The following is a 57,671-nucleotide window of genomic DNA, read 5'->3' as shown; positions in this document are numbered from 1 at the left end:
CGGTTTTCCAAATGAATAAACTACCTGGATTACTGGTTTTTCATCTTTTTCCGTATATTTCTTCCCGACTTCTACGGATTGGCTAATAAATCGACCATAGGGAACATCGTCATTGAATACTTGCTTCACTTGCACTTGTAACCCGTTGGCCTTCGCTTCTGCTTCTTCTGCTGTATATTGTGAAAAGTCAGGGACTACTAAAGCTTTACCTGTTGAAACAGTGATCGACATTGTTTCTTTTTTAGCAATTTTCGTGTCTTTTCCAATGCTTTGCGAAATGATTTTTCCGTTCTCAACAGTGTCTGAATCCGACTCTTCTACTTTTAGTGTAATCTCATTTTTCTTTGCCCATTCTGTAGCTTCTTCTTTTGTTTTACTAGCAAAATCAGGTACTGAGATGTCCTTTTCAAAAACTTCTTTTCCTTTAGAAAAATATATTTTTGCTTTGTCTTTCCGTTTGTAATTTTCAGCTTTTACATCTTTATTCGTTATTTCAAATTTTATAAAGTCACCCGCTGGCACTGTATCACTATATTCTTCAATAATTGCAATATTATCAGCTTTCTGCTCACTTATCCAACTTTTCGCATCTTTAAGTTTCATTGGTTTAAAGTCTGGCAATGATACGGATTCCTCCGGATCAGCCCCTAAACTAGCATCAACAACTAACTCTTTGCCTTTTTTAATGTTCTTATTTTTCACAGTCTGGTGAATGATTACATTTGCTTCTTTGTTAAAGTCATATTTTTGCTCTACTTGAAGTTTCACACCATTTTCTGCTGTCCATTCACGAACTTCAGATAGCTCTTTTCCTTCAAAGTCCGGGACTTTTACGTGTGTCATTTGATAATATCCAAAGTATAATAATGAAACTGCTACTAAACTCCCCAAGCCGATATAGATGAACTTTTTGATTTTTTTCTTTTTGTATGTTGGATCTGTTTCGATCACTTCTTCTGGGTTCTTCGATTGATTCACTGGTATTGTAGTAGGCAACTCACTTGCTACTTTCTTTGACTCATTTTTTGGTTCGTATTTTTTCTTTTTAGAGCGTTTTTTTGTATAAATCAACTCTTCTGGATTCTCTGTTTTAGTTTCTACATTAGAATTGCTTACCGTTGTTTGGGTAGCTTTTAACATATTTTCTGGACTATTTTGAGGTCCCAAAGAAACCTGAGAAGTACTTTCCACTTGCTCCTCAATCTGTTTTTCTCTACTTGACGGCATTTTGACTGACCTTGATTTTTTTGTTGAGTCAGGCTTGCTCATTTTATCTTTTTGCTTATTCTTTTCTTGACGGGTCTTTTCATAGTTATCCCCGCTGAAATTTGATAGAAAATCACTCATACTTTTTTAACACACCTTTTTTCAGGTAATAGGTCTCATCAGATTGCTCAGCGATATCATTCGAGTGCGTCACAACAATAACACATTTATTATGCACTTTTGCAAGATTTTGAAAGATATCGACAATCTCTTGTTCCATTCCTTCATCTAAATTACCAGTTGGTTCATCCGCTAAAATAACATCAACGTTTGTTGCTAGTGCTCGTGCGATTGCAACACGTTGTTGTTCGCCACCTGAAAGCTGATTTACAAGACGATCAGCCTTTTCACTCGTGATACCGATATAATCCAAAAGATTATAGGCCACTTCTTTTTGGTTAGGCGGCAGCTCATTATCAGTGATGGACATTGCTACCAATACATTTTCTAATGCAGTTAGATAAGGGACTAAGTTATAACTCTGAAAAATAATACTAATTTCATCACGGCGATATTTCTCATAACCAATCGTTTTAATATCTTTTCCATTCAACAGAACTTGGCCTTCTTTTGGCGTGTCCAAAGCACTGATCAAAGAAAGAAATGTTGTTTTCCCCGAACCAGATTGACCTAAAATGGTATAAAACTTTCCTTGATCAAAGGAAACACTGGTATCTTTTAAAATAAAACGACGCTGATCGCCATCTTGATAAAAATAACTAAGATTCTTTGTTTCTAAAATTGCCATTTCCCTTACCTCCTACATCATAATTTTCTTTGGATTCAAGCGAACAATGTACAACAATGGTAAGATCGCTGCTAACAACACTGTGCCTAAGCCAACGACTAAATAAGTGACAATATAACCTAATGAGAATTTCACTTCATAAGCATTCATGATGTCGTCAGTTGTAAGTTCTGTTGAGCCTAACCCGTCAAATCCCATAAACATATTCATTTGATCATTTGCGCTGTTTAAAATATCACTGTTCAGTAATGATTCTGAAACCATTTTGCCTAAGAAATTACCAGTAATCAATGAAAGAATCAATGCAATTCCACTTATGATCAGCATTTCTATCATAATCTGTCCCATCACATGGCTTCGTTTATCTCCTAACGATAGGTAAATTCCTAATTCATGTTTGCGATCACGCATAAATAATAATACAACAAGAGAAATGATCAATAATGTCGCTATAACAGCAATCATAACAACATAACCTGAAATTTGTGACATTTTCTTCATACTTCCACCAATTTGTTCGTATTGGTCAGTTGAAGCTTTCACTGTATATAGTTTCGGTAACAAAGGCTGTGTCTCTTCTTTAAACGCCTCTACATCATCTGGACTATTTAATACATAGACAGGTGTATAATATTCTTCTTGGTTTTCATCTGATAAAAAAGGACTGTTAGGATCAGCTTTTTTCAATTTTTCCAAATAGTCTTTATTGATCTCCAATACTGTTTTATTTGGTAAATAAACCGTATTGAGTTGTTGCAATGACATAAATTGTTGATTCATGTTTTGCTCATCATTTTTCTTATTTTCTTTGTCTTTCATTTCTACTGTTGTAGGTTCAAAAATCCCTATGATTTCGATAGGAATATCTATTTTAAATATTTCCTTTTCTTCACCAGACTCAGTGTAATCAAAGGCTCTACTGTCCATGACCATTTGATCACCGATTGATAGTCCATTTTCTTCTGCAACTTTAGAAGAAATTAATCCAACATTTTTGCCATTATCAATATCTTCTTGAGTGAACACTTTTCCCTCAACTAATTTAATGTTTTTTTCTTCAACGTCTAATATTTTAGGATAATTTGATCCTTTTAATGTAACGCCCTCCATCATTCCGCCAGATTGCTCTGAATCTAATGAAGCACTTTTTAGATTTTTTGTCTGTATCATTGTTACAGCGTTGTAATCGTAGTATTTTACATAAGGAGAATCACCTATTTTTTTCATTAAATCTACTTTAAGTTGCTCAATTTTAAGATCTTCTTTTGCAAATTCATCTTGATTGTTTTCGTAATCAAGTTGAATAGTAGCCGTACCACCTAATTGTTTTTTGACACTTTTTTCAACATTTTGCGTAGATTGCTGAATCGCAATTGATCCTGCGATTACATTGCCCAATACAAATATCACTGCAAATAAAATGAGTGACTTCCCTTTTTTTCTAGTGACACTACATAATGCACGTTTGATAAAATTCACTTTCTCATCTCCCTTTAAGAAAAATATAACTAGTACTATTATTCCATAACGCCCAAGGTTTAACAAGGTGTTTTTTCATACACACGCTTAAACTTACAATTTCTATAGATTATAATTTTATAATTAAATGTTTTATATAATTAAAATAACACTTTTCTTAAATTAAACAAAAAAACAACAAGAAATCTCGCTAGTTAAAGTCCGATTTTTTGTTGTTTTATTTAAATCTAATGTAATTAAACTTCTAAAAGCTCTTTTTCTTTTTCTGAAGTGATAGTATCAATATTTTTCACGCTATCATCTGTTAATTTTTGAGCTTCTTTTTCTAAATTACGTAGCTCATCCTCAGTGATATCATTACTTTTTTGTTGTTTTTTCAACTCATCGATAGCGTCACGACGAATATTGCGAACAGCAATTTTAGCATTTTCAGCAGCTTTTTTCACATCTTTTGCTAATTCTTTACGACGTTCTTCCGTTAGTTGCGGAATTACTAAGCGAATCACAGTACCATCATTTGTTGGGCTGATTCCGATATCGCTAGCTTGAATTGCTTTTTCGATATCTTCAAGTGAATTTTTGTCAAAAGGTGTAATCATTAAAACACGTGCTTCTGGGATGTTGATCCCTGCAAGTTGGTTAACTGGTGTAAGCGCCCCGTAATAATCTACTTGAATACGATCAAGAAGACTTGCATTGGCACGTCCTGCACGAATTTGTCCTAATTCACGTTGTAAACTCTGTTCTGCTTTACTCATTTTTTCTTTTGCTGTTGCTAATACAGTTCCACTCATTTTTTATTTCCCCCTTACGGTTGTTCCAATATTTTCACCTAGACAAGCACGGCGAATATTACCTGTTTCATTTAAATTGAAAACCACTAATGGAATATCATTATCCATACTTAGTGAACTTGCTGTTGAATCCATTACTTGTAATCCTTTTGAAATGACATCTAAATGGGTCAATTCTTCAAATTTGACTGCATTTGCATCTAATTTAGGATCCGCAGAATATACCCCATCAACATTGTTCTTAGCCATTAAAATCACATCTGCATCAATTTCTGCTGCTCGCAAAGCTGCAGTTGTGTCCGTTGAGAAATATGGATTTCCCGTTCCACCAGCAAAAATAACGATACGGCCTTTTTCTAAGTGACGTTCTGCACGTCGTCGAATGTATGGTTCTGCAATTTGACGCATCTCAATAGAAGTTTGAACACGTGTTGGAACGCCTAAGTTTTCTAAAGTGTCTTGTAGAGCTAAAGCATTCATCACTGTTGCAAGCATTCCCATATAATCAGCTTGAGCACGTTCCATACCCATTTGTGCACCAATTTGTCCACGCCAGATATTTCCACCGCCAACAACGATCGCCATTTCAATTCCTAGTTCATGAACTTCTTTGATTTCTTCTACAATCTCTTTGATTGTTGGAGGTTTAATTCCAAACCCTTCTTCTCCGGCCAAAGCTTCACCACTTAACTTTAATACAACGCGTTGATATTTAGGTTTTACCATTTTTGATTTCCCTCCACCATTTGTCTAAGAACATTTTAACATACTCTGGGTATTCTGCCAGACTATTTCTTTTGATTTGCCTAAAAAAAGGGAGCGCATATCAATGCGTTCCCAACTGTTACATAAGTAACAGATTTATTTTTTGATTTGGCTCATTACTTCATCCGCAAAGTTATCTTCACGTTTTTCGATTCCTTCGCCAACTTCAAAGCGGATAAATGATTTAACTGATGCGCCTTTAGATGCTACATATTTTTCAACTGTCATATCTGGATCTTTAACAAATGGTTGATCCACTAATGAAATTTCAGCTTTAAATTTGTTTAGGCGGCCAACAACCATTTTATCAACGATATTAGCTGGTTTGCCTTCGTTTAAAGCTTGCTCAGAAAGAATTGCTTTTTCATGTTCTAATTCTTCTTGTGGAATTTGAGATTCGTTTACGTAACGTGGGTTGATAGCGGCTACGTGCATTGCAACGTCTTTCGCCACTTCTTCGTCAGTTGTTCCTTCTAATACTGTCAATACGGCAATACGTCCACCCATGTGTAAATAAGCACCAAAGGCAGCATTGTCATCTTTTTCTACTAATTCAAAACGACGGAAGCTGATCTTTTCTCCGATAACAGTTGTTGCTTCGATCAATTCAGTTTCTAAAGTACCTTTATCTGTTTTAAGAGCTAAAGCTTCTTCCATGTTTGCTGGTTTGTTAGTAGCAATCTCAGTAGCGATTTTCTTAACTAAATCTTGGAACATTTCGTTTTTAGAAACGAAGTCAGTTTCAGAGTTTACTTCAACGATTGCTGCAAAGTTTCCGTTTGAAGCAACGTTAGCTAAACCTTCAGCTGCAACTCGGTCATTTTTCTTAGCTGCTTTAGCCATACCTTTTTCGCGTAGGTAATCAACAGCTGCTTCCATGTTGCCTTCTACTTCTACTAATGCTCTTTTTGCATCCATCATACCGACACCAGTCATGTCGCGTAGTTCTTTAACTAATTTTGCTGAAATATCTGCCATTTTTTTGTTCCTCCTAAGTTTTAAAAGCGTAGTGGGCTCGTCCAACTCCGACTGAAAAATAGGAAAATATATTTGTGACGTTTTTTGTCGCAAGTATATTTTATCTTTTTTCTGAGGAGCTAGCACACGAAGCTAGATAATTAATCATAAAATTTGTTTTAAAAAAGCTATCTCAAAGGAGAATCAGGCTTTTTTTCGCCTAGCCTTCGAGACAGCTCCGTTATTTTAAATTATTCTGCTGAATCGTTGCTGCCTTCAACAACATCAACGATTTCTTCGATTGAAGTTGCTGCTTCTGGTACTTCTTCAACAAAGATTTCTTCAACAGCTTGATCTTCACCTTGGTTTCCTTCGATGAAAGCATCAGCCATTTTAGCAGTGATCAATTTAACCGCACGAATTGCATCATCATTTGATGGAATTACTACATCGATTTCATCTGGATCACAGTTTGTATCAACCATCGCAACGATTGGGATGTTCAATTTTTGTGCTTCTTGAACAGCAATACGCTCTTTACGAGGGTCAACGATGTACATTACATCTGGAATTCTAGGCATATCTTGGATACCGCCTAAGAATTTTTCAAGACGTTCACGTTGTTTGTTTAAACCAACAACTTCTTTTTTAGGAAGAACTTCGAATGTTCCGTCTTCTTCCATTTTATTGATATCTTTCAAACGTTTGATACGTTTTTGGATAGTATCCCAGTTAGTTAAAGTTCCACCTAACCAACGGTGATTAACAAAGTATTGACCTGAACGAATCGCTTCGTCTTTGATCGCTTCTTGTGCTTGTTTTTTAGTTCCTACGAATAATGCAACGCCACCGTCTTCAGCAACATTTTTCATGTAATCGTAAGCAGCATCTACTAATTTAACTGTTTTTTGTAAGTCAATGATGTAGATTCCGTTTCTTTCTGTGAAGATGTATTTCTTCATTTTTGGGTTCCAGCGACGAGTTTGGTGTCCAAAGTGTACGCCGGCTTCTAGTAATTGTTTCATAGAAATTACTGCCATGGGTTGTTTCCTCCAATTTGGTTTTTATTTGTTCCCTCTTTCCAGTTTTAAGCTCCCTTGTGGACTATATTTCTATAGCACCTCACAAAAAATATACTGAAAATGTGGATTTGATGTATTTTCCAGAAATCCTGAAAAATAACACCTTTGTTATTATACAACAGAACTTTTACAATTTCAACAAGTTTTCTATCTATTCTATAAAGTTTGATACTGAAAATTCTAGTAGGATGCTTCTTTAACCATCTAGGCTTTATTTTTCTTCAGAAAATTTTAGTTGTCACAGCCTACTAAATATTATTAAACGTTCTTAGCCTAGTATTAAATCAAGCTATTTAAATTGTCAAAGTTGATTATTTCTTTAGTTAAAATTAGACTGAAAAAAAAATATACTCTGCGTACTTTGTTTGAATATTATTGCACACTCACTCAGATAGATGATACATTAAAATCCCAGCGGCAATCGCTACATTCAGCGATTCTGCAGATCCTTTAATTGGAATATAAATATTTTGGTCTGTCATCTCTAAAAACTCTGGTGAGACACCTTTTCCTTCGTTTCCCATAATTAATGCATAATCATTGGCCCTAACTATTGTCTTATACGAAACTGCCTCTGGATTTAGTTCCGTTCCATAAACTGGAATTTGCTTTTTTTTAAATTCATCAATAATTGCAGCTAATGGTTTCCGTATAACAGGCAAGTGGTAGTTACTTCCCTGCATCGCCCGAAGCACTTTGGTATTATAAATATCTGAACTTCCGTCACCTAAAACTACACCTGAAAGACCCGCAGCATCTGCTGTCCGAATCATCGTGCCTACATTGCCGGGATCCTGCACGTTATCTAATAGTAACCAACTTCCTGAAAACTGTATATTGTTCTCATATTTTGGCATCTCAACAATGGCAATCATCCCTTGAGGTGTTGGCAATTCCGAAAGAGCCGCCAAGACTTCATCAGATACATTGATAACTATTTCCTCTGGCTGTTGCTCTAGCCAAACAGACCATTCAATTTTTCCACGTTGATTGCAAAGTATCCAGTTGATTTGTTCATTTGCTTTAACTGCTTCTTCAATCAAATGAAATCCTTCGATAATATACTGTTTTTTTTCTTCCCTATACTTTTTCTTATGTAATTTTTTGAATTCCTTGATCATTACATTTTTTGTCGATAAAATTTCTTTCATTTCTACACCTCACCTTGTTATTATAGCATGATTTTTTTAATCAGACAGTCACGACTTACTTGCCAGAAGCTAAAAAAATCGATATCATGGATTTAATTAAAAGCGAGGTGGTCATCAATGAGAAAAGTTCGCATGAATGTACAAGGAAGAGTTCAAGGTGTTGGTTTTCGCTATATGACTAAAATGGTTGCGGATGAACTAGGAATTTGTGGAACGGTAAAAAATGAAGACGACGGTTCCGTTTCGATTGAATCTTTAGGTGAGGATGATTCTATGTCCAAATTCATCAAAAAAATCAAAGATTCTCCTAGCCCTGCGGGTCGTGTGACTTACGTAGACATTCAAGAAGACCCTTTGATTGAAGACTATACAAACTTCAAAGTGACAAACTGATTTAAAACAAGAAGAATCTTACTCAGCCTTGAGACGGATTCTTCTATTTTTTATTGAAAAAAAACGCTTTTTCAAGTATAGTTAACCTTGTGCAAATTTTTTAGAAAAGGACAGAATAAAATGAGAAAATTAAATAAGTGGCTACTGAGCTCTGGTCTATTTACTTTAGTACTATTTTTATCAGGATGTGTAAAGACAGGATCAGATGGTCAACCAACTGGTGAAGGGATCATCTATAATTTATTAGTGAAACCTATGAGCAGTGCCATTACATATCTTGTTGATAACTTCAATTGGAATTATGGCTGGGCAATCATTTTTATCACGATCATTGTTCGACTGATCATTATGCCACTGGGCTTGAACCAATCGAAAAAAAGCATGATTCAAACGGAAAAAATGCAAGCGATCAAGCCTCAAATTGATGCAGTTCAAGCAAAAGTCAAAGAAGCAACAACTCGTGAAGAACAAATGCAAGCACAAGCTGAAATGCAACAAGTCTACAAAGAAAATAATATGAGTATGATGGGTGGCATCGGCTGTCTACCGTTATTGATTCAAATGCCAATCTTCTCTGCTTTATTTTTTGCTGCACGTTATACAAAAGGAATCGGCGATGCCTCGTTTTTCGGTGTCAATCTTGGACAACCAAGTATTATATTTGTTGTTTTAGCAGGTGTAGCCTATTTACTTCAAGGGTATCTTTCTACGATCGGTATTCCAGAAGAACAAAAGAAAACAATGAAATCAATGCTGATCGTATCACCATTAATGATCGTATTCATGTCAATCAGCTCTCCAGCTGGCGTAACCTTGTATTGGGTTGTTGGTGGGATTTTCAGCAGTATCCAAACATTGATCACAAATAAATTCTTAAAACCAAGGATTAAGGCTCAAGTAGCAGAGGAATTAAAACAAAATCCACCTAAACAAGTCGTTACACCTCGTAAAGATGTAACGCCAACAGCAGAAAAATCTATGCCAAAAGCATCAGTTCAAAAAAATGCTTCTAACAAAGGAAGAAATGCTGGGAAACAAAATAGAAAGTAACATAAAAATAAGAAGCATGCAAACTTCACTTTGCATGGCTTTTTATTTTTATGGTTTGTTTGTTGAAATTCCGAAAATAAAGAGATCTACCACTTGAGCAATGCTCAACGCTGAACTATTTTGTTCTGTTTTTATATAAGGAGAAAGCGTATTAAGAAAATGCGCAGCTGCAACCTCAGATGATACGCCCATACGTAGTGAGAAATCACTTTCTTCAAATAGACTTAACAATGGTGCCTTATAAGACTGATTCCAGAGTGAAAATAATTTTACTTGGGTCTTTGTGGTCAACTTCGTTCTAAAATCATGCATCATCAAATCAAAATCGAAAGGATGTTGTGTTTTCAAACACTCCGCAAACTTTTGTAACTTACTAATTGTTTCAAGTTCTTGGTTGTCCACAATTTTAAGCAATTCCTCGTTTACATCATGTAATAAACTTTCGATCACTCCGACATAAACCGCTTCTTTATTTTTAAAATGATGGTATAAATTTGGCTGTGTCACTTCAGCCAACTGTGCGATTTGTCTTGTTGAAGTACTTTGATACCCATTATCCATGAACAGCCTTGTTGCGACTTGGATGATTTTAGCTCTTGTATTTGTCGTTTCGTTATCCATTTGCTTAGCCACCTATAGTTGATTTCATTATTATTTTAACAGAAGCAGACCAAGAAACCTATACTAGACGACACTCTTTTTTCTTTTAAAGAATAAAACCATTTCATAGATACAGATAATTGCCAAAATAACAAGGCAAATACTAACTGTCGTAATAATAACCGGGTAAGCACCATTCCAGCCATCTGCAGCTTGATGTTTGTTTAAAATCCCGTAATAAGCCCACAAAGTCGCTAAACCATAGGCGATATCATGATTACGAATAATTGTTATGCTAATAATCATTAAACCTATAATCAGTATGATGACCGTCCACAATACTTGATTATTTTGAAGAAACTTACTATTCTTATCTACTAAAAAGGCTGTTATATTTGCAATAGTTGCAATTGTGATCCAGCCAAAATAAACACTGAATGGTAATCTCAAAAATATCAAATCTTTTTTAGTCAATGCTGCATTTGCTAACATACGATTCATGTAAATCAACACAATCAGCAACGCCAACATGATCACAACTGACAAATCAATATAAAGATACTGCCACGCCACTAACCAAACACTATTCAATATAGAAGAAACGATAAATAAATTTCTTAATTTTCTGCCGTTTTTCTGATCAGCTAAAATTGAGCGCTCTGCTGGTTTAAACCATTGATAAATAACAAATCCCCCAAGTAACAAATAAATCACTGACCAAATAGCAAACGTTAAACCTGCTGGTGCGAACAAATTAGGATAAGAATCAGAAACTTCTTTTGTTGTCATCCCATTTAGAGGCAATAAAACAGCCGCTGCATTTGTGCCAAGCATTACAACATAAATGATGGTTACTAGTAATTTTGACCATAAAGATTGAGTTGTATTCATCTTAATCTCCCCTTCATAATCCTTTTTTCCCAATAAACGGAATAAATTTAGGCGTTTTTTCTGCATAAGCAATAAAATCAGGGCGATCTTTGTATTTCTTTTCAAGCAAAGGAACACCCGATACAAATAAAAGCAACAATGTAATCGTCACAGGTCCTATAATTCCCCAGATATTTCGTGTCTCATTCAAACTTATAAGAAAAATCCCCCACCAACTTAATGCTTCACCAAAATAATTAGGGTGTCTTGTCGTTGACCACAAACCTGTTGTTAAAAGCTTTCCATGATTATCATTAGTCTTTTTAAATTTCGTCAATTGATAATCACCAATCGTTTCATATCCAAATCCAATCAGCCAAATCAAAATTCCTATGCCATTCCACCAATAAAAAGTATTGACTGAACTAGTCATTACAAAAAGAATCGGCATTGAAACAACAAGCAACAGTACACCTTGTAAGATAAAAACATTTAGATATGCTTTTAATTTTGCCCAATGTTTGCCCCAACGTTTCCGCATATTCACATAACGATAATCTTCCGGTTTGCCAATATTTCGTTTAGCTAAATGGAAAAACAAACGAAGCCCCCAAATAGTCACTAATACAAGAATAACTGTACTGACCGTTGTTTTTTCAGGCATAACTAGATAGCCTGTAACAGCCACGAGAACAAACCCAATACCCCAAGCTAAATCAACGATAGAATTATTGTGAAGATATTGTGCTAGAAAAAATAACGCTGTAAAGTATACAAATAATACGCAACTAATCATCCAGATAATCATCTTGAATCCGTCCCTTCTCCTAATTCAACTGCTACAGCCACACTGCCTTGGCCGGCGCTCATCGCTATAACAGTTGAAATATCAATAATATAACTTGGTTGAAACCCAAGTTGTTCTACTAATTTATCTTTCCATAATAAAGCTCTTTTTTCTGAATCTGCATGAACGACAGCATAACGCTGTATCCTGTTTTTTTTATGCATTTTTTTTAGGTGCTGAACAATTTTTCGTTCGTTTCCTTCTAAACTAAAGGCAAAATTGCTCAGCTTTCCTTCCCCATCTTGGTTGAGGCTAACAATAGGCTTCAAATTAACTTTCTTTGCTATTTTCCCAACAGATTGAGGAATTCTTCCAGATTCTATCATGGGATTTAACTCATCAACGCTAACTAAGATTTTAAATTGGTTCCTTCTACTTCTAATTTTCCTTACTAACTCTTCAAAGCCTATTCCAGATTGAATCCATTCATTCGCCCTCATGATCAATAATCCTTGTGCGGCAGAATTTAGTTTAGAGTCAATAACTTCAATTTTAGTATTTGCCGCTCTTCTATGTTTTGCAGCTTCTTTCACAGTATGATATGTCCCGCTTAATTTTCCAGCAACGGTAATAACTAAAATCGACTCATATCTCGTTTCTAAAAATGAAAAAAGATTTTCTACAGTTTTTAATGTTGGTTGAGAACTAGTCGCTCGTTCGTTTTGTTTTTTAGTTAACTCAAAAAGCCGATTACTTTGGATCGTTATTTTGTCGATGTAGCTAGTCTTGTCAATCAATATGTTCATTGGTAGAACATGGATCTGGTTATTTAGCACATAATCCGCAGGTAAATCAGCGATCGAATCTGTCACTAAGGCAATTGGTGCCTTTTTTCGTGTATTTACTTCATATTGTAACAACATGTCATCTGCTTTTTGTTGAATCGGCTGACCTACAGCACTTAAATAGTTCAAAACTTGATCAGGGTGGTTAGAATGAATATGAATTCTAGCTTTCCCACGGTTCACAGCGATAATCAATGAATCCCCAAGCATACTTAATTTTTCTTGGATATCTTCTTTTGTTTGTGTCACCTGATCCAATAAAATTTCGGTACAATAACGATAGTTTGGCTCTGACGTATTTTCATGAAGTGACTCGGAAATGTCAATTTTTACAGAATGATTTGAACCAATTATTGATCTAGCCACTGCTTGTTTCGTTACAAAAGCTTGCGTGAAACCTTCAATGAACAAATAAAAGCCTTTCGCACCTGCGTCGACAACTTGATTTTTTTGTAATATCTTTAATTGTTTCGTTGTATTCTCCAGCGCTTGTCTAGCTTCCATAAGAGCATGTGGTAACATTTTTTCTAAACTATTCATTTGTTCACTTTCGTTAAGCGCTTCGGCCCACGATCGAATGACAGTGATGATTGTTCCTTCAACGGGGTTTTCAATTGCCTGATAGGCTTCACTGATTGCTAACTTTACACTCTTAATAAAGCTCTTAACAGAATTTTTTTCTTCCTGCAGCAATAGATTAGTATAAATACCATTGAAATATTGGGCAAAAATGATACCCGAATTTCCTCTAGCGCCTAACAAAGAAGCCTCAGCAATATTTTCAAATACATCAATGACTGAAGTTGACTCACTTTTGGATTCCTCAAGTATCGTCTCCATCAATGAAGCCAGATTACTTCCAGTATCTCCATCTGATACAGGAAAAACATTGATTTGATTCAACTCTTGCTTCTCATTTATCAGTTGAATGGCTCCTTGTTGAAATGCAAACTGCAACTCTTTGTAATCAATAGATTGACTCCTCATACATACCTCACCTCCAATTAAAATGCTGTGCAATAAAGACAGTAATACCACAAGTTGTTGCAGTAACAAAACCACCCCATATTAAATCAATAACTGTTACGAGTGATGACCAATCTTTAATCGTAGCGAGATTTGTTAAATCATACGTCCCATAGCATAACACGCCAAGAAAAGCGCCTGCTGAAATGGCATATAGAAGATTATCTTTTTCAATTGCAGGATAAACAACGAAAAATAGGATTCCAACCAGATATAATGCATAAAAAACGACTGCTGGAATAATTTTAGTCGGTCCTAGCAAGTCTCCTATATGATCTTGATACATTTTTTTTGCAATCAATAGTAACCAGATAAAATCCAACACAAGAAACGTAAAAGCCGCAATGCTAAATAATTTCATAAAGTGATTCATTTTATTTCCTCCTAATACAAAAATGGCACGACTGCCTTATCGATCGATAAGTTTATCGTACCACGTTAAACTTATTTATGAAAAAATTTTGCTTAAAAATTTACTTCTGAAATTTGATTTACAAATTTTGTAAAAAAAATAGGATGAGACAAAACTCTTCGAGTTCTATCTCATCCTATTTTAAGTTTCTATTTTTATTTCACAATCAATAAATCAAGGCTAGCCAATGATAAGGACATTTTTGCAATTCGATTGAGTTCTTTCAAACGATTTGCCTTTACTTGTTCATCTTCTACCATCACCATTGTTTCTTCAAAATAAGCTTCAATCAACGGGCGTAAATTGACTAATGCTTGATAGTTTTCTGACATAGTATTTTCATTGAATTTTTCTTCAATTTCGTTTACCGCTTTATGCAGTGCTTTTTCCGCATTATTTTCAAATAAAGTTGCGTCGATTTGGTTTTCTTGACTTAGTAGTTCTCGACCTTTTTTAGCTAAATTAATCACTCGTGTCAACGCTTCGATCGAAGGTCTGAAATCGTCATCTAGCAAATGTTTTTTTAGAATAGTTGCTGCTGAAAATAGTTTTGCTAAGTCTTTTTGCTCAGAAGAAATCACAGCATCAATGACATCATGTCGTACATCTTTCGTCATCAATAACTGACGCAAGCGGGCTTTTACAAAATCAATGACTTCTTCTTGTCCTGTGGTCAATTGAATTCCGTACTTTTGGCTATCCGCATTTACAGCTGCATCGATTTCCATTTGAAGTTGGACTAACGGGAACTGCCAACCTTTATTTTCAATGATTCGGATTACACCGTATGTTTGACGACGTAATGCATACGGATCATTAGAACCGCTTGGAATCATTCCTACTGCAAAGAATGAAAAAACGCTATCTAGTTTATCTGCAATGGCTAAAACGGCACCTACCGCAGAAACAGGAAGTTCTCCTTCACTTGATGTCGGCAAATAATGTTCTCGAATCGCTTTGGCTACTGCCGGTTTTTCACCTTGTAGCAAAGCGTATTTTTCCCCCATTAGTCCTTGTAGTTCTGGAAACTCACCGACCATATTCGTCACTAGGTCAAATTTATAAATTTCAGAAGCACGCTTTAAATCAGTCAGTTCCTCTTCTGATAAACCGACTTCTTTACCAATGATTTGCCCAATAATACTTACGCGCTGCATTTTTTCATAAATTGTACCAATTTTTTCGTGGAACGTAACATTTTTTAGCTTGTTAACGCACTCATCAATTGATAATTTTTTATCTTCGTTGTAGAAAAATTCGGCATCTTCTAAACGAGCAATCAAGACTTTCTCATTTCCTTTGATTACATTTTCAATATGAACCTTGTCACCGTTTCTTACAGAAATAAAATGTGGTAATAACAAGCCTTGATCATTGCGTACATCAAAATAACGTTGATGTTCTTTCATTGAGGTAACCAACACTTCATCTGGAACAGAAAGATATTTTTCATCAAAAGCACCCACAAATGCAGTTGGATATTCAACTAAATTATTGACTTCTTCTAGCAACTTCTCATCCAACTCTAGCTTCCAATGTTTCTTTTCAGCTAACTGATTTGCTTGCTCAATGATCATTGCTTTTCTTTCATTAGGATCAACGATAACAAATTGTTCCTTCATTTTTTCTTCGTACTCACTTGAATGATCGAACGTTACGTCATCCCCCAAGAAACGATGACCGCGAGAGCTTTTTCCTGATGCTACATCTAAAACAGTAAATGGAATCACTTCGTCATCTAATAAAGCCACAATCCAATGAATTGGACGAATATATTCAAAATCATAATCCGCCCAGTGCATCGTAACCGGGAAAGTCAAGCTTGTAATAACATCTTTTAAGCCCGATAATACATCGATTGTTTTTTGACCTTGGTTATGTTTTGTTACATAAACATATTCTACACCATTTAATTCTTTAAAAGTAATTGCCTCCGTAGTTAGACCTTGACCTCTAACAAACCCTTGCGCTGCTTTACTCCAATTTCCGTCAGCATCTTGAGCAATTTTTTTAGCTGGCCCTTTAATTTCCTCTTGTGTATCTTCTTGTTGTTCTGGTAATTGCGTCACTCGAACAGCCAAACGACGAGGTGTAGAGAAACTTTGAACAGTCTCATACGTTAATTTATTTTCGTCTAAAAATGCTACTATTTTGCTTTCCAATTGTAAACGACTTGGGCTGACAATATGAGCTGGCATTTCTTCCAAGCCAATTTCAAGTAATAGGTCTTTTGCCATGTTATTTTGCCTCCTTAGTAGTTTGAGTGTCTTTGTTTAGTAGTGGAAAGCCTAGTTTTTCCCGTTCTGCGACAAAAATTTTCGCTACTGCTTTTGCCATATTTCTGATACGAGCTAAATACCCTGCGCGTTCCGTTACAGATACCGCACCACGAGCATCTAACAAGTTAAATGTATGACTACATTTCAAAATATAATCATAAGCAGGATGAACTAAACTCTCGTCGATACAACGTTTAGCTTCTCTTTCGAATTTATCAAAGTTTTCTAAAAGCATTTCTTGATTGCTGATCTCAAACGAATATTTAGAATGTTCGTATTCTGGTTGATTGAAAATTTCACCGTATTTAACACCTTGTGTCCATTCTAGATCATAAACACTTTCTACCTCTTGAATATAAGAAGCCAGACGTTCGATTCCATAAGTAATCTCTGAAGTGACCGGGTGACAAGCCAGTCCACCTACTTGTTGGAAATACGTAAACTGTGTGATTTCCATACCATCAAGCCAAACTTCCCAACCGAGACCTGCACATCCCATCGAAGGATTTTCCCAGTTATCTTCAACAAAACGAATATCATGCGCTAAAGGATCGATTCCTAATAGTTCTAAACTTTCCAAGTACAATTCCTGAATATTTTCAGGAGATGGTTTCATCACCACTTGAAATTGGTGATGTTGATACAAACGATTTGGGTTCTCTCCATATCGTCCGTCAGCTGGTCTTCTTGAGGGCTCTACATACGCGGCATTCCAAGGCTCAGGTCCAATCGCTCGTAGAAAAGTATACGGACTCATTGTCCCTGCCCCTTTCTCCGTATCATAAGCTTGCATCAGCATACAACCATTAGATGACCAAAATTTTTGTAAGGTTAAAATCATTTCTTGTACAGTAAGTTTCTTTTCCATTGAAATCCTCCTAAATTTAAAAGTGTAATCGACTCGTTATGCTCTGATAGAGTGATATCCCTAATGCCCTATCTAAGAAGCTCTTGATCAGGATTTACGAGAAAACAAAAAGTCCCTATGCCTCTTAGAGACATAGGGACGAATAATCGCGGTTCCACCCTACTTCCGATAGTAATTATCGGCAGCTTTGTTAAAATATACTCAAAAGCGCCCTTCAAAAGTTATCTGTATCTGGCTTACACTCTCCCAGACTCGCTATTACAGCTGTTCTTTTTACTCTTCTTTTTCAACGTATTTATTTAATTACTCTTTATGATAATCTTTGATCGAAGAGTTGTCAAATTATTTTTTACGATTCAAACAGTTTTTGAAAAAATTGCTCTTTTCTTTCAAAAATCATTGCCCACTCTTGATAGATTTTGGTTTCTTGTAATGTACGTTTAATAATTTTTCCTTCTGTAAATTCATAGATTCTAGCATTTGGAAAAAATAACAGGACAGGCGAATGGGTAGCAATCACAAATTGCGAATCATCCTCTACCAACTCATGCATCAAAACCATCAGTTGTAATTGTGTGCTAAGAGACAAACCAGTCTCAGGCTCATCCAGTAGATAAAAGCCTTGTCCAAAAAAACGAGTTGCTACTAGCTCGTAAAATGATTCTCCTCTTGAGTAGCTATGCAGTTCTCTTTGGAAAACACCTGCCCCTTGATCAATCATTTCAATATCAGTCATTAAGTTGTAGTAGGATTCTGCCCGATAAAAATAGCTGTCTTTAGGATAATTTGGATATTTTATTGGTCGACTTACCTCAACTAGTGAAGTCTGTTCTTTATAAGAAACAAAAAAATTATTTTTTGAGCCGCCTTCAAGATTCAAGTCCATCAATCCTGCAATCGTTTCTATTATAGTTGATTTTCCAGAGCCATTTTCGCCAATCAAAAACGTAACTGGCGTTTCAAAAAGAAGTTGGTCTAAATCACTTAAAATGGGTAAACTAAATGGAAACTGCGATGTATTTACTACTTTTTCATACTTCATTCCTTTAAGATATAGTTTTGTCATCTTCCCCACTCTTTTTTTCCCGTTTAGGTAACTTTAAGGTCTCTTCCCAACTTTTCATTTGGTCGATGAACTTCTTACTTTTTAAGTTTATCCCAACATATTCATCGTACAATTCATCAATTGTTGTTCTGATAGCCACTTTAGTCTCCGTTTTAACATTAATATCTTGAACTTTGTCATACGAAATGGCTGAAAAAAGACGAATAAAATGAATAGCTCTAGGATCGGCATGATACCGGCGATCATCAAGATCCCAATGTCTTTCACATAACACCCCGCTATATTTTGATGAATAATCAAATTTCCCTCGAGTTTCTTGACATGCGCTACAATGTCGCCACTCTGGAGTAATACCAAAACGGCTTAATAGTTGGATTTCAAAAATATTCGTAATGATCTCTGGATCCTTATTCTCATTCAATAACTTTAATGCTTGTTGTACAAAATAATATAAATTAGGATCGTACGTTCGATCTTCGATGGCGGCATCAACTAAATTCAAAATGTACGTTGCATAGGCATTCACAAAAATATCTTCCTGAATGAGGCGAAGTGGTGAAACCTCTTTACTTCCATTTAAAAAAGACAGTCCTTCTTCTCTAAAATCTCCAATATATACAGCTTCTGTGAAAGGCAAAATAGCAGGACCAATCGGATTATTTTTACGATGCGCCCCTTTAACAAAAAACATCAATTTACCAAAAGATTCCGTAAAAATTTTGACTAGTTTATCTTTTTCTTTGTAGTCCTTGGTAAATAAAATAATTCCTTTCGTTTCTCCTAAGGTCATATTTTCGCCTCCTATGTATTCTAGTCTATTTTAGCAGAGATACAAGCAAAAGAACAATTCCGCAATAATACAGAATTGTTCTTCGTTTCTTACTAATAATCGTCTTTACGATATCCAAAATCTTGTAAATGAACTTTTTTGTCGCGCCAGTCTTTTTGCACTTTTACCCAAAGTTCTAAATAAACTTTATCATCAAGTAAATGTTCAATATCTTGTCTGGCTTTGGTTCCAATTTGTTTAAGCATCTTGCCGCCCTTACCAATAATGATTCCTTTTTGGCTATCACGCTCAACGATGATCGTTGCTTGAATACGTACTTTATCATTCTCATCCCGTTTCATCGAATCTACCACAACTGCAACGGAATGAGGAATCTCATCTCTTGTAAGCAATAATACTTTTTCACGAACTAACTCAGAAACAATAAAATATTCAGGGTGATCCGTCACTTGATCATCTGGAAAATACTGTGGGCCTTCAGGCATTTGATCTACTAAAACATCCATCAAACGATCTACATTATTCCCTTCAGTAGCTGAGATTGGCACAACTTCTGCAAATTCCATTTGGCTTGCGTAGTCTTCAATAATTCCCAAAAGTTGATCAGGATGAACCGTATCGATTTTATTGATTACAAGATAGACTGGGCTCGTCATTGTTTTAAGACGTTCGATGATAAAGTCATCACCTTTTCCTCTTTTTTGATCTGCACTAATCATAAATAACGTTGCATCCACTTCACGTAAAGCACTATAAGCTGTTTCAACCATAAAATCACCTAAACGATGTTTTGGCTTGTGAATTCCTGGTGTATCAATAAAAACGATTTGCGCTTCTGGAACTGTATAAATTCCTTGTATCTTATTTCTAGTTGTTTGTGCTTTATCACTCATAATTGCAATTTTTTGTCCGACAATTCGGTTCAATAAAGTAGATTTACCAACATTTGGTCTTCCTACAATCGCTACAAATCCGGATTTGTGTATATCTGTCATTGTTTTTCTCCTCTATAAAAAATCTTGTATTATCTGCCAAATTTTTGGGACAAACAACAGTACTCCAACAACCACAGCAAATCCTGATGTTAAAAGAACTGCGCCTGCAGCCATATCTTTGATTTTTTTACCGATTGGATGAAAATGGAAATCCGTTACCATGTCGACTACATTTTCAAACACTGTATTAATTATCTCCATCACTAATACAAGAAAGATTGCAAGCAACAACCACAACCATTCTGAGATTGCTAATCGTAAAATAATGCCCACAATAATTGTCGCCCCCCCCATTAAAACATGGGTTCGCATGTTACGTTCTTCCTTAAATACTGTTTTGATTCCTTGGAGAGCAAACTCCAACGAGGCTATAAAATGTTTATTCTTCGCTGTCCGTTTATCTTTTGAGTCCATAGGCATCTAAGATCTCTTTCTGTAAACCAAACATTTCTTTCTCATCATCAGGTTCCATATGATCATAGCCGTTTAAATGTAAAAAACCGTGCACAGCCAAAAATCCCAATTCGCGTTCAAAAGAATGACCATATTCTGCTGCTTGTTCTGCCGCTCGTTCAGTCGATATCATGATATCCCCAAGGTTTCTTGGAAAAGCTTCATCTGCATCTTCAAAAATAATCGGCAACTCATCTTCGCCTTCTTCTTCCAATGCAAAACTGATAACATCTGTAGGTACATCTTTTCCACGATAATCTCTATTTATCACCTGAATACCTGCATTATCCATAAAAGACACGGACATTTCAGTATCTTCAGATATTTTTAGAAAATCAGCCGCAAACTGCAGCAGACTTTCTACTTCTTCTAAATTTTCTTTAGATAAATTATTTGTTTCATCAATGAATGAAATATCCATTAGTCATCTCTCTTTTCTTGTTCATCTTTCATTTCTTCTGCTTCGGATTTCATTTTTGGATACTTGATTCTAGAATGGAATGTGCTACATAAGCCATTGACTAGAGACTTCTCGATGATCCGAATTTCTTTCATTGTTAAACCGCAATCATCCAGTTGTCCGTCTGAAATTCGATCTTGAATAACATTATGAACAAAGGCTTGGATTTTTTCGTTTGTCGGATGATCCATCGCACGAACAGCCGCTTCACAAGTGTCAGCAATACTAACGATCCCTGCTTCTCTGGTTTGAGGCTTAGGACCTGGGTATCTGAAATCAACTTCAGAAATATCTGGATTTCGTTCTTTTGCTTTCACATAGAAAAACTTCATTAACGTCGTTCCATGATGTTGACGGCAAATATCAATCACCATTTCAGGCATATGATAGTCTTCCAATATTTTAGCACCGTCAATAACATGTCCAAAAATAATTTGTTTGCTATCTTCAGGTAATAAGAAATTATGTGGATTCTCAGCTCCCGCTGGTAAATTTTCAACAAAGAAATTTGCATGCTTGATTTTACCAATATCATGATAATAACAAGCAACTCTTGTTAATAAAGAACGACCACCGATCTCAGCCACAGCATTTGCACTTAGACTCGCCACCATCATACTATGATGATACGTTCCAGGCGCTTCTTCAAGTAGTTGTTTTAACAACGGATGGTTTGGATTACTGAGTTCATTTAATACAATCACACTGTCATCAGTGACAAGTAATTCTATATACGGATGGAGACCCATTGTAGCAAGGAAAGATAAGACTGTTCCAGCTAATGCACAAATCATCATTGTCCATGATTTACCATCAAAGAAACTCATCCCTTGATAAATCATCAAAATAAAATCTAAGCAAACTGGAAAGATAATCACCCAAAATACAGCAACTAATCCTTGCTCGCCAATACGAGTGCGTTTGACTACTGTTGCCAATAGCCCTGAAAACATATAGCTCACTAGAATGATTGTCAAAGAGTTCGTTCCAATAGAATTATAAAACACAAAAAGTGAAAAAATCACTTGAAAAACAGCCGCTAAAACTCCGGCTCTTCTACTAACAAAATAATTTAGTACCAGAGGCGTAAATGCTGCTGGAAAAAATAATGAGATATACATCATCTGTTCAGTTTGGAAAATCTGGAAAAATTTCATCAAGACGACACTTAAAGACATCGCACCAACGTAAAATAAAATGAAGTGTCTACGCTTGCCTTCTTCTGTCACTTGTTTCGTGAAAAACAACAACACTAAAACCTGCATCACGATTGCCAAACCTAATGCAGCCATTGGAAATAGCGAAGTGCTTTGGTTTGTCATACCTAATAGTTCAAGCTTTTCCATCGCTTTACTGTCGATTTGAGTTCCCTCACGAACGATGATTTCCCCTTGATAGATCATTGCAGGTGGAACAGCATCCATAGCATTTTGACGCATTTCTTTAGTCTTTTTATCATTAGCAAAATCATTCGCTACAATACCTTCATTTACAATATAGCGAATTTCTTGCTGCATCGTGCTTGTGACATCAAGAAATTGAATCTTCTCGATCGCACTCTGACGAATATTATCTAAATCCGCTTCGCGAACATGATCTTTCATCTTATCGTCAATGATTTTTAAACTTTCAGTCTTTACTTGCTGAATCTGACTTACATCCAAGGAAAATATATTTTGGTAAAATACATTGGGAAATTTTTGATAAAAAGTAACTTCATCTTGGTCCAACGATTCAAATTGAGCTTTTAAATTGGCCACTCTTTCTTCAATAGTTGGTTTTGGAATCGTTTCGTCTTTTTTAGCCTTCGCTTTTTTTTCTTCGTACTCTTTGTCAGTCTTTTCATTTGCAGTAATAATCAGTTTAAATAGTTTTTCAATTCGCTTGTGCTGAACATCAGCCGTTTCTTCCTGATAGATATATTCAGGAGTGACCGCTTCAGCCGCCAGTTTTTTCTTTTGTGCTGTTTCATACGTATTTTCAACGTTTTTATTTGCTCGAATAGTATTTTCAGCTAATTGTCCTTCTTTTATCTCTACCTTTTTTTGATGGACACTACCGAACATAATAATGAATAAAAAGCATGAAAAAACAAGTAAAAGTATAGGAATATACGCTTTCCCTAGTTTATCGCGTAATTTTAATAACGAGTATTTCAACGGAATTTTCACTCCTTTCCGCGGTTCTAAATCTATTTTTGACTTTCTTTTTCATATGCTCGAATGATTTGAGCAACTACTGGATGTCTTACAACATCACTAGCATCAAAATGAACAAAAGCAATTTTGTCAATCGATTGTAACGTCTTTTCTGCATGAATCAAACCGCTGGCTACGCCTTTAGGCAAATCGATTTGACTTGTGTCGCCATTGACAATCATTCTTGAGTTAAAACCGAGCCTTGTCAAAAACATTTTCATTTGAGCCACGGTCGTATTTTGTGCTTCATCGAGGATAACGAAAGCATCATCCAGAGTTCGTCCCCTCATGTAAGCTAATGGTGCGATTTCAATCACTCCACGCTCCATTAAACGGTTGGTATGATCCATACCAAAAACTTGATATAACGCATCATAGACTGGTCGTAGATATGGATCGACTTTTTCTTTTAGATCCCCTGGCAAAAAACCTAAACTCTCTCCAGCTTCCACAGCAGGACGAGTCAAAATGATTTTTTGAACTTCCCCTTTTTTTAGCGCTGAAACAGCCATTACTACTGCTAAAAAAGTTTTCCCTGTTCCAGCAGGGCCAATCCCAAAGATAATGTCGCGCTTGCGTACCGCATCAATATATCTCTTTTGACCAATGTTCTTGATTCTGATTGCTCTACCATGATGATCTTTGAGAATCTCTTCTTCATACATTGTTACAAAGCTATCTAAATCACCACTTTTTGCCATCTTCAAAGCGGACACAACATCAGGCGTACTAATTTTGATTCCCCGCTGAATCAACACTTGCAACGTACGCAAAACAGATGCAATCAATTGAACTTCTGACTCTTCGCCCAACAATTGAATCGTCTCACCACGAGTGTTGATCGTTACAGCAGTATTTTCTTCTAAATATTTTATATGTTTGTCATGGGTTCCTAAAAGCATACTCACATCATCAGAATCATTTAATTTCAATTCTAACGATATTGATTGATTCTCTGTCAAAAAACGCCCATCTCCTTTATTTTTTCATTCCATACAATCATACCATAATATTTATTTATTAAAAAGAGAGCGAGTCAAAACTAACGGATCATTCTATTTAATTCATAAAATCTTAACTCCTTGTTTTTCTATTACCGCCTCTATTTATTTTCTAAAACAAAAAAACCAACGGATTTCCGTTGGTTTTTCGTTTTGACTAATTCTCTTGTAGTAATTCTTTTACAATTGCATTGACCTGATTGCCGTCTGCTTTCCCTTTGACTTCAGGCATAACAGCACTCATTACTTTGCCAAATTCTTTTGGCGAAGATGCACCGGTCTGATCAATTGCCGTCAGAACAATCTGACGAATTTCTTCTTCAGAAAGTTGTTTTGGCATATATTTTTCAACAATTGTGATTTCGATTTTTACTTTGTCAGCAAGATCGTCACGTCCCGCTTTTTCAAACTCTGATAAAGAGTCTCTGCGTTGTTTCATCTCGCGAGATAAAACTGTTAACTCTTCTTCTCCGTCCAAATCACGGCTAGTTTTAATCTGCTCATTTTGAATGGCTGCTTTCAACATACGAAGTACAGATAAAGTATCTTTATCCTTTGACTTCATTGCTGTTTTGATGTCGTCATTCAATGTTGTTAGTAATGACATACAACCCACTCCAATTCATCGAAAACTAGAATTTTTTACGTTTTCTAGCTGCTTCAGATTTTTTCTTACGCTTTACACTTGGTTTTTCGTAGAATTCACGTTTACGAGATTCTTGTAAAGTACCCGCTTTTGAAACGGAACGTTTGAAGCGACGAAGAGCATCGTCAAGAGATTCGTTTTTACGAACGACAGTTTTTGACATGTTAATTCCCTCCCTCCGAGCTTAAAAAGTAACCGTTTTTTATATTTATGAATTATTCAACATAAATAAAATACCGTTCTTTTTACATTATATCGAATGGTTATTTTAACGTCAACCTTTGTATTGAAAAAATGCATAAAAAAGTGCCAAAATGAGTAAAGTTTTACACACATATGCAATATTCATGATTTTTTCTGAAAAAAACGATCATTTACACTCCTCACATCGACCAAAAATTTCAAATCGATGTCCTTCTATTTCACATCCGCTTAATTGTTCTTTAAAAAAATCCATCGGACACATATGAATTTCTTTTGTTTTCCCGCAAACGGTACATATAAAATGATGATGATGCCCTACTTCTTGACAACAGTGAAAACGAAATTTTTTTTCTCCATTTAAATCAGTTGTTTCCAATAAGTCCAATGTTTCAAAATCATGTAAATTTCGATAGATGGTATCGTAACTTACACCCTTATATTCTTGGTTCATAAACTCATAAACTTCTCTTGCTGATATATAGCGATTTCTTCTGATCAAATAGGTGATCATCGCTTCTCTTTTTTTTGTATATTTCAATCCATGTTCTTTCATCACTGCAAGTGATTGTTCTACTTTGGAATTTGATTGCTTCATTTTTTTAGCCTCCACTCCTTAAATCAGAATCATTACGAATAAGATTTATGAAGGTATGGTATAATAAATTTATAAAAAAAGCAAGAGAGGAATCATATTATGACGACAAATGAACCAAAAAAATGTGTGACGATTTTTGTTATTTCCGACTCAGCAGGTGAAACTGCTTCAAAATTAGCTGCAGCTTCCATGGCTCAATACCCTACTGTGGATTTTTCATTATTTAGACGAACATTCGCTAAAGAAGAAGATAAACTTAGAAAAGCACTAGAAGATGCAAAACGAGAAAATGCTATGGTTTTACATACAATCGTTAATGAGCGACTAGTAAAAATTGCAAATGATTTTTTTGAAGAACACAATTTATATCATTTTGATATACTAACACCTCCAGTAGCGGAAATTGAGCGATTAACCGGAATCGCTCCTACTAGAGAAGCGGGCGCCCTTCATCATCTGAATGAAAATTATTTTAAACGGATCGAAGCAATGGAATTTGCTGTGAAATATGACGATGGTAAGGATCCCAGAGGGTTCTTAGAAGCCGATGTACTGTTACTTGGTGTTTCTAGAACATCCAAGACACCACTTAGCTTATTTTTAGCAAATAAAAATTTGAAAGTTGCGAATTTGCCTTTGATTCCAGAAGCTCATTTGCCTAAACAATTATGGGAAACAAATCCTAAAAAAATCGTAGGATTGACGAATGATCCAGATATCTTGAACGGGATTCGAAAAGAACGCATGAGAACGTACGGATTGCCTGCAGATACATCTTACTCAGATATTGAAAAAATTAGAAAAGAATTAGCTTTTGCTAACGATTTATATGAAAAATTGGGTTGTGTTGTTATTAATGTGGCTTCCTTATCGATTGAAGAGACCGCTTCGATGATTTTGAATGCTTTGAATTTGGAAGACCATAGCTATTACGCAACAGAGTCACCTGAAGCTTAATCGCAAAAAAACTAAGAACAGCGAGATTGTTTTCTCTGCACTGTTCTTAGTTTTTTTAAAATACTTGAATCCCTTCTTGATCTATTGACAGCACATTGATAGTAGCTGGCAGGGATAATTTTTCTAATTTCTGAACCATTTGATCTGTTTTTTCTTCTGGAGATAAAATCAAAACGGTCGGTCCTGCTCCGCTTAAAAATGCTCCATAAGCTCCAACTTCATGACCAATTGCTCGAATTTGATCCAAATGCGGAACTAACTTTTTTCGGTAAGTTTCATGCCAACGATCTTTTTCCATCATTAACCCAGCCAATGGTAAGTTACCATTCAAAATCGCAGCAATCATTACATTTGCGATTGAGCTTGCTTGTACTGCTTCTTTATAAGGGGTAGAAGTTGGCAAGACACTGCGACTTTCAGACGTCAATAGATGCACATTAGGAATATAAGCGATCACATCACACATTGGAAAATGATGCTTAACAGAGTAGACTTCACCATCAACGTAACTTGCTACAACAAAATCACCACAAATGGCAGGCGCTACATTATCAGGGTGCCCCTCCATCTCAGTGGCTATCTGTACCTTTTGTTTTTGAGATAAGTTCAAATTCCCTAAACGATTAGCAAGTTCAATCCCACCGACGATTACGCTAGAGCTACTGCCCAAACCTCGAGCTAAAGGAATATCTGACGTCATTTTCAACACTTTTGGTGAAAGATCAGGGGCTATTTTTAGTGCTGTCTGAATCAATAAATTCGTTGCATCACTTGGGATATCAGAGCCTAGTGTATGCACAATCTTCCACTCTTCAGCATTCTCCAATACTTCGATATTAAGATACTGTGACAAAGCAATACCACAGGAATCAAAACCCGGACCTAGATTTGCACTGGTTGCGGGGATTCTTATTTTCATAGTTCTGACACTCCATTACGTAAATGCATCCGCATTTCTTCTAAGTCACTCATTTTAGAGATTTTCACATCCGTCGCATTGATTGCTGTATCAGGGTCTTTTAGACCATTTCCAGTGAAAACAGCCACTACTGTCTCACCTTGTTTGATTTTCCCATTTTTAACATGTTGAATTACCCCAGCTAAAGAGGCTGCTGATCCAGGTTCAATAAACACACCATCTTGTGCAGCGACTTTGCGGTAAGCATTTAGTATTTCTTCATCTGTCACAGAATCAATATGCCCTTTAGACTCATCACGAGCAGCTTCGGCTAATTTCCAACTTGCTGGATTTCCGATACGGATCGCTGTAGCAATTGTTTCAGGTTGTTCGATTACTTCACCTTTGACGATAGCAGCAGCTCCTTCAGCTTCAAATCCATGCATTCTCGGTAAAAGTGTGCCTTTTTTGTCATGCCATTCTTTGAATCCTTTCCAATACGCTGAGATATTCCCTGCGTTTCCAACTGGTATAGCTAATACATCAGGCGCTTGCCCAAGTTGCTCGCAAACTTCAAAAGCGGCTGTTTTTTGACCTTCTAAACGATAAGGATTTACAGAATTCACTAGTGCTACGGCTTCTGTTTTGGCGATATCTCGTACAGCTTTTAGCGCTTCATCGAAATTCCCTGGAATCGAGATGATGTCTGCTCCATAAATGATTGCTTGCGCTAGTTTACCCATTGCGATTTTTCCATCTGGAATCACAACATATGCTTTGATCCCCGCTCTTGTGGCATACGCTGCTGCTGCCGCGCTTGTATTTCCAGTTGAGGCACAAACAATTGCTTTGGCACCTTCCTCAACGGCTTTAGCAACAGCCATAACCATTCCTCGATCTTTAAATGAGCCTGTTGGGTTCAGTCCTTCGTATTTACCATATAAATTGATTCCTAGTTCTTTTGATAGACTGTGCAATGGAATCAAAGGAGTATTTCCTTCTGCTAATGAAATCATTGGCGTTTTATCCGTAACTGGTAGGTATTCCTTGTATTGTTTGATTAGTCCTTCGTACATCTTTTAGTCCTCCAATACTTTAAATGTATTTAATAATTCAAATTCGTCTGTTGTTTCGATCTCTTTTGTCACTTGTTTCATTTGCTCTTTTGTAATGGTATGTGTGATTGCAACGATTCTGGCTCTAGTACCATCAGATTTCTGCTGAACTAATTGATCAAAGCTAACATTTGCTTCTGTCATTATCTGTGTCAATTTCAAAATTTGACCGCGACGATCAGGAACTTCAATTGAGAAATAATATTTTCCAGAAACTGATTGATCTGATGCCAATTTCGTGTCGTGTTGGTAGGCGTTGAACATATGTCCAGTTGTGCCTAAACGAATATTTTTAGCAATCGTGATAATATCACTGACTACACTTGTTGCAGTTGGTTTGGCACCAGCTCCTGGGCCGTAATACATTGACTCACCAACACCTGAACTTTCAATAAAAACAGCATTGAATTCGTTACGAACTGATGCGATCGGATGAGATTTTGCTACAAGCATTGGTCCAACTTCGACAGCAATACTCCCCTCTTGATTTTCAGAGGAACCTATCAACTTGACTTCATAGCCTAATTGAGCAGCCATTTCAACATCATCCAAAGACAAACCACGAATACCACGTGTATCGACCTGATCTAGTCTAATATTCATCCCGAAGGCAAACTGACTTAAAATCACCATCTTATACGCTGCATCAATACCATCGACATCATTCGTCGGATCAGACTCAGCAAATCCTAATTGTTGTGCTTCACTTAACGCTTGCTCATAGGATTTCTTCTCAGAAACCATTTGTGTCAGCATATAGTTTGTCGTTCCATTTACGATCCCTAACACTTTTTGGATATTATCAGCAGCTAAACTATTGGCAATCGTTCGTAAAATAGGGATACCGCCTGCAACACTTGCTTCATAATATAAATCACAATGATTTTGTTGAGCTAGAGCAACTAATTCACTACCATGTTGTGCTAAAAGATCTTTATTCGCAGTGACGATATGCTTACCATTTTCTAGTGCTTTGGTAATGAAGGTTTTTGCTGGTTCTACTTTTCCTATCAATTCCACAATTATTTTGATTTCATCATCATCAATGATCTCCTCAATGTTTGTTGTGAGTTGAATATCAAATTTCTCGGCCAGGTTTCTTTTTTCTTCTTCATCACGTACTAACGCTTTTGAAATTGTCACTTCCATCCCTGTCACTTGTGAAATTTTCTCCTGATGTTCTTGTAAAATTGTTGGTACACCAGATCCGACTGTACCAAGTCCAAGCAAACCAATTTTCAGTTTTTCCTTCATTCTTCTTCCTCCAACTATAAAATTAGAAACATTTCATTTTCTTCTAATAAAACATGTTTCTAGTATACCCAACTGACGTAAAAAAAACTACCCTTTTCTTTGAATTTCCCATGGGAATCCTAGAAAAGGTGAGTTATTGGTGTTTGATATGTTCAAATGTCTGATTAAGAATATCGATAACATGATGATCATCTAATGTATAGTAGATTGTTTTGCCTTCACGTCTAGATCTTACCACGTGACTATCTCGTAATAATTTCAATTGATGGGAGACAGCAGATTGTTCCATTGAAAGTTTTTCTCCAATCGCTGTTACGTTTAATTCTCCTTGCTTCAACAAAAGTAAAATTCGTAACCTTGTTGGATCACTCAACACTTTATATAACTGACTTACTTTTTGAATCTCATCTATTTCTTTCATCGCTGAGCTTCCTTTCATCATTTCCTCTTGCTTATTATAGCAAACTTTTTTCAAAAGAGGTCAGATTTTTTCTTTCGTTTTTAATAAAAAAAGACAACTAGGGCAAAAGAATGTCCCACTTGTCTTTCATAGTTTATTCCATTTAGCTATTCGCTTGTTTAACTGCATCAATTACAGCATATCTAAATCCATTTTTCTCCAGAGCCGTAACTCCTTTGATCGTACTACCACCAGGAGATGTTACTCCGTCTTTTAATTCTCCAGGATGTTTTTTCGTTTCAATCGCTAGTTTTGCCGACCCTAACATCATCTGAGCGATAATTTCGTAAGAAAGAGCACGAGGCATGCCTTCTAACACTGCACCATCTGCTAAAGCTTCCATAAATATATCAACAAATGCTGGGCTACAACCTGCAACAGTACCAAATGTACCTAAAAGATTTTCGCTAACTTCTTCGACTTTTCCTAACGACTCCAATATACGAACTGCTTCATTCTTTGACGCAATAGGCATCTCATTTGCAAAAACAGCACCAATCATTCCAGCATTGACACTGACAGGTGTATTGGGAATAGCATGGACAACGTGAACTTCTTTTCCTAACACAGCTTGTGCCTCTTCCACTGTATGTCCTGTCGCAACGGAAATAAGAATGGTATCTTTTGACATATGCGGAGCTGCTTGTTTTAAAATCTCTAAAACGATTTTAGCGCCTGTAGCAATAAAAATAACTTGGCAATTTTCTAAGGCTTCATATTCTTTGATCAACTGAAAGCCAAATTTTTCTTGAAGTAATTCAGCAGTGCCACTTGAGCCACCTTTTACAAATAAATTTTCAGGTGTCACAACTTCCGCTTTTAAAAGCCCTTCAATCATCGCACTGCCCATATGACCAGCGCCAATAAAACCAATATTCATATCTATCACTCCTTCTATTTTTTTACAAATGAAGAGACTGAAACAAACTTTCAGTCAAGTTTTTCCAGTCCCGATCATGTTATTTTGTTAACGCATTGACTGCTTGTTCAAAATTCTTGATTTTCTGATCTGCCTCTTCTTGAGAAGTAGCTTTTGTTGCTAAATAAAACTTGATCTTAGGTTCAGTTCCAGATGGACGAATTGCGATCCAGCTACCGTCTTCCAAAAAGTATTTTAGCACATCTGATGGAGGGGTTGTTAATGTTTCGACTTTCCCATCAGCTGATGTACGAGTTAATTTTTTGAAGTCTTCTGTTTGCGTTACTTTGATATCAGCAAATGAAACGGGTGCTTCTTCACGGAATTTTGTCATTATGGCTTTGATTTTTTCGCTACCTTCAATTCCACTCAATGTTACAGAAATTGTTTTTTCTTCAAAATAACCGTATTCTTTAAAAATATCTTGTAAGCCATCGTATAAAGTTTTTCCTTGCTTCTTATAAAACGCTGCAACTTCTGCTAATAAAACAAGTGCTTGGATCGCATCTTTATCTCGAACGAAGGCTTTTACTAAATAACCATAACTTTCTTCAAACCCAAACATAAATGTTTGAGAATGGTCCTCTTCATATTGTTCGATTTTTTCTGCAATAAATTTAAATCCTGTCAAAACATCTACCATTTTGGTTTGATATTTTGCTGTGATCGCAGTGGCCAATTCGCTAGATACGATCGATTTCAAGACAACTGCGTTTTCTGGTAATGTCCCCGCCTGTTTGTGTGCTTCTAAAATATATTGAATCATGATCGATCCTAATTGGTTACCAGTCAATACTTGGTAATTCCCGTTAGGCAATCGAACAGCAGCACCTAATCGATCGGCATCAGGATCTGTTGCGATCAATAAATCGGCATCTTCTTTTTCACCTAAACGAATAGCATATTCAAAAGCCGAATGTTCTTCTGGATTTGGTGATTTGACAGTTGTAAAATCAGGATCCGCAATCGCTTGCTCCGGAACCAGTACAAATTTTTCAAAGCCAGCTTGTTTCAAAGCTTTTTCACCTAGCATTTTCCCAGTCCCATGTAATGGTGTGTAAACAAGTTTTAATTCTTTCCCCATTTCGCTGATCAGCTCTTGATTAATTGTAACAGTCTTAACTTCTTTCAAATAAGCTGTATCAACTTCTTCACCAATAATCGTGATCAAATCACTCTCTTTAGCTTGGTCGTCTGATAAAACCTCAACTTTTAAAGGATTCTCAACTTCACGCACGTATTTCGTTAGTGCATCCGCATCTGCCGGAGGCATCTGACCACCATCCGCACCGTATACTTTATAACCGTTGTAAGCTGCCGGATTGTGGGATGCAGTGATCATGATCCCTGAAAATGTATTTAAATAGCGAACAGCAAAAGACAATTCAGGCGTCGGCCGTAAACTTTCAAAAACAAATGCTGGAATGTCGTGCTTCGCTAATGTTTTTGCCGCTTCCATAGCAAACTCAGGTGACATATGGCGAGAGTCATAGGCAATCGCAACACCGCGGCGTTTGGTTTCAATCCCTTCAGCATCCATAAAACGAGCTAAACCTTCAGTAGCCTGACGAATCGTAAAAACATTCATTCGATTGATCCCAGCACCTAAAATCCCACGCATGCCAGCAGTTCCAAACTCTAGCGGCGCATAAAAAGCATCTTCACATTTTTCTGGATCTTCTTTTAAATCTTTTAATTCTTTTTTTAAATTTTCTGGTATATTTTCTTCATTTATCCACTGTTCATAGACTTGTTCCCAAGACATGTTAGCACCTCTTTTTTCATTTGTTTTCTTACCCACTAGTAAGTATATCATTCCAAAGCTTTTGAGGAAAGTAATGCCTAAAAAAGATAGGCCTTTCAACTATTTATTTCATTAGCTTTTGTAATTGCAATAATTGGTCTGTGACCATTGACGGCGCTGTAGCAAAATAATCAGCAAACTTTTGACTCCACGCTTTCGTTTCTCTAGCTTCGCCAAAATCTTCCATAGTTTGGTTATATTGTTCAATTAAAAGATAACTGTAAGGCTGATATTTATCGTAATGAATAACAGCACTTTCTGGTAAACGTGGTTTGACTTCCATCTCAACAATTGGTTTTCCAACACTTAAACCAAATAATGGAAAGGTGTATTCAGGTAATTCAAGCAACTGGCTGATTTCTTTTCCATATTTCCGAATGCTGCCAACAACAACAGAACCCAAACCTAGACTTTCAGAAGCAATCACTGCATTTTCAAGTGCCAAAGCCGCATCTGTCGTAGCTAAAATAATAGGTTCGATACTCTCATCAAGCGAATACGAACTTTCATGTACTTCACTGACCATTTTCGTGCGGTGCAGATCCCCAACAAATAATAGAAAAACAGAACTTTTCAACATATGAGGATTGCCTGGATTCCACTGAACCAATTGCTCCCGCAGCTTTTTATCTTGAATTACAATGATGCTATAAAACTGTCCATTCATCCAACTTGGTGCTTGCCGAGCAGCCTCTAAAATCACCTGCAATTCTTCTTTCGACAGAACATGATTCTCGTCAAAATCACGATAACTGCGTCGATTCTTCAAAATCTCAATTGTTTTGTTCATACTAGTCCCCTCCATTTGCTTCTATTTTATCATAATGTTGAAGAACCAAAAGCAATTTTTTTTGTGACCGCTACTAATTTTGCTTTGAATATCGGCAAGTTTTCATGATCAACTCTGGTAAAATTGATTCGGATACTGTCTTGCTTTTCACTAAAAAAGAAGCTTGGCGCAACCAACAATCCTTCTTGTAAAAATACAGCCCAATCTTTTTGACGCAAATTCCCATTTTTCCATCTTGCCCATATATAAAAGCCGCCTTGCGGCATGCTTACATCCCATTCATCCATCTGGTTTAACACTTCGAAAACTGCTTCCCCTCTTTGTTCTACGTTTTTCTTTAAATGAGATATTTTGTTTGAAAAGTCGTTGTCTGTTAAAGCTAAATTCGCTAATAATTGCGGAAATATACTTAAAGAAAAATCCATCATCTTCCTAGCTTCTGCTAATTGTTGATTTACTGAAGTCGGTGCGCTTAACCATCCGATCTTAGTCGTTGAACCAAGGATTTTTGAAAGTGAACCGATATATAAGACATTTTCGGGATCTAATTTTTTTAATGGCTGGATTTGATCTGAAGAAACAAAATTCAGCTTGGCAAAAACATCATCTTCTAAAATCGGAATTTGATACTTTTGACATAGTTTAATCAATCCTTTTCGCCGTGCCATCGACATCGTCTTCCCTGTAGGATTTTGAAAAGAGGGATTGACCATTACCATTTTGATACGATGTTGGCGAATTATTTTTTCCAATGATTCTAGACAGATGCCTTCTTGATTCATTTTCACACCATAGAGACGGATGCCTGCTGCTTGAAAAATAGGAAGTGCATACAAAAAAGAGGGATCTTCAATTGCTACACTATCGCCAGATTGCAACAAAACTTGCAGAATCAAAAATAAAGCTTGTTGGGCGCCTGACGTGATCAAAAGACTTTCCGGCAACAGTGAAAAACCATACTCTTTCTCAGTTTCACGGCTTATTGATTGTCTTAGAGGGAAATAGCCTAAGTCATCTTGTTGTTCTTCTTCTAAAAAATGTTTCCACGTTAATGGAGGAAATGAAAAACTTGGAATCAAATCCAGCGGCAACTCTCCTGTATATAAATCTAAAGCATCATTATCCACTTGTTTGATCATGCTCTCTATTTGTTCTGTATAAGGATTAACTTTGGCAAAAGCATTTTGTTCAAGATAACGACGCCAATCTGTTCTAGGTGTGGTACTGATTCCCCATTTCCCTTCATTGACAATGGTTCCACTTCCTTGTTTTCGAATGATCCAGCCTAAAGCAACAAGCTCGTCTAATGCATGAACCACAGTAGAGCGATTCACTTGAAAATAAGTGGCTAATTTACGCTCTGAGGGTAAGCGCTCACCAGGTAAAAGATCCCCTTTTTTTATGTAAGACAGAATTAATTCAATAATACTTACGTATACTGGAACACCTTTTTCTTTTTTTAATGACCACATTTTTTTGCCTCCTAACTTATTTTAAGGAACAACTCTCCTTGCAGTTGCCCTGTCAGATCAAATAGTTCCGCTCTTTGTGTTTCATACAAAGGATCAACTCTCCCTTTGGTCGTCTTGTACTGCTCAACATCAAATCCCTTCGCTCTTTGTGTTTCATACAAAGGAACAACTCTCCCTTTGGTCGTCTTGTACTGCTCAACATCAAATCCCTTCGCTCTTTGTGTTTCATACAAAGGAACAACTCTCCCTTTGGTCGTCTTGTACTGCTCAACATCAAATCCCTTCGCTCTTCGTGTTTCATACAAAGGAACAACTCTCCCTTTGGTCGTCTTGTACTGCTCAACATCAAATCCCTTCGCTCTTTGTGTTTCATACAAAGGAACAACTCTCCCTTTGGTCGTCTTGTACTGCTCAACATCAAATCCCTTCGCTCTTCGTGTTTCATACAAAGGAACAACTCTCCCTTTGGTCGTCTTGTACTGCTCAACATCAAATCCCTTCGCTCTTCGTGTTTCATACAAAGGAACAACTCTCCCTTTGGTCGTCTTGTACTGCTCAACATCAAATCGCTTCGCTCTTTGTGTTTCGCAGCAATTGGATGACCTGAAAATAACCCAATTGGCTGTTTTTGTCAACTAATGTTTGTTTTACAATACATATATCAAAATATTTCTGAATAGAGGTTGGACGATGATAAAAAAAGTATTAACAGTGGCTGGTTCTGATTCTAGTGGCGGCGCAGGAATCCAAGCGGATTTGAAGACGTTTGAAGAATATGGAACATTTGGTTTTTCAGCTTTAACAAGTATTGTGACGATGGATCCTGATGAAGGTTGGAGTCATAGCGTTACACCGATAGAGCCTGATTTAGTAGAAAAACAATTAAAGACTATTTTTGCAGGTGGCGCTCTTGATGCTATGAAGACAGGGATGCTTGGTACTATAGAAGCAATCGAAATTACACGAACTTATATTGATAAATTTACTATGAATAATATTGTGATCGATCCTGTAATGGCTTGTAAAGGAACAAGTGAATTACTACAACCTGAAAATGTTGCAGCAATGACTCGTTTACTCTTACCAAAAGCAACGATCACTACACCAAATTTAGTAGAAGCGGGCATTTTATCTGGAATGGGTGATTTAACCTCTATTGATCACATGAAGGAAGCTGCTAAAAAAATTATCAACTTAGGTCCTGAAAATGTTGTAATCAAAGGCGGACACCGTTTGAACTTAGATAAAGCAGTCGATCTTTTTTACGATGGAACTGATTTTACGATTTTTGAAAACGAGCTATTCCCAACTGATTATAATCACGGAGCAGGTTGCACGTTTGCCGCGGCTGTCACCGCTGGTCTAGCAAAGGGCTATTCGGTCGTTGAAGCTGTTGCTTTGGCTAAAAAATTCGTAGCCGAAGCGATTAAAAATGGACAAAAAATCAATCCTTTCCTTGGTCATGTTTGGCATGGAGCATACAATCATGCACAAGATCGAATGACAGAAAAGTAAGGAGTGATAGAATGAATAAACAAAATTCAACTACTTCTATTGTATTAGTTGGCTTATTTGCTGCTTTGACTGTTCTTGGCACAATGATCAAAATTCCTATGCCAACTGGGGCATTTGCCCATTTAGGCAATTCAGTTTTATTGTTAGCTGTACTTTTGATTGGCTACAAGAAAGGCGCTCTGGCTGGCGGTTTAGGTTTTGCTATATTTGATATTTTAAATGGTTTTGCCGCTGAAGCGCCCTACTTCATTCTAGAAAGTTTTATTGTAGGTGGTGCGGCTGCCTTAATGATTTTATTTTTCCATCAACGTATTGATACAGTTTGGAAAGTCATTGTTGTTGCAATCGTTACAGGAATCGCAAAGGTTATCATGACTCAGTTGAAAAATACCGTAATGGGACTACTCGCTGGTGCTGATTTGACTGTTTCTTTTGCAAGTGCATTATCTAAACTGCCTGCAACTTTCATTAATGTCGCTACCACTATCGTTATCGTAACGCTTGTTTATTTTCCATTAAAAAAAGCAATGGCGATTATTTTTTCAAGACAATCATTTTAGTATTTATAAAAAGGACACCGCTTATCTTGCAAGGCAATCAAGATAAGCGGTGTCCTTTTTTTATTTATTTTTACTAAAAATACTTTCTATCACCCAAAACGCAATTCCCGCTACAGGAAAAATCGACCAGTTTGTGCCCCAATTCCCAAACAAAAATCCTTGTAATAAAAATATGGCAACAATGATTGGCCAATAAATCTTTTCAAGCGTTAGCAACCACGCTGGTCTTTTACTGTCGCGTTCTGCTTTTGCGCGAGGTCCTAACTCCCCTTCATCCGAAATGAAATATGTCTGTTCCAGCATTTTAGTAAAGCTTCCCATGATAACTCCACCAAAAATAAAGAAAAAAACACCAAATGAAGCTAATAATAATAAGCAAGCAATGCCGAAAAACTCTTCTTCATAGACGGTTGTAAAAAAGACAACAGGAATTACAGCTAAAATACATAACACGACTCCAGCTACCATGCAAAAAATAAAGGAACGCTGAAACGCATCTTTTCTTTTTTTTATTTCATTTTTCACTTGAATCGGAATAAAGCGATCATCTAATTTCTTGTTCGTATTCGCTATACTCGTTCCTGCAATAATGAACAATGGAACACCCACTGCTGCGCCCAGAAAAATAAATAGTAACCCAAATCCTTCTGCAATCATTTCACCATACAATGCCATACTAGCGAAAAAGGCCGCAACACCTAACATAATGATTGTCACACCTAAGCCTAGCAACGTTGCTGCTCTGTGGTGGATCTTTAGGTAATCAACTGACTCGTTTATCGTAATCTCGTTTAGTTCATACCCTCTTTCATCCATAAAATCTTGCTTGATATTCATTTCCTCAACTAGTTCATCGATCGATCCAAACTCTGAAATCACTGCTCCGATTGCTTCATTTTCAGATTTCCCTTGTTTCTTTAAGTCTTCATAGCGATCTTCTGCACTTGCTAGTAAGTCCTCTTTTAATTGTTTTGTTTGATCGGTTTCTGCTATGCCTAAGAACAAACTTTCGATATAGTCTTGAATAGTTTTCATTATTTTTCCTCCTTAATAAAACGCTCTACGACTCTTTTAGTCAGTATCCACTCTGCTATCTTTTCTTCTAAATACGTTTTCCCAGATGGTGTTATTTTATAGTACGTTCTTTTTTTCCCATGTGTGATTTGTCCAGGAAATGATTCGATAAATCCATTTTTTTCTAAACGATTAAAAGCTGAGTACAAAGTCGTTTCTTTAATTGAATAATTGTTTTCAGAAATCTCAGTGATTCTCTTAGATATGGCGTACCCATATGAATCACCTTCCTGTAATACAGATAGAATGAACGTGTCATTGTAGCCTCTTATTGCATCACTGCCGATCATTGAAACACCTCCGATTACTCCGCCTAACGTACTACGTCTGTCGTTGTAATTATCATAACACGATTACTACGACAGGTAAAGTAAAAATCATTAAAATAAAAAAGAAGCGCACAATACGCTCCTTTTTTGTTTTGATTAAATTGTATCGCCATTGAAAATAGAGTTTTTCACGATCACGTAATCTACTTTACGAATTGCTTCAAGATCACGACCTCCAGCATAAGAAATCGAAGATTGTAAATCTTGCTGCATTTCCACTAATGTATCTGCTAAGCTTCCTTTATGTTGAATCCAAATCTTTTTACCTTCAACATTTTTCTTTTCACCTTTTTGAAATTCAGAAGCACTGCCGAAGTATTCTTTATAGACAATACCGTTTTCGACTTTTGTTTCACCAGGAGATTCTTCATGTCCTGCAAATAGAGAACCGATCATCACCATAGTTGCACCAAAACGAACTGATTTCGCAACATCTCCAGGGGTACGAATTCCACCATCTGCAATAATTGGTTTTCTGGCAGCTTTTGCGCACCATCGTAATGCAGCCAATTGCCAACCACCAGTACCAAATCCCGTTTTAATTTTTGTAATACATACTTTTCCTGGACCAATTCCAACTTTCGTCGCATCGGCTCCAGCATTTTCTAATTCACGAACAGCTTCAGGAGTTCCCACATTTCCAGCGATAACAAAGGTGTCTGGTAAATGTTTTTTAAGATGCTGGATCATATTGATTACGGCATTTGAATGACCATGTGCAATGTCGATAGTGACATAATCAGGAACTAAATTGCGTTCAGCCAATTCTTCCACAAATCCATATTCCGCTTCTTTGACCCCAACACTGATAGACGTGATCAAGCCTTTAGCATTCATTTTTTCAATAAATGGAATTCGGGCCTTCTCATCAAAACGATGCATAATATAAAAATAATCATTTTTTGCTAAAAACTCCGCAATATCTTCATCAATAATCGTCTGCATATTCGCAGGAACGACTGGCATTTTAAAGGTATGCTTACCTAATTTCACCACTGTATCACATTCAGAACGGCTGTTCACGATACATTTGTTTGGAATCAACTGGACATCTTCGTAATCAAAAACTTTCATACTGTATTGCCTCCTAGTAAGTTCAATTAAAAACACGCAAAAACACGAACATTAAACAGATAATAGTTCGCATTTTCGAACACCTATGCTAATTTACACTATTCATTTGTAAAAGTCAAAGGTAAATGACGAAAAATATAAACTATCAATGATGATTGTTCGTGTTTTAGCCAATAATTATTTTTCAGTTTATTTAAACTACCGTAATTTCCTTCTGTTCGGCCCTTTGTTCGACAGCTTTTTCGTTTGGTAGCAGACGATTTAAAAGTATCGCTGCAATCGAGGCAGTTGCGACTGATGAACCAAATAGATATTGTAAAAATTGTGGTAATGATTGAATAAACTCTTTTGGTATCAGTGTTAAAGCAAGCGTTAAAATCATTGGAATTGCAATCACGTACATTTCCTTTTCACTAATCTCAACTTCTTTTATCACTTTAATCCCACTAATTGAAATAATTCCGCAAACGATAACAAAAACACCGCCGATCACAGGTGAAGGAATCGAAGAAATCAACGTTGATAACTTACCTGATAAACCAAAAATAATAAACCAAGCGCCTGCTGCCACGAATACTTTCTTACTTGCAACGCCTGTAATCGAAATAATCCCTGCATTTGTTGAATAACCAGTAACTGGCGTTGTACCTAAAAGTGATGAAATAAGACATCCGATGCCCTCGCCAACAACACCTCTATTAATATTTTCATCAGTTAGAGGTTGTTCACAAACATTGCTGACAGCAAACCATGTTCCTGTCGTTTCAGCCATAAGGACAACATAAATTATGATCATCGTTAATGTTGAGGACAAATCAAATGAAAACTGAAAATCAACGAACGGTAATTGAGGAATGCTAATGAATGATGCATTACCAACTGGAGACAAATCAAGAATACCCATAAATTTTGCTGCTAAACTTCCAATAACTAAAGCTAAAATAACGGAAGAAATTCGAAAAATACGACCTTTACCAGAAAAGCGGGACCCAATCATCGCAAACAAAACGAGTGAAGCTGCAGCAATCAATGCCAATGAAATATTTTGTCCTAAATCCCCTGTTGCATTAAAAACATTATCGTTAAGTGCAACTGGCATCAACGATAATCCGATAATGAAAATAATGGTTCCCCCAACAATTGGCGGCACAAAAGCTTTGATCAAACGATTAAAAATACCAGTCATGCCTAAAATAATAACTAAAATTGCGCCAATCAGACTAGCACCTAAAACAGTTCCCCAACCATTTCCGCCTTGACTATTAGCAAAATAAATGCCTGCAACAGCACCAATCGGGATGAATGATGGTCCTTGAGCTACAGGTAATTTCATACAAAAATAAGACTGAATAATAGTTGCAATACCTGCTGCAATAAAAGTTGATTGAATCAATGCGGAAGACTCTTTGGTGGTCAATCCAATAATTGATGCAATAATGAATGGTACGACATAAACATCCATTGCTAAAACATGCTGAATCCCCAAAAGAGCGGATTGTCCGATTGATAGAGAATCATTGGGTCCAACTGTTAATTTTGATTTTTTCATATTGATTTCAGCCATTTTATTCCTGCACCTCTTGTTTCGTTATAGTTTGATCATGCACTTTTTTCCCTTGAATCCATACTTCAACAATGCTTTCAGGTCGTGATAAGTAGAGGAGCTTTTGGAAAACCTCCATTAATGGTTCCTTATCAGAAAAAATCGGTAATTTTTTACTGTCGATAATTTGAACATCCCAGGCATAACCAACAGCTAATTTCCCTATCGGTAAACTCAATGATTCGCCACCGCCAGCTGTCGCCAGATAAAAGGCTTCATTTAAGGTAATACTTGATCCTGAGACACCACGCTTTTCACTGCAGCAATTTTTATCAACACCATCTTCCAACATTCGAGAAGATATCACAGCTTGTCTGATATTATCAAACAAACTAGGTGAGAAACCACCTGAAATATCACTTCCTAAACCTGTTTCTACATGGTATTCATTCACTAATTTAGCTACTGGCGTCACTGCATTACCGAAGTAGGCGTTTGAAATAGGGCAATGAGCAACAGCTGTTCCTTTTTCAGAAAATAATCTCATATCCTCATCTGCTAGAAAACCACAATGAGCCATAACCGCTTTTTCTGTCAGTAACCCAAAATCATTTAGCGCAAATGCATCATTTTTCCCAAAGCGTTCTTGAACGAATGAGTGCGCCCAGTCACTTTCACTGCAATGAGACTGAATGTGTACATCATATTTAGCAGCTAATGCTCCCAATCCTTTTAGCGAATCATCTGTACAACTTGGAATAAAGCGAGGTGTCACAACTGGATACACTCCCTGAGGTGTTTGCTTGTTTAATTCTAATACCTCTTGGATAAATAATTCTGTTTCTGCTAGAGCTGTAGCCGCTGTTGCATCACGATAATATTCAGGATTTTGTTCTTGATCATCCATCACAACTTTACCAACTAAACCTCTTTGACCTTTTTCACTGCAGATTTCTGCTAATCTCAAACTACTTTTTCGGTGGACCGTTGCAAAATATAACGCAGTGGTCGTACCATTTTTTATTAATTGCGAAACTAGGTCAGAATACACCTTATTCGCAAATTGAGCATCTGAAAATTTTGCTTCTAGAGGAAACGTATACGTATTCAACCATTCATATAAAGGCAAATCAAGTGCCGTTCCAGCTTGTGCCCATTGGGGTGCATGGATATGAAGATCAATAAAACCTGGTAAAATGAATTGGTCTTTCCCTACTTCCTGAAGCTTATTTTTTGCTGAATATTCTTGAATTGTCGATTCATATTCTTTATCTTCCGAAGAAATAATCTTACTAATCGTCCCTTCCTCTGAAATACAAAACAGAGAGTTATCAAACACTTTTACATTTTTTGAATCAATACTTGAAAATGCAGTTCCTTTTACGACAAATTTAAACAAAGCCAATACCCCTTTCATAACAATGCAAGGATCATTATACACAATAATTCGTCTTTAAGCTATATTTATCGAATAAAAAAATAAATAAACTGGAAAACCAATATAGAAACCGAACGAAAATAAATAAAAAGCATTTAAATAAAACGATTATCCGTTTCGTTTAAATGCTTTTTAGAAAAATGACAATCGATTAAGCCATCATCATCTTATACCCAAATACTTTTTTGGATACTTTCATTTTTAGAAAAATCTTGAACTAAGTTTGTTTTTGACATTTTTGCTTGTACAAGCTTCTTTCTACCTTCTACATTTCTAGAATAAATTAATTCACTTTTTATTGAAAAATTCTGATTGATAGCCTTTTGAAACAACTCGGCTGATTTTTTGTTTCGTGCAAACAATTCGGGAACTCCTATAATTTTAGAAGTCTTGGTATAGAGGAAATAACGCGGATTTTTTACCTCAGAAAGGACTTCCTTCATCACTGTATGAAATAAGTGTTCTTCTTGATACTTCGCTTGATCGATGAAATACCGACATTCTTGATCTGCTTCTTCTATGATCAATCGACTTAATGCATCAGCTTCAGTTAAACCAAGATTTATGAATGTTTCAATTACACTCAAAGCTAAATAGCGGATATTCATCATTTCTTTTTTCCATATTTTTTTCTTATTATAAGCTAGAAACGTTTTTGAGATTTTTTCCTTGTTGATGACACATACAATCGCGACTCCATCTAGACCTAAAATAAGGCTCCCCATAAGAGGATTAACTATTTGAGATAAAGCACCTACAACTGATAAAGCTGTTATTCCTATCCAATGATACCGCGATTTTTGGCCTATATTTTCCGTTACACTTTGCATGACGACAAAAGGCTTTGTTTCTCTGTGGCCTAATTGCGGATCTTTCCTAACAATTAACGGCATAGTCAAACGGCTCCCTTTTTCTAGCGCATATTTCCAAAGGTGTGCTAATTGTTTACGCTCTCCACTCCAAAAGAGCATTTCTTGATTATATACAGCAATCTCTTTTCCTGAGCATAGACCTAATAAGTTAAAGCGTTCGATTCCGCTTTCAATACTGGGTTGGGTTTCAAACGTTAGACCGCATACATATCCCATACGTTTCATGATTCGACCTACATCAATTTGTTTGGCGTACTCTAGTTCTGGAATCACAACAGCTAAATGCCAGATATTCGTTGTTTTATTTGACCCATCGATTCGTAAACCACGTCCTCTTAATTGTTGAGTTTGGACGAATGAAACAGACTGATTAGCTAAAACAACTGTATTTATTTCTGGACAATCCCATCCTTCGCCAAGAAGGCTGCTTGTTCCAATCAGCAATTGAATGACTTTTTCACTAATTAAACGTGTCAGAATACTTAAAGCTGTGGAACGCTTTTGCTCATGAGGGTAAACGACACAGTACTCCTCAAAGTAAGGATGAATACTACTCTTGATGGAGACCTCAAAAAAATCAGCCGCTAGTTTCTTAGGAATGATCAAGAATTCACCGCAAACCGCAGCTACACCTAATTCTTCTTTAAAAAAAGGTACTAAACTATCGAATATCGGGACCAATCCGTACTCCAATTCACCATTTTTTCCCAAAAGAACATCTTTCTTAATAAAATTTGTTAATACCAATCCTGAGAGTTCGCTACCTAATTTTTCATATTCGCAAAGTAATATACGACAAATAGCTTCTTTTTTTTCGATTGGGGCCTGACTTAATAAGCTTTCAGAAAAGTCTGGGAATAGTTGTAGCTGTTTTTGAGAAACCCAACCTTCTTTCTCTAAATAGTCAAAAATGCACAACTCAGGTGCACTTTCATATAAATAGACTAATAAATCAATCATGTGTTGTTTGTCAAAAGTTGGAAATTGACCTTTCTCTCCTTGGGACTTGGTAACTCCTAATAGTAACCAATGTTCCTCTTCTAACTGATACCCATGTAATTGTAAAAACAACAACGAACTTAAGTAAATATCGAATGCTTGATAAATAAATTCTTCTTGCGCTTTCGGGTGTTGAATAAATGGTTGCTGTAATAAATAATCAGCGATCTCAGTACTTGCTGCAATGTTTTCCACTACTTCTGCTTGTTTTTGTATAAATGTTTCATATTGGTCAACAATTCCGATTGGTGCTGAAACAAGATACAAATAATCTTGATGAGGAGCTAATACGTCTTCTTTAATCAGTGATGGAATGCTTATTTCTTCATCAATAGGTCCATTTAAAAGCTGATATTGAGTCCATTCTTGTAAGGTAGCATCATACGGAGGTGTTGCTGTTAGCGAAACCGTGAGTAATCGTGGAACAGCTGCTTTTAAATTTAGCAACGTTTCCCCCCAACTTTTTTTCAAATGATGTGCCTCATCTAGAACTAAAACATCGATTTTTTCTCTTGCCAAAAATTCTGGATCATTTGTAAGTCGACTATAAATCGTCTGATAAGTCTCAATTGTAATCTCTTTGACTATTTCGATTGAATCAGAAATAGCTGCTTGATCAGAGGCGTTTTTCAAGAAAATGGTTTGAATCGTATCAATCCACTGCTGTTTTAACACTAAAGAGGGTACTAAAATCAATGTCTTTTTATCTAATTGTCGAATGATTTCAATCCCTAAATACGTTTTACCAGATCCAGGTGGCGCAACAAAATGAATAGAATGATTGGACTTATATTTCGGCAATTGAGCAATCAGTTGTTTTTGATATTCACGCCACGTAACCTTTTTATCCGTTAAAATCGTCATATATTTATATTAGTCCTTTCCTTGATTTGTTCTCTCCAAACGATCGATTTTCTTATGAAGTTCAGTGATCGTCTTTTGCAATTCATCATGCATTGTATCATGTTTTTTATGCAGAGTAGATAGGCTATGATGGATAAGCGTACCACTCCCTGCTGCCAAAGAAGCACCTAAAGCACTTAAAACGTTTGTGTAGTTTCCCAAAATCAATTGAACATTCGCGGAAGGCTGAACATTTTTCAACAACGGGATCCACATGGTTAAAACGGCAAAAACAACTAGATAGAAAAAAAGAAAAAGATAAATAAAAATAGAGATTTTACTAGATAGTAATGCCGGAATTTGTTCTAAAAACTGATTAACTTTTTTCATTTTTAATAAACTCCTTTTCTGATCACTTACTTACTAAGATACTCTCCTTATTATGATCGATTGCAAAATAAAAGTAAAATCCCCTCTCATTTCGTTTCTATTTCTCAATGGCTCAAAAAGAAACTCTGCCTTTTGATTCTTCATTAAAGTGGGGTATACTTAGAGGGAAACTATATTTAAGTAGGAGGCAAATAACTATGCTGAAAATCGAACGAATCCAAACGGGTGTTATCCAAGAAAATTGTTACTTAATTTATAACGAAACCAACCTTTTGATTATCGATCCAGGAGCTGATGCAGATAAGATAGCAGCACTAATCAAAAAAACTGGGAAAAAACCAATTGCTATTTTATTAACACATACACATTATGACCATATAGGAGCCGTTGAAGAACTTCGTCATCAATACGCCATTCCTGTGTATGTTAGTCCACTAGAACAAGAATGGTTATCAAACCCGATTTTAAACCTATCTGGAGCAGGTCGTCATAGTGATATCGCTGATATCATTGTCCAACCAGCTGAAGTAGAATTCGAACTAACGGATTACAACTTAGGCGGTATCAAATTTTCTGTGGTGCCTACACCTGGACATTCAATCGGCAGTGTGAGTTTGGTTTTTGATGATTTCGTTGTCACAGGAGATGCTTTATTCAAAGGCAGTATCGGCAGAAGCGACCTGCACACAGGTGATATGCAGCAACTACTTCATAGTATTAGAACCTATCTTTTTACATTGCCCGATGAATTCCCTGCCTACCCTGGACATGGTGATGCCACAACGATCGAACATGAGAAGAAAACAAATCCTTTTTTCAACTAGAATGTATCTAGTTTTTTTAACCAATCTTTGAATAGTAAGATCAATAAGTAAAAGCCAACAAAAGTTTTTTAATCATATGTTTCTATCTTCTAATCAAGAACTGATCAAGCTATTCAGCTTCACAAAATTAAGGAGGAATTCTATATGAATGAACCAACAACGCTTTATATTATCCGCCATGGTAAAACAATGTTCAACACGATCGGCAGAACCCAAGGCTGGTCAGATACCCCTTTAACTAAGGAAGGTGAAAAAGTCATACATTATTTAGGTCTTGGCCTTTGTAATGTAGATTTCAAAGAGGCTTACTCTAGTGATAGCGGTCGTGCTATGCAAACAGCACGTATTATTTTACAAGAACATCAAAACGGAGCTGATATTCCTTACGGCACAGACAGCCGTATTCGTGAATGGTGCTTTGGTTCTCTAGATGGTGGTTATGATGGAGAACTTTGGGGCGTCGTTCCAAGAATTTTAGCTTTTAAAAACTATGAAGACATGATGACCAAAAGAATTAGTTATAAAGATTTAGCTGATGCTATTATCGCTGCAGATACAGCAAATTGGGCAGAACCTTATGAAAAAATCCGCGAACGGGTTTGGAATGGCTTTGAAGATATTGCCCACCATCGCGAAAAAAACGGTGGCGGTAATGTCATGATCGTATCTCATGGATTGACGATTTCATTTTTAATGTCTTTAATCGACAATAGCTTGCCCATGCAGATTGGACTTGAAAATGGCAGCGTAACAAAACTGATCTATGAAAATGGTAAATTTACCATTGATACAGTTAACGATACTCATTATATCGATAATGGACGTGAGCTTACATTCACTAAATAAGCACTAAAAATAAGAGGTTCAGAAGAAACTAAAGTTGTTTCTTCTGAACCTCTTTCTTCTATATTTGATTTAATACAACTCTTTTTTTACGATTTCAACTGCTTCCTTAGAATCTTGGATTTTTTCTAGTGTTTCACTGTAGTTTTTAGCTGCATAAGCAAAAAATAGCACATCAACTACATAAAGTTGAGCTGTCAGTGAAACAGTTGCAGCACTTCTCAGTGGTGCTTCTCCGCCAGAAGGTGTCAGAAGTAAGATTGAACTTTTTTGTGCTAAAGCAGAAGTTGAATCCGTTGTTAACCCAATCACTGTCAGCCCTTGTTCAATAGCAATATCCGCTAATGCATTCGTTTCCTGATTTGAACCCGAATTTGAGATCCCTATAAAAATTCCCTTTAATCGGTTTGTCCCAAGCGCGGAAGCAAATAAATGATGATCCATTGTAAAAAATACACTCAATCCAAGTCGAGTAAATTTTTGATAAATATCTTGGGCAACTAACGATGAAGCACCTAGTCCATAAACAAAAATCATTTCTGCTTTTTCCAACTCTTTAACTGCCTGATCGATTGCTTGATCTTCTAGATGTTCACTCGTGCGTTCTAAAATATGAATCAACCGATGCTGAAGTTTTTCTTTTATTGCCGTAGTTGTTTCACCATTTTCGACTTCAGTATACATTTGTGTATCCACAGTTCCTAGGTTGGCTGAGAGTAGTAATTTTAGGTCAGTGAACCCACTAACTTCGATTGAGCGACAAAAGCGAATGATTGCCGCTGGACTGGAACCAGATTTTTTAGCTAATTCTTGAGCACTTAAAGTAATGACTTCACTTGTGTGTTTCAAAATGTAATCTGCCACTTTTTGTTCCGAACCTGGTAAATGTTTGATATGATCTTGAATTGTTAAAATTATATTTTGCTGCATGATTTACACATCCTTTTTTCCTGCTGAAATCCCCCATTTTTTCGTAAACAGTCCAACAGTTTGCTCTTTCATTATAGCTAAAAATCCATCGAAAAGAAATATATCCGTTAAAATAAGCGCTCTTCTCTCTCCTCAAAAAAACAACTGATTTCATTTAGCGTAGCAATTAAATGCCTTGTGCTAAGAAGTCAGTTGTTCCTTCACTAAATTTTATTTTTCTTGCAAATCTTTTGGAATTCCAAAGAAAAATGTTGCAACGAACCCACCAGCATAAGCTGCTAATAACCCTAGTACATATGCTAACCATTGATTATTCGCAATTAGCGGAATCAGTGCTACGCCACTTGGTCCAATTGCAATAGAGCCTACATTTCCAAAAGCACCGATCACTGCACCACCGATTCCTCCACCAATACACGCGGTGATAAATGGACGTCCTAATGGTAACGTTACCCCATAAATCAAAGGTTCTCCTATTCCCAAAATCCCTACAGGCAATGCTCCTTTAATCATTTCAACGAGTTTTGTATCATTTTTGCAACGAATCCACAATGCTAACGCAGCACCCACTTGGCCAGCTCCAGCCATTGCTAGAATTGGCAATAATAACGTCATTCCAGTTTGGGCAATCATTTCAATATGGATCGGTGTTAATATCTGATGCAACCCGAACATAACCATTGGTAAAAACGTAGCTCCTAAAGTAAAGCCAGCCAACATACCACCTTTTTCCAATACAACATTAATAACACCTACAAGGCTGTTAGAGATAAAGCCAGCGACGGGCATAATTAAGAAAATCGTGATCAAACCAATCAAAAGCAAAGAAACGGTAGGCGTGATAATAATATCAATTGAATCAGGGATTACTTTATGCAATTGCTTCTCTATTAATGAAAGTAGCCAAACTGCAAAAATCACTCCAATGATCCCACCTTGTCCAGCCGACAAGGTTCCCCCAGTCAAAATATTTGGTAGTGGAGCTTCTGGATTCATCCCAGTCAGCATCGTCACCGCACCAATTACACCACCAAGAGCTGGTGTTGCTCCAAATTCACTAGCACTATTAATCCCAGTATACAAAGCAAGATAAGCAAAAATTCCGTTTTTTATGATATTCAAAACATCAATATATTGCTGCCAAGAATCACCAATCGTGCCAGCCACTAAGAGATTAGACATTACAGCAGCAATTCCACCAATAATTCCAGCACCAACAAAAGCTGGGATCAATGGAACGAAAATGTTAGAAATCGATTTCAAAACTGCTTTGAACCCAGAATTGTTTTTGTTCTTTTCTTTTTGGGCTGCCTTTACTTGCGCCGCTTTTTCTTCAACTAATTGTTTTCCAGAGAGCTCAGTTTCTTTTTCTTGTACACTAGGAAATGGTTCTCCTAGCTTTACACCAGCCATATCAACCATTTCTTGAGCTACTTTATTGACAGTTCCAGGTCCGATCACAACCTGTAAAGTATCATCTTCTACAACACCCATAACACCATCAATATTTTTTAAAGCTTCTAATTTCACTTTGTCGTAATCACGAATATCCATACGGACACGTGTCATACAGTGGCGTAGCTTTAAGACGTTTTCTTGTCCTCCTACTTCTTCATAAATTTCCCTAGCCAAGCGTTTGATTTTATCTTCTGTCATGACTTTTCTCCTCCTTTAAATCCTTTGATTTTTTAAATTGTATTTTTAATAAAATTATTGCCTTTTATCAATTTTTCACTTGCTTCTTCTTTTGAAGTATTTGTCAATATCATAACAATCGCTAGTTTTACATTCTCATCCGCTTTTGCAAAATAGGCTGTTGCCGTTTCATAATCACAGTTCGTAGCTTCCATAATAATCCGTTTTGATCGTTCTACTAGTTTTTCATTCGTCGGTTTTACGTCAACCATCAAATTATTGTATACTTTGCCAATTCCGATCATTGAGATCGTTGATATCATATTCAAAATCAATTTTTGAGCTGTTCCTGATTTCAAACGGGTTGAACCAGTCAAAAATTCGGGTCCTGCATCGACCTCGATCGGCATTTGCGCATATTGACTGATTTCAGCTTCTTTATTACATGATATCGAAACCGTAGCTGCACCAATTGAATCCGCATAAACCAAACCGCCGATCACATACGGTGTTCGACCACTTGCTGCAATACCAATCACAACATCTTTGTCTGTGAGTCCACTATCCACTAAGTCTTGCTGCCCCAACTCTCTGGAGTCTTCTGCTCCTTCCACAGCCACAGTCATAGCTGTCTGACCACCGGCAATCAAACCTTGAACCATGGTAGGATCTACTCCAAAAGTCGGTACACATTCTGCGGCATCCAACACACCCAAACGACCACTTGTGCCAGCACCCATGTAAATTAGCCTGCCGCCTCTGTTAAAAGAATCAATAATTGATTGTATAACTGGTTCGATTTGAGGAAGTGCCTCTTTTACTGCCAGAGCAACTTTTTGATCTTCTTGGTTCATTTTCTCTAGCGCTTCTTTAATCGACAACTCATCTAAATTCATGGTTTCCTGATTTCTACGTTCGGTTGTTAATTTCTCTAAGTTCATTTCATAATGTTCCCTTCTCTATTAAATTAAAGGCTCTGCCTGCTTTTATCAGCTTTAATAACGAACAGTCTTCTGGTACGACTTGGGCTGCAACGTTGATTTGTTCGTTTCCTGGTAAATCTTTTTTTGTTACTTGTATTTCTCCCATGTACCTTCCATACTGAATATTATCGATGGTCACACTTCCCATTTTTCTTTCCAATACCGTTTCCGGTTCGATTCTTGCTATTTTTTTGAACCGTGCCTCAGCACTACGTATCACATCACGCGCCTCGTCTGAGCGATTCGTGTGTTTTCCTAAAATATTTGTAAAGTACTGACTCCCTATGTCAGATACTTCTAATTGCAACATTTGATTGCAATTGTAATCTTCAAATTGATGGATTGTTCGTTCGGAAATCCTAGGATCACCGACATAAACGCCATCTACACAATAATTTTCATTTAAATCCAATGCTGCTGAAAATGGATTATCATAACGATGTTTTTCCAATGTGGGTAACCCTTTGTAAAGCGGTCCTCTCAATTGATTATTTCCTTGGACAAATGCAAACACCCGAAATCCGGAATCTTTTAACCAACGATTTTTTTCCTTGAAAAATTGACTGGATAAACCTGTTTCAGGTCTGGGATAATAATTATGCCACGCTTCAAAATTTTTGAAATTCGCATTGAATTCTTGAAGTTCCTCGACATCCTCTACTGAAATAGTGCTAGCGTTTAAACCAATCGTTAAATAATGAGATGCCTCAGCAATTTCTTGATTTGAAATAGCGTAATCCATACGCAAACCAGTAACACCAATAGCCAAAATTTCCTCTAAACGTTCAAAAGAAAATCCAGCTCGCTTCAATGCTTCACCTGAAATGTCGACCATCAGTCTCATATTGTATTTTTGAGCAATATTTCCCAGTTCTTTTAATCTTTTTGCATATAAAGCTGCATCATCTTCTGGAATATGTAATGAAGTAAAAATCCCATTAAAACCAATTGTGCTCATTTTTTGAATATATAAGCGCGTTTCATCAGTCAGATCGTCACTTAAAAAAATCGAAATACCATACATTTCTATCTGCCCCCTCCTAATCCGCTTTCATTATAATTCATTTGAAATAATATTTCAACATAAATATATATTTTAATTCAAAATCGGAATTATTTTTCATGAAATAGCAGAAAAAGAATGGAGAAACATTTTACTGTTTTCCATTCTTCAATTTAATTAATCCATGAATTATGCTTTGGCCACGCCGACTTCGTCCCCAGTACTAACTTGTCCTGTCTTACTAAGTTCAAACCTTTTTAAAGCGTCCATATTGGTAATCACAACGACCATATCCGTTGCTTTCCCAGCAGACACAATCGCTTCTAAATCGACGTTAGCAATCAATGAACCTTGTGATACTTTAGAACCTTCGCTTACTTTTATGTCAAACGGCTCTCCATTAAGTTCCACTGTATCAATTCCCATATGAAGTAAAATTTCAAGACCATTCGCCATTTTCATTCCTACTGCATGTTTTGTTTGAAAAACACTTAGTACTTCTCCTGCAATTGGTGAATAAATCTCTCCTGTTGCTGGAATAATAGCAAAACCGTCTCCCATCATTTTCTGTGAAAAAACTGGATCATTGACTTCACTGATCGGAATCAGCTTTCCAGTTGCTACCGCATATAGCGTTTCGTTGAATTCAACAGGTGCTTTCTTTTTCAAAAATCCAAACATTTACTTTTTCCTCCAATTTTCATGAATAGTAATAGTATAGAAAATTCTCTGAATAAATTCAACAATGAATAAGCATGATTCTAATTTTTTCTAATACTCAGAAAAGTTAGTTGGTTTTTCTCAGCCTAAAAGGTATACTAATAGTGATTTATTATTCTATGTTGGAAAGGATTGAACCTATGCTTTTATCAAATTTATGGAAAGCAATTATTCTAGGTATTATCGAGGGAGTAACTGAATGGCTTCCAATTAGTAGTACCGGACATTTAATCTTAGTCGATGAATTTATTAAAATGAACCTTAGCAAAGATTTTATGGAAATGTTCAATGTAGTAATTCAGCTTGGTGCGATCATGGCTGTTGTCGTTCTTTACTTCCACAAGCTAAACCCCTTCTCACCAAGAAAAGATGAGACGGAAAAGAAAGATACTTGGATTCTTTGGTCAAAGGTCGTTGTTGCTTGTGCACCAGCTGCAATTATTGGTATTCCACTAGACGATTGGCTCGAAGCGAAATTTCATAATTTCTTTACAGTTGCGTTAATGCTCATTGTCTATGGGGTAGCATTTGTTCTCATCGAAAAAAGAAATCGTGATCGTAAACCAAAGTGTACTGATTTAAGAGATTTCACGTATAAAGCCGCAGCAATTGTTGGTTTCTTCCAGGTGTTATCTTTAATTCCAGGAACATCACGCTCAGGAGCAACAATTCTCGGTGCAATTATTATTGGTGCTTCACGTTTTGTTGCAACAGAATTTTCATTTTTCCTTGGGATTCCTGTTATGTTCGGTGCTAGCTTCTTAAAAATTGCAAAGTTTGTTATGAAGGGAAACTCATTTGGATTTACTGAAACATTCATTTTGCTAACTGGTTCAATTGTAGCTTTTGTCGTTTCAATCATAGTGATCAAGTTCTTATTGAACTACTTAAAACGAAACGATTTCACAGCATTCGGTTGGTATCGCATCGTACTTGGTGTTTTATTAATCAGTTATTGGCTATTTTCTTAATTTTTAGGAGGATGGGACAGAAGTGTTTAACTCTGAGAAATAAAAAGGAGTTGCTTTTTCTCCCACCGTTTATCTGGATTCCACGTGAGTGGGATATGACTCGAAGAGTTATGTCTCACTCACCTTTTTTATGTAATTTTTGAGAAATAAACTTAAAATCATTAAACTTAATGTTGATAATGATTATCACTCTTATTTAGAATCAATATAGTTAAATTAATATTTAAACCCTTATTTATAAATGAAAAACCAAATGAGAATCACTATCGTTCTCATTTAGATGATTCTATTATCATTTAGCTTTTAACTATGATATGCTCTTTATGAGGAGTGATAATAATGAAACTTACAGAAGAAAAAAAGGCTATTCTTTCCACAATCTTATGTTTGCTATTTATGATGTTAGGTTTTATCCTTGAAAAAAACGGTGTCTCTTTCTATCCAATTAGCTTTATTTTCGCTATCCTTTTCGGGGGATTTAAACAGACCAAAGAAGGAATTATCGAAACAGTTGAAAATAAACGTCTGAATGTAGATTTGCTAATGGCATTAGCCGCAATTGGGGCTTGTATTATCGGCAACTGGTTTGAAGGCGCTATGCTGACTTTTATTTTTTGTCTTAGTGGCGCTTTGGAAGAATACACAACAAATAAAAGCAAAAAAGAAATCTCTAGTTTAATGAATATGCAGCCTGAAACAGCCCTTTTGCTTAATAACCAAGGAAAAACAACAGAAATAGCTGTTAGTGAATTAAAAATTGGTGACTTGGTATTGGTTCCAAAAGGAGCAAGTATTCCTATTGATGGTATACTATGTGCTGGCTCTTCAACTATCGATGAAGCCGCAATTACCGGAGAGTCTATTCCATCTGAAAAAAGAAAAGAAGACCCCTTATTCGGCGGAACTATTAATTTAGGCGAAGCTATCACAATGAGTGTTAGTAAAAACAGTGAAGACACGTTATTTGCGAAAATCATCCGTTTAGTAGATGAAGCGCAAAATACGCCTTCACAAACAGCTAGTTTTATTGAAAAGCTTGAAAATATTTATGTAAAAGTTGTCTTGATTGCGATTCCTTTGATGATATTAATTCCTTATTTATTTTTAGGTTGGTCATGGAATGAAAGTTTTTATAGAGGAATGGTCTTACTTGTTGTTGCTTCGCCATGCGCATTAGTAGCTTCGGCGACCCCTGCTACTTTAGCTGCTATCTCCAATGGAGCCAGAAATGGCGTCTTATTTAAAGGTGGCGTCTATTTAGAAAATTTAGCATCTTTGAAGGCAATTGCATTTGACAAAACAGGAACATTAACACATGGCGTACCAGTCGTTACTGATTCAGTTTTTTTAACTAATAATCAAGATGCCATAAATATTCTTATTGCAATGGAGAGACAATCCACCCACCCTTTGGCTCAAGCAATTATTACACACTTTGATCATGAAACTACCGCTAACTATGAAAAGATAGAAGTAAAAAACATTATCGGCTTCGGAATGGAAACAACACTTGATGATGCGACTTGGCGCGTTGGGAAAAGTTCATTCAATGATCAAACTATCATTAATGAAAGTTTAAATCAAACAATCGAAAAATTACAAAACGATGGAAAAACCGTAATCTATTTATTTAAAAATCAAGAGCTCATTGCTTATTTTGGCTTGCTAGATATTCCAAAACCTGAAGCAAAAAATGTGATTGCTTACTTTAAAGAAAATGGTATTCATACGACGATGATTACTGGTGATCACGACAAAACAGCTACAGCTGTGGCAAACGAACTTGACATCGATCAAATTTATGCAAATTGCTTACCAGAAGACAAAACAGTACTGATCAAAGAACAAAAAGCAAAATATGGTATGAATGCGATGGTCGGTGATGGAATCAATGATGCCCCTGCTTTGGCAAATGCAGCGATTGGAGTCGCGATGGGTGAAGGAACTGATATTGCGATGGATGTAGCAGACATGGTTCTAATGCAAAATGATTTGGAAAAATTGCAAATGAGTCATCAACTTTCAAAGAAATTAAAACGTATCGTCACTCAAAATATTGCATTTTCTGCTGGAATCATTGTGTTACTCGTTTTATCCAATTTTTTCCAGATCATCAACTTACCCTTAGGCGTGATTGGTCATGAAGGTAGTACGATTCTTGTTATTTTAAATGGGTTGAGAATGCTAAAAACAATTCCTGGCAAAAAGTCTATTGCCAAAAAATATTCCGCACAAGCTGTAGAACTTGTTTAATCAATAAATAGCGTCTAAAACAACTCTCTCTTTTGTTTTAGACGCTATTTATTTATCCCCACTCTTCAAAAAATTCTTCTAGAAAAGCTTCTAAGAATTTTTGACGTTTACTCCCTATTTTTTTAGCATATTCTGTATTTAAACGATCATTCAGCAAAAGAATCTTTTCGTAGAAGTGATTGATAATTGTACTTTCATCACGATACTCACTTTTTGAGCGCAGTGTTCTAGGTTTAATAGTAGGATCGTAGATTTGATTACCTTTGTGCCCACCGTAATAAATCGTTCGAATAATTCCAATTGCTCCCATAGCATCTAAACGGTCTGCATCTTGTACAATTTGACCTTCGATTGTGAGTTTTTCTTTCGTTCCAGTAAATTGTTTGCTAAAAGAAATGTTTTTGATTATATGGATGATATGCTGGATTTGAGCAGTTGAACTATCAATTTGCTTTAAAAACGTTTCTAATTGCTGGTACGCTTGATTTGAATCAGAAACTAATTTATCATCAACAGTATCATGCAGATAAGCTGCTGCTGTAACGATATAAAGATCACAGGTTTCAGTTTCAGCAATTGTAGTGGCTAATCGTACTACTCTGTTGATATGATCCATCCCATGACCACTTTGATCTTTTTCCATTATTGCTTGTACATAATTCTTGATTTTTTCAATTTTTTGATTGTCCATTCGATTTCTCCGTTTTAGTTTGAATAACAATAGGCTGAGATAAATTTTGATTTACCTCAACCCGTCATTTTAAATGCTCGTTTTATTAACTATTTTTTATCACTAATCCGCCAATTACATCTACAACTGATTCACTTGCATTTAATAGCTCTTCTAACTGATCATAAACATTTTTCCAGCGTATAACTTCAATTGGATTTTCCTCATTTGTAAATAAATCTTTCAAAGCATCACTGTATAATTTATCAGCTTTCCCCTCGATTTCGCTCACTTCATCGATCATCGCATGTAATGTTTTTGAATTTTTAAATTTTGCAAATTCTTTAGTTGCCGTTAGAACACCCGCCGTAGCTTCTACTCCATACGTAATAAAAATCAGCGCATTATCGTTCAACTCTTTTACAACTAGACTACTTAGCAAATAAGCTATACTATTAATCGTATCCAGCACATCATCTAATCGCTGCGTAATCTCAACGATATCCTCCCTATCAATAGGTGTGATAAATGAAATATATAACTCGTTCAATATTTTTTGAACGATCTGATCCCCTTCACGTTCTAAAATATGGATTTTTTCCGCTTCACTCTCAAGTTTTTCAAGGGAATAATCAATTGCAATCATTTCCAAAAGCTCTGCAGCTTGATGAGCATTTTTTGCTAAATGCTCTAATTCACCAAAGTAATCAAATTGCTTTTTTCTAGCCATTTTATTCTCTCCTTAAAATAATG

General features: G+C 36.3%; 58 protein-coding genes and 1 other annotated feature (2 of these 59 only partly in view). Of the genes, 9 read left to right on the top strand and 49 right to left on the bottom strand.

Going from position 1 to position 57,671, the window contains the following annotated elements:
- From AC4BB7_RS08275 to AC4BB7_RS08240, 8 genes are all read right to left on the bottom strand, one after another.
- Positions 1 to 1,347, bottom strand: the 5' portion of a protein-coding gene (locus tag AC4BB7_RS08275; protein WP_490485031.1) for a PASTA domain-containing protein. 249 nt of this gene lie to the left of the window's left edge; 1,347 of the gene's 1,596 nt are visible here — the first part of the coding sequence; the start codon lies at positions 1,345 to 1,347; its stop codon lies off the left edge, out of view.
- Positions 1,340 to 2,014, bottom strand: a complete 675-nt coding sequence (locus AC4BB7_RS08270) for an ABC transporter ATP-binding protein (RefSeq protein ID WP_086312938.1) — start codon at positions 2,012 to 2,014, stop codon at positions 1,340 to 1,342. The genes AC4BB7_RS08275 and AC4BB7_RS08270 overlap by 8 nt, the downstream gene beginning before the upstream one ends.
- Positions 2,015 to 2,026: 12 nt before the next feature.
- On the bottom strand, positions 2,027 to 3,493 hold the full coding sequence (locus tag AC4BB7_RS08265) for an ABC transporter permease (RefSeq protein ID WP_086312937.1): 1,467 nt from the start codon (positions 3,491 to 3,493) through the stop codon (positions 2,027 to 2,029).
- A gap of 236 nt (positions 3,494 to 3,729) precedes the next feature.
- Positions 3,730 to 4,287, bottom strand: coding sequence for a ribosome recycling factor (gene frr / locus AC4BB7_RS08260; RefSeq protein WP_071877310.1), 558 nt, complete (start codon positions 4,285 to 4,287; stop codon positions 3,730 to 3,732).
- Between the two features lie 3 nt (positions 4,288 to 4,290).
- Positions 4,291 to 5,013 carry a UMP kinase gene (pyrH, locus tag AC4BB7_RS08255; RefSeq protein WP_010761216.1) on the bottom strand — a complete coding sequence of 241 codons (723 nt, stop codon included), beginning with the start codon at positions 5,011 to 5,013 and terminating at the stop codon, positions 4,291 to 4,293.
- A gap of 135 nt (positions 5,014 to 5,148) precedes the next feature.
- A complete protein-coding gene (gene tsf, locus AC4BB7_RS08250) occupies positions 5,149 to 6,030 on the bottom strand; it encodes a translation elongation factor Ts (RefSeq protein ID WP_086312936.1) in 882 nt (293 codons plus the stop codon).
- 230 nt (positions 6,031 to 6,260) lie between these two features.
- Entirely contained in the window at positions 6,261 to 7,049 is a 789-nt protein-coding gene (gene rpsB / locus AC4BB7_RS08245; protein ID WP_490485030.1) for a 30S ribosomal protein S2, read from the bottom strand.
- Positions 7,050 to 7,474: 425 nt separating this feature from the next.
- Positions 7,475 to 8,242, bottom strand: coding sequence for a TrmH family RNA methyltransferase (locus tag AC4BB7_RS08240; protein WP_490485029.1), 768 nt, complete (start codon positions 8,240 to 8,242; stop codon positions 7,475 to 7,477).
- Between the two features lie 117 nt (positions 8,243 to 8,359).
- On the opposite strand from AC4BB7_RS08240, the gene AC4BB7_RS08235 reads away from it, so the two are divergent.
- Positions 8,360 to 8,635 carry an acylphosphatase gene (locus tag AC4BB7_RS08235; RefSeq protein WP_490485028.1) on the top strand — a complete coding sequence of 92 codons (276 nt, stop codon included), beginning with the start codon at positions 8,360 to 8,362 and terminating at the stop codon, positions 8,633 to 8,635.
- A gap of 120 nt (positions 8,636 to 8,755) precedes the next feature.
- Positions 8,756 to 9,685, top strand: coding sequence for a membrane protein insertase YidC (gene yidC, locus AC4BB7_RS08230; protein WP_086312933.1), 930 nt, complete (start codon positions 8,756 to 8,758; stop codon positions 9,683 to 9,685).
- 48 nt (positions 9,686 to 9,733) lie between these two features.
- Here yidC and AC4BB7_RS08225 read toward each other — a convergent pair whose 3' ends face one another.
- The 17 genes from AC4BB7_RS08225 to AC4BB7_RS08145 all read right to left on the bottom strand — a co-directional run bounded on the left by AC4BB7_RS08225 (position 9,734) and on the right by AC4BB7_RS08145 (position 25,780).
- Positions 9,734 to 10,306 carry a TetR/AcrR family transcriptional regulator gene (locus AC4BB7_RS08225; protein WP_086312932.1) on the bottom strand — a complete coding sequence of 191 codons (573 nt, stop codon included), beginning with the start codon at positions 10,304 to 10,306 and terminating at the stop codon, positions 9,734 to 9,736.
- Positions 10,307 to 10,369: 63 nt separating this feature from the next.
- Entirely contained in the window at positions 10,370 to 11,176 is an 807-nt protein-coding gene (locus AC4BB7_RS08220) for a TspO-related membrane protein (protein WP_490485027.1), read from the bottom strand.
- 13 nt (positions 11,177 to 11,189) lie between these two features.
- A complete protein-coding gene (locus tag AC4BB7_RS08215) occupies positions 11,190 to 11,963 on the bottom strand; it encodes a DUF1295 domain-containing protein (RefSeq protein WP_490485026.1) in 774 nt (257 codons plus the stop codon).
- The gene (locus AC4BB7_RS08210) at positions 11,960 to 13,774 is read right to left on the bottom strand and encodes a DegV family protein (RefSeq protein WP_490485025.1); all 1,815 of its coding nucleotides are present in this window, start codon (positions 13,772 to 13,774) and stop codon (positions 11,960 to 11,962) included. Before AC4BB7_RS08210 ends, AC4BB7_RS08215 begins: the two co-directional genes overlap by 4 nt.
- A 7-nt stretch (positions 13,775 to 13,781) precedes the next feature.
- Positions 13,782 to 14,186 carry a DUF2177 family protein gene (locus AC4BB7_RS08205; protein WP_490485024.1) on the bottom strand — a complete coding sequence of 135 codons (405 nt, stop codon included), beginning with the start codon at positions 14,184 to 14,186 and terminating at the stop codon, positions 13,782 to 13,784.
- 194 nt (positions 14,187 to 14,380) lie between these two features.
- A complete protein-coding gene (glyS, locus tag AC4BB7_RS08200; protein ID WP_490485023.1) occupies positions 14,381 to 16,462 on the bottom strand; it encodes a glycine--tRNA ligase subunit beta in 2,082 nt (693 codons plus the stop codon).
- 1 nt (position 16,463) lies between these two features.
- The gene (glyQ, locus tag AC4BB7_RS08195) at positions 16,464 to 17,372 is read right to left on the bottom strand and encodes a glycine--tRNA ligase subunit alpha (protein WP_086312926.1); all 909 of its coding nucleotides are present in this window, start codon (positions 17,370 to 17,372) and stop codon (positions 16,464 to 16,466) included.
- Positions 17,373 to 17,503: 131 nt separating this feature from the next.
- Positions 17,504 to 17,671, bottom strand: a binding site (T-box leader).
- Positions 17,672 to 17,721: 50 nt separating this feature from the next.
- Positions 17,722 to 18,438: an AAA family ATPase gene (locus AC4BB7_RS08190; protein WP_490485022.1), complete on the bottom strand. Its 717-nt coding sequence runs from the start codon at positions 18,436 to 18,438 to the stop codon at positions 17,722 to 17,724.
- A complete protein-coding gene (recO, locus tag AC4BB7_RS08185; protein ID WP_490485021.1) occupies positions 18,419 to 19,228 on the bottom strand; it encodes a DNA repair protein RecO in 810 nt (269 codons plus the stop codon). Before recO ends, AC4BB7_RS08190 begins: the two co-directional genes overlap by 20 nt.
- Positions 19,229 to 19,320: 92 nt before the next feature.
- Positions 19,321 to 20,223 carry a GTPase Era gene (era, locus tag AC4BB7_RS08180; RefSeq protein ID WP_086312922.1) on the bottom strand — a complete coding sequence of 301 codons (903 nt, stop codon included), beginning with the start codon at positions 20,221 to 20,223 and terminating at the stop codon, positions 19,321 to 19,323.
- Between the two features lie 12 nt (positions 20,224 to 20,235).
- The gene (locus AC4BB7_RS08175; protein ID WP_086312921.1) at positions 20,236 to 20,643 is read right to left on the bottom strand and encodes a diacylglycerol kinase family protein; all 408 of its coding nucleotides are present in this window, start codon (positions 20,641 to 20,643) and stop codon (positions 20,236 to 20,238) included.
- Positions 20,621 to 21,097: an rRNA maturation RNase YbeY gene (ybeY, locus tag AC4BB7_RS08170; protein WP_086312920.1), complete on the bottom strand. Its 477-nt coding sequence runs from the start codon at positions 21,095 to 21,097 to the stop codon at positions 20,621 to 20,623. The genes AC4BB7_RS08175 and ybeY overlap by 23 nt, the downstream gene beginning before the upstream one ends.
- The gene (locus tag AC4BB7_RS08165) at positions 21,097 to 23,295 is read right to left on the bottom strand and encodes an HD family phosphohydrolase (protein WP_490485020.1); all 2,199 of its coding nucleotides are present in this window, start codon (positions 23,293 to 23,295) and stop codon (positions 21,097 to 21,099) included. The genes ybeY and AC4BB7_RS08165 overlap by 1 nt, the downstream gene beginning before the upstream one ends.
- Before the next feature lie 32 nt (positions 23,296 to 23,327).
- Positions 23,328 to 24,296, bottom strand: coding sequence for a PhoH family protein (locus tag AC4BB7_RS08160; RefSeq protein ID WP_490485019.1), 969 nt, complete (start codon positions 24,294 to 24,296; stop codon positions 23,328 to 23,330).
- A gap of 196 nt (positions 24,297 to 24,492) precedes the next feature.
- Positions 24,493 to 24,942: a GatB/YqeY domain-containing protein gene (locus AC4BB7_RS08155; RefSeq protein WP_086312917.1), complete on the bottom strand. Its 450-nt coding sequence runs from the start codon at positions 24,940 to 24,942 to the stop codon at positions 24,493 to 24,495.
- Positions 24,943 to 24,967: 25 nt separating this feature from the next.
- The gene (gene rpsU / locus AC4BB7_RS08150; RefSeq protein WP_002356740.1) at positions 24,968 to 25,144 is read right to left on the bottom strand and encodes a 30S ribosomal protein S21; all 177 of its coding nucleotides are present in this window, start codon (positions 25,142 to 25,144) and stop codon (positions 24,968 to 24,970) included.
- A gap of 207 nt (positions 25,145 to 25,351) precedes the next feature.
- Positions 25,352 to 25,780, bottom strand: a complete 429-nt coding sequence (locus AC4BB7_RS08145; RefSeq protein ID WP_086312916.1) for a Fur family transcriptional regulator — start codon at positions 25,778 to 25,780, stop codon at positions 25,352 to 25,354.
- A gap of 99 nt (positions 25,781 to 25,879) precedes the next feature.
- Between AC4BB7_RS08145 and AC4BB7_RS08140 the strand changes: the two genes are divergently transcribed.
- The gene (locus AC4BB7_RS08140; protein WP_170922940.1) at positions 25,880 to 26,737 is read left to right on the top strand and encodes a pyruvate, water dikinase regulatory protein; all 858 of its coding nucleotides are present in this window, start codon (positions 25,880 to 25,882) and stop codon (positions 26,735 to 26,737) included.
- 55 nt (positions 26,738 to 26,792) lie between these two features.
- Here AC4BB7_RS08140 and thrB read toward each other — a convergent pair whose 3' ends face one another.
- From thrB to AC4BB7_RS08095, 9 genes are all read right to left on the bottom strand, one after another.
- Positions 26,793 to 27,656, bottom strand: coding sequence for a homoserine kinase (gene thrB, locus AC4BB7_RS08135; protein WP_490485018.1), 864 nt, complete (start codon positions 27,654 to 27,656; stop codon positions 26,793 to 26,795).
- The gene (thrC, locus tag AC4BB7_RS08130; RefSeq protein WP_490485017.1) at positions 27,653 to 28,711 is read right to left on the bottom strand and encodes a threonine synthase; all 1,059 of its coding nucleotides are present in this window, start codon (positions 28,709 to 28,711) and stop codon (positions 27,653 to 27,655) included. Before thrC ends, thrB begins: the two co-directional genes overlap by 4 nt.
- A gap of 3 nt (positions 28,712 to 28,714) precedes the next feature.
- On the bottom strand, positions 28,715 to 30,004 hold the full coding sequence (locus AC4BB7_RS08125) for a homoserine dehydrogenase (protein ID WP_490485016.1): 1,290 nt from the start codon (positions 30,002 to 30,004) through the stop codon (positions 28,715 to 28,717).
- Between the two features lie 133 nt (positions 30,005 to 30,137).
- A complete protein-coding gene (locus AC4BB7_RS08120; RefSeq protein WP_086314291.1) occupies positions 30,138 to 30,425 on the bottom strand; it encodes an ArsR/SmtB family transcription factor in 288 nt (95 codons plus the stop codon).
- A 142-nt stretch (positions 30,426 to 30,567) separates the two neighbouring features.
- Positions 30,568 to 31,344 carry a pyrroline-5-carboxylate reductase gene (gene proC / locus AC4BB7_RS08115; protein WP_490485015.1) on the bottom strand — a complete coding sequence of 259 codons (777 nt, stop codon included), beginning with the start codon at positions 31,342 to 31,344 and terminating at the stop codon, positions 30,568 to 30,570.
- A gap of 79 nt (positions 31,345 to 31,423) precedes the next feature.
- Positions 31,424 to 33,148, bottom strand: a complete 1,725-nt coding sequence (locus tag AC4BB7_RS08110; protein ID WP_490485014.1) for a phospho-sugar mutase — start codon at positions 33,146 to 33,148, stop codon at positions 31,424 to 31,426.
- A gap of 103 nt (positions 33,149 to 33,251) precedes the next feature.
- On the bottom strand, positions 33,252 to 33,977 hold the full coding sequence (locus AC4BB7_RS08105) for a nitroreductase family protein (protein WP_490485013.1): 726 nt from the start codon (positions 33,975 to 33,977) through the stop codon (positions 33,252 to 33,254).
- A 29-nt stretch (positions 33,978 to 34,006) separates the two neighbouring features.
- Entirely contained in the window at positions 34,007 to 35,449 is a 1,443-nt protein-coding gene (locus AC4BB7_RS08100) for an aminotransferase-like domain-containing protein (RefSeq protein ID WP_490485012.1), read from the bottom strand.
- A gap of 11 nt (positions 35,450 to 35,460) precedes the next feature.
- The gene (locus AC4BB7_RS08095; protein ID WP_490485011.1) at positions 35,461 to 35,970 is read right to left on the bottom strand and encodes a hypothetical protein; all 510 of its coding nucleotides are present in this window, start codon (positions 35,968 to 35,970) and stop codon (positions 35,461 to 35,463) included.
- Positions 35,971 to 36,139: 169 nt separating this feature from the next.
- On the opposite strand from AC4BB7_RS08095, the gene thiD reads away from it, so the two are divergent.
- Positions 36,140 to 36,964 (top strand): bifunctional hydroxymethylpyrimidine kinase/phosphomethylpyrimidine kinase, encoded by an 825-nt coding sequence (gene thiD, locus AC4BB7_RS08090; RefSeq protein WP_490485010.1) that lies wholly within the window; start codon positions 36,140 to 36,142, stop codon positions 36,962 to 36,964.
- Between the two features lie 11 nt (positions 36,965 to 36,975).
- Complete coding sequence (locus AC4BB7_RS08085; RefSeq protein WP_086312907.1) at positions 36,976 to 37,524, top strand: ECF transporter S component; 549 nt, start codon at positions 36,976 to 36,978, stop codon at positions 37,522 to 37,524.
- 60 nt (positions 37,525 to 37,584) lie between these two features.
- Here AC4BB7_RS08085 and AC4BB7_RS08080 read toward each other — a convergent pair whose 3' ends face one another.
- The 7 genes from AC4BB7_RS08080 to AC4BB7_RS08050 all read right to left on the bottom strand — a co-directional run bounded on the left by AC4BB7_RS08080 (position 37,585) and on the right by AC4BB7_RS08050 (position 46,086).
- Positions 37,585 to 38,559 carry a permease prefix domain 1-containing protein gene (locus tag AC4BB7_RS08080; RefSeq protein WP_490485009.1) on the bottom strand — a complete coding sequence of 325 codons (975 nt, stop codon included), beginning with the start codon at positions 38,557 to 38,559 and terminating at the stop codon, positions 37,585 to 37,587.
- Positions 38,559 to 38,888: a PadR family transcriptional regulator gene (locus AC4BB7_RS08075; RefSeq protein ID WP_086312905.1), complete on the bottom strand. Its 330-nt coding sequence runs from the start codon at positions 38,886 to 38,888 to the stop codon at positions 38,559 to 38,561. The genes AC4BB7_RS08080 and AC4BB7_RS08075 overlap by 1 nt, the downstream gene beginning before the upstream one ends.
- 135 nt (positions 38,889 to 39,023) lie before the next feature.
- Entirely contained in the window at positions 39,024 to 40,001 is a 978-nt protein-coding gene (gene guaC / locus AC4BB7_RS08070) for a GMP reductase (RefSeq protein WP_086312904.1), read from the bottom strand.
- Between the two features lie 193 nt (positions 40,002 to 40,194).
- On the bottom strand, positions 40,195 to 41,565 hold the full coding sequence (locus AC4BB7_RS08065) for a uracil-xanthine permease family protein (RefSeq protein ID WP_490485008.1): 1,371 nt from the start codon (positions 41,563 to 41,565) through the stop codon (positions 40,195 to 40,197).
- 1 nt (position 41,566) lies between these two features.
- Positions 41,567 to 42,943: a guanine deaminase gene (guaD, locus tag AC4BB7_RS08060; RefSeq protein ID WP_490485007.1), complete on the bottom strand. Its 1,377-nt coding sequence runs from the start codon at positions 42,941 to 42,943 to the stop codon at positions 41,567 to 41,569.
- A 206-nt stretch (positions 42,944 to 43,149) separates the two neighbouring features.
- On the bottom strand, positions 43,150 to 45,717 hold the full coding sequence (locus tag AC4BB7_RS08055; RefSeq protein ID WP_490485006.1) for a DEAD/DEAH box helicase family protein: 2,568 nt from the start codon (positions 45,715 to 45,717) through the stop codon (positions 43,150 to 43,152).
- 9 nt (positions 45,718 to 45,726) lie between these two features.
- Entirely contained in the window at positions 45,727 to 46,086 is a 360-nt protein-coding gene (locus tag AC4BB7_RS08050) for a hypothetical protein (RefSeq protein WP_086312901.1), read from the bottom strand.
- A gap of 197 nt (positions 46,087 to 46,283) precedes the next feature.
- Here AC4BB7_RS08050 and AC4BB7_RS08045 point away from each other — a divergent pair, with 197 nt between their 5' ends.
- Both AC4BB7_RS08045 and AC4BB7_RS08040 read left to right on the top strand, forming a co-directional pair.
- Positions 46,284 to 46,910 carry an MBL fold metallo-hydrolase gene (locus AC4BB7_RS08045; RefSeq protein ID WP_086312900.1) on the top strand — a complete coding sequence of 209 codons (627 nt, stop codon included), beginning with the start codon at positions 46,284 to 46,286 and terminating at the stop codon, positions 46,908 to 46,910.
- Positions 46,911 to 47,054: 144 nt separating this feature from the next.
- Positions 47,055 to 47,756: a histidine phosphatase family protein gene (locus tag AC4BB7_RS08040; RefSeq protein WP_490485005.1), complete on the top strand. Its 702-nt coding sequence runs from the start codon at positions 47,055 to 47,057 to the stop codon at positions 47,754 to 47,756.
- 69 nt (positions 47,757 to 47,825) lie between these two features.
- On the opposite strand, the gene AC4BB7_RS08035 is transcribed toward AC4BB7_RS08040, so the two are convergent.
- The 5 genes from AC4BB7_RS08035 to AC4BB7_RS08015 form a co-directional block, all read right to left on the bottom strand.
- Positions 47,826 to 48,683 carry a MurR/RpiR family transcriptional regulator gene (locus AC4BB7_RS08035; protein WP_490485004.1) on the bottom strand — a complete coding sequence of 286 codons (858 nt, stop codon included), beginning with the start codon at positions 48,681 to 48,683 and terminating at the stop codon, positions 47,826 to 47,828.
- A gap of 210 nt (positions 48,684 to 48,893) precedes the next feature.
- Entirely contained in the window at positions 48,894 to 50,339 is a 1,446-nt protein-coding gene (locus AC4BB7_RS08030) for a PTS transporter subunit EIIC (protein WP_086312897.1), read from the bottom strand.
- Positions 50,340 to 50,371: 32 nt separating this feature from the next.
- Complete coding sequence (murQ, locus tag AC4BB7_RS08025; RefSeq protein WP_490485003.1) at positions 50,372 to 51,259, bottom strand: N-acetylmuramic acid 6-phosphate etherase; 888 nt, start codon at positions 51,257 to 51,259, stop codon at positions 50,372 to 50,374.
- A gap of 1 nt (position 51,260) precedes the next feature.
- Positions 51,261 to 52,325, bottom strand: coding sequence for a DUF871 domain-containing protein (locus tag AC4BB7_RS08020; protein ID WP_490485002.1), 1,065 nt, complete (start codon positions 52,323 to 52,325; stop codon positions 51,261 to 51,263).
- 168 nt (positions 52,326 to 52,493) lie between these two features.
- Complete coding sequence (locus AC4BB7_RS08015; protein ID WP_086312894.1) at positions 52,494 to 52,985, bottom strand: PTS sugar transporter subunit IIA; 492 nt, start codon at positions 52,983 to 52,985, stop codon at positions 52,494 to 52,496.
- 179 nt (positions 52,986 to 53,164) lie between these two features.
- On the opposite strand from AC4BB7_RS08015, the gene AC4BB7_RS08010 reads away from it, so the two are divergent.
- The gene (locus AC4BB7_RS08010) at positions 53,165 to 53,995 is read left to right on the top strand and encodes an undecaprenyl-diphosphate phosphatase (RefSeq protein WP_086312893.1); all 831 of its coding nucleotides are present in this window, start codon (positions 53,165 to 53,167) and stop codon (positions 53,993 to 53,995) included.
- 339 nt (positions 53,996 to 54,334) lie between these two features.
- Positions 54,335 to 56,248 carry a heavy metal translocating P-type ATPase gene (locus tag AC4BB7_RS08005; RefSeq protein WP_490485001.1) on the top strand — a complete coding sequence of 638 codons (1,914 nt, stop codon included), beginning with the start codon at positions 54,335 to 54,337 and terminating at the stop codon, positions 56,246 to 56,248.
- A gap of 52 nt (positions 56,249 to 56,300) precedes the next feature.
- Here the strand turns inward: AC4BB7_RS08005 and AC4BB7_RS08000 are convergent, their stop codons facing one another.
- The 3 genes from AC4BB7_RS08000 to AC4BB7_RS07990 all read right to left on the bottom strand — a co-directional run.
- Positions 56,301 to 56,939 (bottom strand): HD domain-containing protein, encoded by a 639-nt coding sequence (locus AC4BB7_RS08000; protein WP_490485000.1) that lies wholly within the window; start codon positions 56,937 to 56,939, stop codon positions 56,301 to 56,303.
- Between the two features lie 85 nt (positions 56,940 to 57,024).
- Positions 57,025 to 57,648 carry a DUF47 domain-containing protein gene (locus AC4BB7_RS07995; protein WP_086312890.1) on the bottom strand — a complete coding sequence of 208 codons (624 nt, stop codon included), beginning with the start codon at positions 57,646 to 57,648 and terminating at the stop codon, positions 57,025 to 57,027.
- 12 nt (positions 57,649 to 57,660) lie between these two features.
- Positions 57,661 to 57,671 carry the 3' portion of an inorganic phosphate transporter gene (locus AC4BB7_RS07990; protein WP_086314289.1) on the bottom strand. It continues 967 nt past the right edge of the window, so the window shows 11 of its 978 coding nt (coding positions 968-978); its start codon lies off the right edge, out of view; the stop codon is at positions 57,661 to 57,663.

Source organism: Enterococcus sp. AAFC-DPL-5182, from assembly GCF_058216605.1.
The sequence above is the reverse complement of the archived record's forward strand: the minus strand, read 5'-3'. Positions and strand labels throughout refer to the sequence as shown.

Bases quoted from the DNA above. Each gene is read 5' to 3' on its own strand.
- AC4BB7_RS08270 (WP_086312938.1), bottom strand. From the start codon at position 2,014: ATGGCAATTTTAGAAACAAAGAATCTTAGTTATTTTTATCAAGATGGC.
- frr (WP_071877310.1), bottom strand. From the start codon at position 4,287: ATGAGTGGAACTGTATTAGCAACAGCAAAAGAAAAAATGAGTAAAGCA.
- pyrH (WP_010761216.1), bottom strand. From the start codon at position 5,013: ATGGTAAAACCTAAATATCAACGCGTTGTATTAAAGTTAAGTGGTGAA.
- tsf (WP_086312936.1), bottom strand. From the start codon at position 6,030: ATGGCAGATATTTCAGCAAAATTAGTTAAAGAACTACGCGACATGACT.
- rpsB (WP_490485030.1), bottom strand. From the start codon at position 7,049: ATGGCAGTAATTTCTATGAAACAATTACTAGAAGCCGGCGTACACTTT.
- AC4BB7_RS08240 (WP_490485029.1), bottom strand. From the start codon at position 8,242: ATGAAAGAAATTTTATCGACAAAAAATGTAATGATCAAGGAATTCAAA.
- AC4BB7_RS08235 (WP_490485028.1), top strand. From the start codon at position 8,360: ATGAGAAAAGTTCGCATGAATGTACAAGGAAGAGTTCAAGGTGTTGGT.
- yidC (WP_086312933.1), top strand. From the start codon at position 8,756: ATGAGAAAATTAAATAAGTGGCTACTGAGCTCTGGTCTATTTACTTTA.
- AC4BB7_RS08225 (WP_086312932.1), bottom strand. From the start codon at position 10,306: ATGGATAACGAAACGACAAATACAAGAGCTAAAATCATCCAAGTCGCA.
- AC4BB7_RS08220 (WP_490485027.1), bottom strand. From the start codon at position 11,176: ATGAATACAACTCAATCTTTATGGTCAAAATTACTAGTAACCATCATT.
- AC4BB7_RS08215 (WP_490485026.1), bottom strand. From the start codon at position 11,963: ATGATTATCTGGATGATTAGTTGCGTATTATTTGTATACTTTACAGCG.
- AC4BB7_RS08210 (WP_490485025.1), bottom strand. From the start codon at position 13,774: ATGAGGAGTCAATCTATTGATTACAAAGAGTTGCAGTTTGCATTTCAA.
- AC4BB7_RS08205 (WP_490485024.1), bottom strand. From the start codon at position 14,186: ATGAATCACTTTATGAAATTATTTAGCATTGCGGCTTTTACGTTTCTT.
- glyS (WP_490485023.1), bottom strand. From the start codon at position 16,462: ATGGCAAAAGACCTATTACTTGAAATTGGCTTGGAAGAAATGCCAGCT.
- glyQ (WP_086312926.1), bottom strand. From the start codon at position 17,372: ATGGAAAAGAAACTTACTGTACAAGAAATGATTTTAACCTTACAAAAA.
- AC4BB7_RS08190 (WP_490485022.1), bottom strand. From the start codon at position 18,438: ATGACAAAACTATATCTTAAAGGAATGAAGTATGAAAAAGTAGTAAAT.
- recO (WP_490485021.1), bottom strand. From the start codon at position 19,228: ATGACCTTAGGAGAAACGAAAGGAATTATTTTATTTACCAAGGACTAC.
- era (WP_086312922.1), bottom strand. From the start codon at position 20,223: ATGACAGATATACACAAATCCGGATTTGTAGCGATTGTAGGAAGACCA.
- AC4BB7_RS08175 (WP_086312921.1), bottom strand. From the start codon at position 20,643: ATGCCTATGGACTCAAAAGATAAACGGACAGCGAAGAATAAACATTTT.
- ybeY (WP_086312920.1), bottom strand. From the start codon at position 21,097: ATGGATATTTCATTCATTGATGAAACAAATAATTTATCTAAAGAAAAT.
- AC4BB7_RS08155 (WP_086312917.1), bottom strand. From the start codon at position 24,942: ATGTCATTACTAACAACATTGAATGACGACATCAAAACAGCAATGAAG.
- rpsU (WP_002356740.1), bottom strand. From the start codon at position 25,144: ATGTCAAAAACTGTCGTTCGTAAAAACGAATCTCTTGACGATGCTCTT.
- AC4BB7_RS08145 (WP_086312916.1), bottom strand. From the start codon at position 25,780: ATGAAGCAATCAAATTCCAAAGTAGAACAATCACTTGCAGTGATGAAA.
- AC4BB7_RS08140 (WP_170922940.1), top strand. From the start codon at position 25,880: ATGACGACAAATGAACCAAAAAAATGTGTGACGATTTTTGTTATTTCC.
- thrB (WP_490485018.1), bottom strand. From the start codon at position 27,656: ATGAAAATAAGAATCCCCGCAACCAGTGCAAATCTAGGTCCGGGTTTT.
- thrC (WP_490485017.1), bottom strand. From the start codon at position 28,711: ATGTACGAAGGACTAATCAAACAATACAAGGAATACCTACCAGTTACG.
- AC4BB7_RS08125 (WP_490485016.1), bottom strand. From the start codon at position 30,004: ATGAAGGAAAAACTGAAAATTGGTTTGCTTGGACTTGGTACAGTCGGA.
- AC4BB7_RS08120 (WP_086314291.1), bottom strand. From the start codon at position 30,425: ATGAAAGAAATAGATGAGATTCAAAAAGTAAGTCAGTTATATAAAGTG.
- proC (WP_490485015.1), bottom strand. From the start codon at position 31,344: ATGAATATTGGTTTTATTGGCGCTGGTCATATGGGCAGTGCGATGATT.
- AC4BB7_RS08110 (WP_490485014.1), bottom strand. From the start codon at position 33,148: ATGTCTTGGGAACAAGTCTATGAACAGTGGATAAATGAAGAAAATATA.
- AC4BB7_RS08105 (WP_490485013.1), bottom strand. From the start codon at position 33,977: ATGAACAAAACAATTGAGATTTTGAAGAATCGACGCAGTTATCGTGAT.
- AC4BB7_RS08100 (WP_490485012.1), bottom strand. From the start codon at position 35,449: ATGTGGTCATTAAAAAAAGAAAAAGGTGTTCCAGTATACGTAAGTATT.
- thiD (WP_490485010.1), top strand. From the start codon at position 36,140: ATGATAAAAAAAGTATTAACAGTGGCTGGTTCTGATTCTAGTGGCGGC.
- AC4BB7_RS08085 (WP_086312907.1), top strand. From the start codon at position 36,976: ATGAATAAACAAAATTCAACTACTTCTATTGTATTAGTTGGCTTATTT.
- AC4BB7_RS08080 (WP_490485009.1), bottom strand. From the start codon at position 38,559: ATGAAAACTATTCAAGACTATATCGAAAGTTTGTTCTTAGGCATAGCA.
- AC4BB7_RS08075 (WP_086312905.1), bottom strand. From the start codon at position 38,888: ATGATCGGCAGTGATGCAATAAGAGGCTACAATGACACGTTCATTCTA.
- guaC (WP_086312904.1), bottom strand. From the start codon at position 40,001: ATGAAAGTTTTTGATTACGAAGATGTCCAGTTGATTCCAAACAAATGT.
- AC4BB7_RS08065 (WP_490485008.1), bottom strand. From the start codon at position 41,565: ATGGCTGAAATCAATATGAAAAAATCAAAATTAACAGTTGGACCCAAT.
- AC4BB7_RS08055 (WP_490485006.1), bottom strand. From the start codon at position 45,717: ATGACGATTTTAACGGATAAAAAGGTTACGTGGCGTGAATATCAAAAA.
- AC4BB7_RS08050 (WP_086312901.1), bottom strand. From the start codon at position 46,086: ATGAAAAAAGTTAATCAGTTTTTAGAACAAATTCCGGCATTACTATCT.
- AC4BB7_RS08045 (WP_086312900.1), top strand. From the start codon at position 46,284: ATGCTGAAAATCGAACGAATCCAAACGGGTGTTATCCAAGAAAATTGT.
- AC4BB7_RS08040 (WP_490485005.1), top strand. From the start codon at position 47,055: ATGAATGAACCAACAACGCTTTATATTATCCGCCATGGTAAAACAATG.
- AC4BB7_RS08035 (WP_490485004.1), bottom strand. From the start codon at position 48,683: ATGCAGCAAAATATAATTTTAACAATTCAAGATCATATCAAACATTTA.
- AC4BB7_RS08030 (WP_086312897.1), bottom strand. From the start codon at position 50,339: ATGACAGAAGATAAAATCAAACGCTTGGCTAGGGAAATTTATGAAGAA.
- murQ (WP_490485003.1), bottom strand. From the start codon at position 51,259: ATGAACTTAGAGAAATTAACAACCGAACGTAGAAATCAGGAAACCATG.
- AC4BB7_RS08020 (WP_490485002.1), bottom strand. From the start codon at position 52,325: ATGTATGGTATTTCGATTTTTTTAAGTGACGATCTGACTGATGAAACG.
- AC4BB7_RS08015 (WP_086312894.1), bottom strand. From the start codon at position 52,985: ATGTTTGGATTTTTGAAAAAGAAAGCACCTGTTGAATTCAACGAAACG.
- AC4BB7_RS08010 (WP_086312893.1), top strand. From the start codon at position 53,165: ATGCTTTTATCAAATTTATGGAAAGCAATTATTCTAGGTATTATCGAG.
- AC4BB7_RS08005 (WP_490485001.1), top strand. From the start codon at position 54,335: ATGAAACTTACAGAAGAAAAAAAGGCTATTCTTTCCACAATCTTATGT.
- AC4BB7_RS08000 (WP_490485000.1), bottom strand. From the start codon at position 56,939: ATGGACAATCAAAAAATTGAAAAAATCAAGAATTATGTACAAGCAATA.
- AC4BB7_RS07995 (WP_086312890.1), bottom strand. From the start codon at position 57,648: ATGGCTAGAAAAAAGCAATTTGATTACTTTGGTGAATTAGAGCATTTA.